Genomic DNA, 57,671 nt, shown 5'->3' with positions numbered 1-57,671 from the left:
AGCAGCCTGAAACGGGAATGGTTGACGGGGAATCTCTATGCAACAAGGGAGGATGCGATAACCGATGTAAGAGCCTATATTGCTTATTACAACTCACGCAGGATACATTCAACACTGGGGTATGTAACCCCTATCGAATTTGAGGAATATGCTTAAAGAGGTGTCCAGTTAGACTTGACCGAAACAGCTGCCCAGCACAGCCAGGAGTCGATAATTTTAATTAAAGGGCTGCGATACCCCTGCGGCTTAAGGTTCGCCGCAGGGGGGCTTTAATCCACTGCTGGGATATCGCTGGCCGCTATTGCCATTAGCGCCCTTTCTTCACCAGGTTGTCGTAGAGATCGATATAAGAGTCGACGATAACCTGCTTGCTATAGGTCTTGGCGTATTCATCGGCTGCATTTTCTATTAGGCTCTGGCGTAGTTCCGGCGTTTCGATAACGGATTTTATCGCCCTGGCCAGCTCATCGGCACTATCGATAGGGGTAATCAGGCCGGTTTTGCCGCTGGTTATTACCTCTCCGGGGCCCTGGGAGTTCGTCGCCACTATAGGGCAGCGGTGGGCCCAGGATTCCATCACAATAGAACCCAGGCCTTCGTGCCGCGAGGGGCATACAAACAAATCCGCAGTGCGCATCAAGGCGGTGACATCGTTGCGCCAACCCAGGAAGCGCACTCTCTCCTCCAGGCCGAGCTGATGACACAGAGCTTTCAGCTTGCTCTCCTCGGGGCCGCTACCGGCGAGCCACAAAGTGGCATTGGGAATCTGGGTGAGGGAGTGGAGGAGGGTGTCGAATCCCTTGTTAATATGCAGGCGGCCGGCAGAGAGGATTAGGGGCCTGTCTTCCGGGGTGTTGAAGCTGTTTCTGGGTAGCGGATCAACCGGTGTCTCGTCGGCAAAATTGGGGATATGGAAAATCTTATCCTTGGGGATGCCACCATCCCGCAAATGCTGACAGATACCTTTGCTGATGCCGATCCAATAATCCGCATGGCGGTAATATTTAAGATTGTAGTAGTGCCCGAGGCGGCTGACCAAAAGGTATTTTTCAGAGCTGGGGGTAATTGAGGTGGCGCGCCCCATCCAGGTCATTACGATATCCGGCTGCCATTGATTGAGGGCGTCCCGATATTTTTTGCGGCCGAGAAAATCCAGCTTGCCACCGAATTTAAAACCTTCAGTTTCCACACCGTTACCGCGCAGTGTCTGTACCCGGTGATCGTGGTTGCGAATAAACGCCTTTTCCGAAATTTCGCTGCGGGGATTTAATCCACTGACGAGACGCACAAAAAAGTTCTCCGCACCGCCGTGTTCAGCACCGGCGAGTATCTGTGCGACTCGAATAGGGTTGTTACTCATAATCTATTGCATCTTATCGAATTAGGCGAGGCACTACTTGAGAGTGCCATCCAGATTGATATCTTGGGCCCAGGCATAGTCGTGACTAAAGGGTTGTTGAGTCGTGGCTTCAACAATGTACTGAGCGTAGAGCTTTGAGTTCATTTCGTTGTGGAAAAACGCCCTGGCCCGCGCTGCCCAGGCGCGTCGCTTGGCATCGTCGCCGTTAAATTCGCGGATTTTTGCCAGCAGGTCCTGTTCATCGGAGAAATAAACGACGCTTTCTGCAGGGAGCAGCTCGTCAAAATGCAACTTGTCACTGGTGAATTGCAAAATACCGTTACCGGCTAGCTGGGCCATGCGCGCGGAGGAATACCAGTAATGGGTGTCCTGGCGGTTGAAGTTTAGTCCCATTTTGGTTTGAGACAGGGCGCGGTCGTAGTCGCGACCCCAAACCGGCGCCTCGCCGAAGCTGCCGTAGGTTTTAAAGTTCAGCGAGTCCCCCAGGGCGTCTTTCAGATTTTTAACCATCTGTAGGCGCTGGGTAAAATTATTGCTGTTACTGCAAAACAGCAGGTCGATCGGCAGATCTGTGCGCTCTGCGTTATTCAGGTTTTCAATCGAGGGTTCAACCGGGTTGGGCATGTGATAAACACGGGCACCAAAGCCCTCGAATATTTTCAGTTCCCGGCGTCCGGTAGAGACAAATACCGCATCGGCGACTTCCGCACGGTATTTGATTCGCTCGACATTGCTGGGAACAAACAGGGGGTCGTTATTGCAGTGGGCAATAAAGCAGTTGGGTAAACGCTGCTTGATGGCCTTTAGGGTGTCGTTCGTGATCATATCGCAGTGGCCCGCGATGATCAGGTCCGGCTCGAAGGCCTCAACGGTTTCCAGCAGGCGGCGGTTTGCCTTTGTAACGCCCAGGTCGCGAATACCGAAAGGCGCCTCAAACGCGGCGATATCGCGGTCGCTGAATACCTGGGTGTAGTGGTCATTTTTTATCAGGCCGAAGGTGAGCTTCTGCGCCCAGCTAACCCTTGTCTTGCCATAGCGTCTCAGCTGCTGATAGGCGATATTCAGCACTCTCATGTCGTGTACTCTCGAAATTCAACACGGAAACCCGGATAGCCTCTGTAGTCAGTGGCTGGTACGGTGGGCGCAGAGTATAACAGCTGGTCCCCGGGTCTTGTCGCGGAAGCAGCGCGGCAAATCCGAAACTTAGGGAGAGACGAACCATGCCACAAGATAACAGTCGAACTGATTTAACCCCGGAATTTGCTGCGGACTCAGTAGACATAATCTCCAGGGAAACCGTATTTAAGGGCTTCTTTACCATGCTGCGCCTGCGGCTGCGCCACCGCTTGTTTCGCGGGGGCTGGAGCGGTGAGATAGAGCGCGAGCTGTTTCAGCGGGGCGAGGCCGTGGGGGTCTTGCTGTACGACCCGGCCCGGGATCGGTTGGCTCTCACCGAGCAGTTCCGAATCGGTGCCCTGGAGCGCTCTGCGGGGCCCTGGTGCCTTGAAGTGGTTGCCGGTATGGTGGAAGAAGGGGAAAGCCTGGAGGCGGTGGCGCGCAGAGAAGTCCAGGAGGAAGCCGGGTGCAGCGTGCAGGATTTACACTTTATCCACAGCTATACCCCCAGCCCGGGGGGGAGTTCTGAGCGTATGCACCTGTATTGCGCTTTAGTAGACCTGGAGGGGGCTGAAGGCGTTTTTGGCTTGGCTGAGGAAAACGAAGATATCCGCCTGCGAGTATTTCCACGCCAGGGGATTGTGGAGGCGATGCAGGGGGATTATTTACCGGGAGAGAGCCCGATAGACAATGCGGCCACACTGATTTCACTACAGTGGCTAGAGTTAAATCGGGCGCGTTTAATTGATAAGACGCCAGCTGCCTGATCGGTCACTGTCATTTGCGCAACTTTACCCGCGTGAGGGACAAACTGAGAGGTGAATCACGGCGGCAATTGAATCGGAGTGTTGATAATGGCTCTAGTAGGTGAGGCAGATGCGCGGCAACGCAAGCAGACGAGAATGTCGCCAAATGGCAACGGCAAGGCGGTGTATCGGGTCGATTTACCGTCTTATCATGCCGACTGCGACGCTAATTACCTGCGCCTGCTGAGGCTGCTCCCAGAGCTGTCTGAGAGAGAGCAATGGTGCTACCAAATACCTGGTGGCAGTCTAAAACTGAGAGTGGTGACCCGCTCCAAGTATACCACTGAGGTGTTACTGGACGCAGAGGTTAATCTCAGAGAGAGCCGCTGGCTGGAATCCCCCAACTTGACCGCGCGCCTGTACCACGATGCGCGGATGGCTGAGGTGATTGCAGTCAATGGCCGTGGGCCGGTAGGTGGTAAAGGAGTAGACACCACCTACCCAAATCCCCGTATGCAGCGCGCAGATGAGAGACCTCAGGCCAATCGCTTTCTCGGTGAGTGGCTTGAGTACTGTCTTGCAAATGGTCGCGCAGAATTTGAATTAGTGCTGGATGGTCGGAAAATTTAATTCTGCGGTAGAACACACGGATGTGATTACAAGGTGAGCAAGTGATTCGCGAGCACAACAAGCCTAAAAGGTCTGATAAGACCAATTCATATCGTCTGATCCAAATAACAGATCCACATATCGGCAGCCGGGCAGATTATCAATTGCTGGGCCTGGATACGGGGCATACGCTGGATGAGGTGCTATCTGACATCGCTTCCAGGCAACAGGCCGCGCAAATGGTGGTGGCCACTGGAGATATCAGTGCGAACGGGGCCGAGGCTTCGTACCGCCGCTTTCTACAAAAAATGCGCACCGTGCAAAAACCCTGGTATTGGCTACCGGGGAACCATGATGTCAGCGCCCGCATGAAGCAGCTGGCCCCACATCGCAACACCGAAGTGGTCGCCCTGGGCAACTGGCGCCTTTTGCTGCTGGATACCAGTGTTGAAAATCAAATCTGTGGCGGCCTCAGCGAGGCACAGCTGGAGCGCTTGCAGTTGCTGCTGTGGGAGACCCGCGACTATCCGGTAATGATCATGATGCACCACCAGCCGGTACAGGTGGGAAGCAAGTGGATCGACGGCCATATGTTGCGCGATGGGCGCGACCAGTTGCTGCATATGGTTGCCCAGGCACCACAGGTGAAGGCGCTGGTATGGGGGCACGTACACCAGCAGTTTGACAGCTGTGAGGGCGGAGTAGGCTTGCATGCAACCCCCTCGACTTCAGTGCAATTTACCCCGGGCAGTGGGCCCTTTGCCGTAGATGATGAAATGCCAGGCTATCGTTGGTTCGATCTATACGATGACGGCAGTTACCAGACCGGGGTAGAGCGCGTGGCAGTTTCAAAATACTCCGTCGATCTGGCGTCTTCCGGCTACTGAATCCCCCTCCTTACCGAGCACGGCATCACTCCGCAATACGGAGAAAGTCCTAAGCGGTGCGCTTTGAAAGTCACCGCTACTGGGCCACAGTTCCTGCAAATTGGCAGGAGCTGGGTCCCCGCCACCGCCGAGACCCGCGTAAATAGTGCGGCATTGCTCAGCGGCCCTTTAGGGAAGTTACCTTTATCTTCTTTGTTCCCTCACCGTACAATGAAATCCGGGGGGTAGGGATCACTCGCCGTAGTTGTGGGCCGGTAAAATACGTTAATAGGTACTGGGGTTTTGGTTGTAGTGCGCCTCACTGTAAGGGTATTTTGCCGCTACTGCGGTGATTGAGCGGATAACATCGGGAAGTGAGGAATTGAAAAATGAAAAGAATATTTATTTTGCCGCTCCTGGGTATGGCGCTACTAGTGGGTGCTTGCGCGCACCAGTCCGGCGAGGGGGGAGAGCCTGAGCCGGCGGCACAAACAGACAGCCTGGGCTTGCTTCCCAGGTCCAGCACCCTGGATGAGGTCGCTGCGGCATTTGCGTTTGATATCAGTGGGGCCAGCGTATTTATTGCCCCGGTCAAAGTCGACTACACCAAGCGTTTCTCCTCAGTAGCGCGCAGCCGCTACCGGGAAAAGGACTACGAGCTGGATGAGAAGGATATGCAGCAGATGAATGCACTGCTGGCTAAAACCTTTACCGAGAAATTTCTCGCGCCACGCAATAGCACTGTGACAGAGGACCCGCAGCAGGCGGATTACACCTTGTCGCTGTCTCTGGAGAAGTTTTCCGTGGCCGCGCCCCTAGACCCCTCCCCCTGGACCTGGCGTATCTATACCGAGCAGAGTGCCTACGGCGTACTGGTGGGGACCCTCTACGACCGCGAAGGCAATGCGGTGATGCGCTTTCGCGACCGGCGCGATATCGGTGAGAATCTGGCTGCCTATGGCCCCGCTGGGCGCCTGGAGCGCTTTACCAGCGTCACTTTCTGGGCCGATATGCGCATCGATATGCGGCGGGCCTTTGCCAGTTTGAATCGCACTCTGCTGTAATACTCACCAGCGTTTGCGGCTTCTGGTTACATCGGCCCCCCGATTGGCGATATGGGCGCTATAATCACCGCCTATGCAAACTCATGATCTTCAAGGAAGGCCGCTGCTGATTTACCTGCACGGCTTCCTTTCGTCACCACAGTCTTTTAAGTGTCAGTTGATGCGGGAGTGGCTCAAGGCTAACTACCCGCAGGTTACCTTCTGCGCGCCACAGATCTCCCCCTATACGGACAGGGCACAGCAGTCTTTACTCACCCTGTTAGAGGGTTTCCTCCAGGAGCCGAAGCGGGGGCCGATAGGCCTGGTGGGGAGTTCCATGGGTGGCTTCTGGTGTACCTACCTCGGCGAGCGCTTCCAATTGCCTGCGGCACTGATCAATCCCGCAGTGCGTCCTGCGCGCTTTATTCCGGCCTATGTGGGCAGGGCCTTACAGCCTTACAGTGGTGAAGAAGAGACATTCTGCCTGAGCCAGGTTGATGTCGATACCATGCAGCGGGTACAGGCAGAGTTGGATGCGCCACTGGAGAGCCGTTACTGGCTGCTCGCCCAGCGTGGGGATGAAGTTTTAGACTACCGCGATGCGCAGGATTTCTACCAGGGACAGCGCCAAACTATTGAAGACGGTGGTGATCACAGTTTCCAGGAGTTCGCACGCTATTGCGATCCCATCATCGAATTTCTATTTAACGAGCAGTAATCAATAAGAGCTATGGCTAATTATTCCGCCGAAGATATTGAGGTACTCACGGGGCTAGATCCGGTGCGCAAGCGCCCCGGGATGTATACCGATACCGCACGCCCAAATCACCTGGCCCAGGAAGTGATCGACAACAGTGTCGATGAGGCTCTCGCCGGGCACGCCAAAAAGATTGAAGTGGTACTGCACAAGGACCACTCGCTCTCCGTGAGCGACAACGGTCGCGGCATGCCAGTCGATATTCATCCAGAGCAGGGGCGGCCGGGTGTCGAGGTTATTCTCTCCACCCTGCATGCCGGGGGCAAATTCTCCAATGATAACTACCAGTTCTCCGGCGGCCTTCACGGCGTGGGTGTCTCGGTGGTTAACGCCCTGTCCAAGGTGTTGGAAGTCACGATCCAGCGAGATGCTAAGGTCCACCGCATCGGATTTAAGGACGGTGAAAAAGCTTCCGACCTGGAAGTGATCGGTGAGTGCGGCAAGCGCACAACCGGTACTAGTGTGCGCTTTTTGCCGGACCCCCAGTATTTTGATTCGGCCAAATTTTCCGTGGTGCGCCTGCGACACCTGCTGCGCGCCAAGGCGGTACTCTGCCCCGGCCTCACCGTTACCTTTATCAATGAGCAGGACGGTGAATCTGACGAGTGGTATTACGAAGATGGCCTCAAAGACTACTTAGCCGCTGCCAACCAGGGTTGGGAAGTGCTGCCGGCAGAGCCTTTTGTGGGCAGCTTTGCGGCCACCACCGAAGCGGCGGACTGGGCTGTCCAGTGGCTGCCGGAGGGGGGCGAGGTCACCGCTGAATCCTACGTCAACCTGATTCCCACCGCGCAGGGCGGAACCCATGTCAACGGCTTGCGAGCCGGCTTGCTGGAGGCGATGCGGGAGTATTGCGAGATTCGCAACCTGCTGCCCCGTGGTATTAAATTGGGGCCGGAAGATATTTGGAGCCAGTGTTCTTACGTGCTCTCTGCCAAGCTGGCCGACCCACAATTCTCCGGCCAGACCAAAGAGAGGCTCTCCTCCCGCGAGGCGACGGCGTTTATTTCCGGTGTCGCCAAGGATGCATTCAGCTTGTGGCTGAACCAGCACACGGAAGAGGGCGACAAGCTCGCAGAGCTCTGTATTGGCAACGCGCAGAAGCGCATGCGCTCGGCGAAAAAAGTAGCGCGTAAAAAAGTCACCCAGGGGCCCGCCTTGCCGGGCAAACTGGCAGATTGCTCCAGTGGCGATACCTCGCGCTCTGAGCTCTTCCTGGTGGAGGGGGACTCGGCCGGTGGTTCTGCCAAGCAGGCGCGAGACCGGGAATTCCAGGCCATCATGCCGCTGCGCGGTAAAATCCTGAATACCTGGGAAGTCGACTCCGGGGAAATTCTCGCCAGCCAGGAGGTACATGATATTGCTGTGGCGCTCGGGGTAGACCCGGGTAGTGATAAGTTGGAAGGGCTGCGTTACAACAAGGTTTGTATCCTGGCCGATGCCGACTCGGATGGTCTGCATATTGCCACGCTATTATGTGCGCTGTTCTTGCGACATTTCCGACCGCTGGTAACCAATGGCCATGTTTATGTCGCTATGCCCCCGCTGTTCCGCATAGATATCGGCAAGGATGTTTACTACGCACTGGATGAGTCCGAGAAGCAGGGTATTCTCGATCGCATCACTGCGGAGAAGAAAAAGGGCAAGATTCAGGTAACTCGATTTAAGGGCTTGGGTGAAATGAACCCCATGCAGTTGCGTGAAACCACGATGGATCCCAACACCCGCCGCTTAGTGCAGCTCTATGTCGATTCCGGGGACGATAGCAACCAACTGCTGGATATGCTCCTGGCGAAAAAACGGGCGGGAGATCGCAAGCAGTGGCTGGAGAGTAAAGGGAATCTGGCCGAGATCGGCTAAGTTTCAAGCTTGTTCTCTGGTTTTTTTAAATGGTTGCCTTAGTTTATTAAGGCAACCATTTGGAGCGCTGCAGGCAGCACTTTATGATTTGAAATTGATATTTATCTAACTCTACTGTTTCATTTAATCGATGACAGTGAGTGTTAGGAATCCACTCCCCCGCGTATCCTCAGATAACCCTAATGTTATAGGGCAATCAACCGACGAATTAAAGCAATTAGAGGTAACTTGGAGCCTCTGGATAATTCTGTGAATCGATCTGCAAGTCCTGTGCAGGCCCTTGCCTGCATAACGGTTACATTGCAGTTCACACAGAGAGCTGCGCTCATTTTCGGTTAGCTATACCTAATACCTAATACCTGTAACCTTTAAATTCGTAGAGGTGTTGTGGAATTACTCATAGGGTCTCAGGTGTAACAAAGTTGGCACCATATTACAGGTTGAGACTTTAAGTAGAGCCATTATTCGGAACAAAAATTGGTACGCGAATTTATTTGTTAGCAAGCTAAAGGGGGATGCATTTCAGGGCTGAATGCAGATCATGATATGGAGGCAGAGGAGGCTTCAAATAGACTTAAATGATGTGTATAAAGCACAGTCTTAGTGTTATACGCCTCAAAAAATTCGACTTAGGAGTTTTAATTGTGGAATTAACTGTTGGTACTGATTCAACGTGGTCATTAAGAGCTTGGATGTGTAGTCAAATAGCTCAATTAAACGTCGAGGTTAATGTAATTGATTTGACAGGCCGCGATTACAAAGCTGAAGTTTTCAAACATTCGGAGACTGGCCTTGTTCCAACGCTAAATAACGGCAATATAAATATCCACGATTCACTGGCAATTGCAGAGTATTTTAATGAATGCTCTGAAGGTGCTCTTTACCCTGAACATCCCTATGAGCGAGCTTTAGCACGAAGCTTGTGTTCAGAGTTGCATTCTGGCTTTATGAATGTTAGGGCTAATTGTCCATTTACTTTAAATCAAGTGGAGCCATTAAAAAAACTCAACAATGATATTAGAGATGAACTGGCAAGGGTTGAGTCTATTTTTGAAAAAGCTAATTTACCCTATATGTTTGAATCAGCTGGGGTTGTAGATGCATTCTATTCCATACTTGCTTTTAGATTAAAAGTCTATGGCATAACTTTTCGAGGTAACGCAGGCGATTACCAGGAGAGCTTATTGGATTGGCCTATTCTGCGGCAGGCTATCAGCCTAGCTAGAAGTTGGAAAAACGTAGAATAAAAAATACATCGGTTATAAAATACTTGGTTTTATTTCGCTGGACACACTGGTATAGCTAAGTATTTTTAGCCGTTTACTTAAAGGTGAGTTGTGTCATGATTGAACGAGTAGCTGGAATATATAAAGGAAGAAATAAGTCTTCTGTGTACAAAGATTTAGTTTTCTCTGTCGCCACTTCGCCGGATACGGATGTAGGGACAAAAGAGCAAACGCGGCAGGCTCTTAAAGTAATATCCGAGAATTTGAAAGAGCTTGGCACTAGTAAGGAGAATATACTTTCGGCTCAAGTGTATATTGCTAGAATGCATGAGAAGTCGCAAATGGATGAGGCTTGGTGTACGTGGATTGGTCAAAATCAAGAACATTGGCCACAAAGAGCATGTTTAGGTGTAGAGCTAGAAGGTGATGTGCTCGTTGAAATAACAGTGGTAGCGGTCAGGCCCCAAGGCTGTTATTAACCATGTGAGCCTATAGTAGGAATTGCGCGGACACTGGATGTTTCCTGGCGAACTGTACAAAATTAGGGCAATTCTTGCAAATCGGGTGGCTTCGAGGCATTCGTCGCTAAAAACGCGGCTATCCAGAAGGGATGAATCGTAGGCTAACGATAGAGCAAGAAAAGCAATTTCAAAAAAATCGTAGATGAACAGCCGGATCAGCTCAAGCTTAACTGCGCTCTGTGGACACGTAAGGCTGTCATGGAGCTAATTGAATATGAATATAGCATAAAATACCAATCCACACCGTCGGTGATTATCTGAAATGCTGGAATTTTACACCTCAGAATCCCGCCAGGCGGGCCTATGAGTAAAATCTTAAAGCCTTTAAAAATTGGTGGAAGAAGATTGTTCGGATATTAAACAGTGTACGAAAGGGGCATTCTCGGTGATTGTCAGCATAAGCGGGGTTATGCGCGAAAAGGGAAAACGCCCATTGTGAAGCTAAATGCAAAGCGAGCTTTACTCAATATGATTTCAGCGATTACAAATCAAGGAACAGTGCGCTTTCAAATTTACAAAGGGGGTATGAATGCTGACAGATTAATTGGCTTTCTTAAACGATTAATCAAAATATTAGGTCGCAAAGTTTATCTCATACTAGACAACCTTAGAGTGCATCATGCTCGAGTGGTTAAAGCTTGGCTGTCAGAACACAAGAATGAAATAGAGATATTTTATTTGTCATTGTATTCATCTGAATTGAATACAGATGAATATTTAAGCTGCGACCTTAAAGGGGTGTACATAGTGGGATTTCAGTACGATCTGAGAAAAGGTTGAAAAATAAAGTACTTTCTCATATGAGAATACTATAGAAAAATTCCGCGCGCGTGGCTTCCTATTTTCAGCATAAGTCAAATAAATATGCAGCATAAAGAACTATTGGTCCGCCGGGTTAATAGTTATTCAAGAAATGGTGAGTCATATTTTTTCATAAAAATATACCCTAAAATTCGGACAGATTCCTATAAACTTTAAGACTTTAAGTTTGATTTTTTTGAGACTCCTGTTCTAATTTATGAGGAAAAACTCTTTTTATCTAAATAGGAAAAACTCTTTTCATCTAAAAAAGTTCACTTTATCGCGTGAATCTTGTAGGCTTTCTGGAAATATCAGTGCATCAAGGTGCGCATTTAATTTTATTTTCCGTAGAGCTTTTTGCTGGATACATTTTGGCGCTAAGAATAATGATTCTAGTGTGGTGTGACAAATAGGTTGCTATTGTAGAAAAATCTTAAAATATAGGTCTGAAACATGTTTGCAATGTGCAAGCAGCTATTTTTGTAGGTTTTTTATACCTGCACTTAGTTCGTTGCAAAACAATAGAGAGGCTTCGCATTGTCTGTGTTAAGCATAGAAATTTTATTTTCTCCAGTATCAAGAATTATACATTTTTAAGAAATACAATGACCTATAAGGGAAATATAGGATGAAGTTTAATATCAACGTAGCAATATTGATATTTAGTGCATATCTTTCAGGGTGCAATGGGTCTTCGAGTGGGGGAGATGATCCAGACACTGGTGGCGAGCTTACAGCAGCTGCCATGGAGATCCATTATGAGAAACCTAAAACGCTAACCTTTCGCTGGAGTGATGTTTCTGGGGCAACTTATTATCAGTTATTTGAAAATGCTGATGGTCACTCTGGGTTTGAGCCTATAGGAAATCCTATTGCGCCAAAAAAAGAGCACATTGAATTAGTGGTGCCATTATTCAAAAAACTTAATGCCCGATACTTATTGCAAACCTGTAATGAATATAGATGTGTCGATTCTCAAACCATAGCAATTGATCAGGATGTGATAGGCAGTATCGGTTATTTTAAACCTAGTAATACTGATGCTGGCGATCTGTTTAGTTGGGATCTAGCAATTAGCGATGATGGTAATTTGCTTGCAGTGGGTGCTCCTCTCGAAGATAGTGGTGGTGGCCAAGAGGATAACCTGACATCTGATTCAGGAGCAGTTTATATTTTTATTCGGGAAGATGGTGAATGGATACAGCAAGCCTACCTTAAGTCTCCAGATCCTCAAGAAGCTGCAGAGTTTGGAACTGCATTGAGCCTTAGCGATGATGGTTATACGCTTGCAGTAGGGGCATTCAAGGAGAATGGGGAAAATGATAACGTTGCTGCGGGTGCTGTTCATATTTATTCTCGAAGTAATGAAGGTTGGGCCCATAGCGCCCGACTTCAAGCAAGTAATCAAGGAAATAATGACCTATTTGGTTATGCCCTTAGCCTTAACGGGAATGGTTCTACTTTAGCGGTAACCGCACCCAGTGAAGATGGTGGTCTTGATGGCGAATCTGGCGATGCTATTGAAGATTCTGGAGCGGTATATGTGTTCCGTAATGAGGAGGGAGTTTGGTCACAGCATGCCTATATTAAGGCTGCTGACAGTTCTACGGGGTTAGGTTTTGGTGCTTCGATAAGCCTTGATGATGCTGGAGCTTCACTCGCAGTTGGAGCTAATGCTGATAATGCGGAAGCAGGTTCCGTTTATCTATACCGGTTAGACAGTGATTCCTGGGTAGGGGATGGTAAGATATCGGCTAGTAATGCTGCCGTTGGTGATTGGTTTGGCTTCTCGCTCAATTTAAGTGGTAATGGGCAAACTCTAGCAGTTGGTGCCCCATTACAAAATGGATCTACTGAAAATCAGGATACTCAAAATGGATTTGACAGTGGCGCTGTATACATTTTTTCTCGAAAAGAAAACGCTTGGCAGCAAACTGCCTATTTGAAAGCTGCTAATACTGATAGCTCTGATAGGTTTGGTGAGGCAGTAAGGATAAGTGATGATGGTAGCCTTGTAGCCGTGGGGGCATGGGGAGAGAGTAGCTATAGTCAAGGATTGTTTGGAGATAATACAGACAATTCTTTACTTAAATCAGGAGCCGTTTATATCTATATATTTAATGGTGTAGACTGGTCTAGCGAAGCTTATATTAAGGCGAGCAACACAGACTCGGGAGACTCTTTTGGTGGCTCTGTTGCACTAAGTGGAGATGGAGATAATTTAGCAGTAGGAGCGGTTGGTGAAGATGGTGCCGATAGTGGTTTGTTCGCAAATCCTGAGAGCAATGAAGCTGAATCTGCAGGAGCGGTCTATATTTATTAATTGGGCTGTATAATTTGTATTTACGTATAAAGTTAGTTCAACACTTCGGACAGTTTTAGAAAGCTGGTGCTCTTAACTTATGAGATTACAGCTTACCGAGGCTTACTTTATCAAAGGTCTAAGGTGGCCCAGAGCTGCCGATAACTGACCTGTATGGCTGTAAGCCGCAGGGTTGCTGGGCTAAAACTGTCCGAAGTGTTGTTAGTTATTTTAGTTTAAATGGTATTGTTATCATTAATCTAGATCGAATGGAATACGTTCAATATAAATTTGAGAAAGCTTTATTCTAAGTATGGGTGAGAGGCTGCTCAGGTAAATCAAAAGATTTTCCTAGAGCAGCAATATATCTAGAGTTTTAGCTAATAAAATTTCTTTAGCAGGAGTTGCAGTGCAGGAATTTATCCAAATTTAGCCCGAATAAAATACTGCTATCCGGGCATTTTGATATTCTAGTTTCTCCCAGCAATTACCCCGCCATCAATGTCCCAAATGGCTCCTGTTACCCAACTTGCTTTATCGCTTAAGAGAAAATCTACAACATTAGCGATGTCCTCGGGTATACCAACTCTGCCAATAGGGTGAAAACTGTTGAAGGAAGCAAGTGTTTGGTCTATTTCCCCCGGATCGATAAAAGATTCATAAATTGGGGTTTTGACTACCGCAGGGGAAATCGCATTGACCCGAATATTGTGCTCGGCCAGTTCCATTGCCATATGTTGGGTGAGCGAGTGCAAGCCGGCTTTTGCCATGGAGTAGGCTGAGGAGGGGGTCGCTTTTACAGACTGCTTGGCCCACATAGAACCGATATTGACAATACTTCCCCCACTGTTACTGGCCATATTGCGTGTCACCGCTTGACTGATAAAGAAGGTGGCGCGGTTGAGGTCGAGATAGGTGTCGTAGTCCGCCCGAGTGTGTTCAAGGAAGGGTGTGGGGTTAAAGTAGCCGGCAGCGTTAACCAAATATTTGAAGTGATAATCACTGGAGCGAATATATTCGATAATACGGTTGATGTCGTCTTGCTGATAAAGATTGGCCTGGAAGAACTCCGCAGAACCGAGCTGTATTAGTTCGCTGAGGGCCTGCTCCAGTTTATTGCGATTATTACCGATAATAATTGTGTGGATTCCCTGTTTCACCAGCAGCTTTGCCGTGGCAAGACCCATGCCACTGGAGCCGCCAACGATTAAGGCCACTTCTTGTTGTTCGGTAGAATCTGGTCTTTTGCTTGAGTCGCTCATATTATTTCCTCACTGAGATAGGCTCATAACATGAGTGGAGTCTAGAAAAGAAGCGGCTAGGTTGAAAAGTAAGCACAAAATGGTGCACTAGTTACTTTTTGGTAAGTATTGATGAAAATAGAGGAAAAAATGCTAGCTCGAAAGTGTCCACCGAAGAGCAGTGCCAGAATGGTCGAGACTATCTATGGGTGTAAATGGTCTCTTACGGTCTATCAGCTTTTGGCCGGAGGGATCAATCGGCCGGGTGAGATGGTGCGCAGCGTGGAGGGATTGACCACTAAAGTCCTGAATGAGTGCCTGCGCAGAAATATAGAGTTCGGGATACTGGAGCGAATCAGCTATGCCGAGATACCTCCTCGCGTGGAGTATAAGGTGACAGAGTTCGGGCAAAAATTTCTGAGAATTCTGGATGACCTGGAAAAATTGCAGGAGGAAATTGACGCGTCCGAAGCTTGAATGCGGTCAATGACTTTATCCTGTTGGGGCCTTCGAGTTAAACTAAGTGTCTAAACGATACTTATTGCTCACTATGAATGAAAATGATTATATAGCTCGCTACGAGAAGCGTAATTTTGACGCTCCTCTAGTGACTGTGGATGCGGTTCTGTTCACCTATCACCAGAGCACTCTCAAAGTGCTAATGGTGAAGCGCTCCGCTCACCCGGAGAAAGGAAAATGGGCCCTGCCCGGGGGATTTGTCTCTGAAGCGGAAGATAGCAGTTTGGAGGCAACGGTTATCCGCAAGCTACAAGAAAAGACAGCTGTGATACCGCCGTATATCGAACAGCTTTACACTTTTGGGGGGCCGAGCAGGGATAGGCGCGGTTGGTCGGTTACGGTTGCCTATACCGCGCTGATTGCGCACCAGCGCTGCGCGAGTGCAATTGACAGTGTCGCAGATGTCGATTGGCTGCCTTATTCTCAGGTATGTCAGTTGTCCCTGGCATTTGATCATCTAGAGATTATCCGTCGCGCCCATGAGCGCTTGGTGCAAAAAGCGCTCTATTCAATTGTGCCAGCCTTTGCATTACCGGAAAAATTCACCCTGCCGGAATTGCAGCAGGTACACGAGGCAATTATTGGCAAACCGCTACAAAAAAAATCCTTCCGTCGGCGAATTGAGCAGGCAAATCTGCTGGTGGATACCGGTGAAAAGCGCTCAGAAAAAGGCCGGCCCGCAGCGCTCTATCGATTGAGTGAGAATTCTGCAGGGCATAAATTTGTGCGAAATTTAGAATTGTGATGATGTATTTTTTTGAATTATTAGATCGGCTAACTTCTTAGTCGTGGCTGGATTTTATTGGGAAATGTTCTATAAATGGAAGCGAGCTTGCTACTGCAAGCTCGCCAAAAAAGCTGCCAGATAAAATATTTAGAAAATAATTTTATCTGGCAGCAGCCAATCCCCCCTTACTCCTCCACAATAACCGCTCGCGCCCGGATCGCTTCCAGATTCTGTTTGATCAGCAGTTGGCCGTTGCGATAGACGGTTTCCAGTAGGTTGGTGCGGTCGCCAATATCCTGTTCGCGAATCGTATAGGGGGTTCCGTCTTGGCGATATACCAGGGCCAAGCGTCCTTTTTTAGAGCGCTTGCCGCTATCGGTGGCGGGATCTTTGTACACATCCCGCCACAGGCCGTTTACTCTAACTGCGCTGGCCTTCATGGCGAATTTCATGGTATCCCGGTTAACCTTTTGTAACAGCTCGCCACCCATGCCGAAGCTAATATTTTCAGCGCTCTGTTTTCTTACCTTCATCGCGCTGAGAATAGCTTCAATCGTGTGTAGAGAAATCCCGTCACCCTGGATGACCCGAATAAAATCAGGAAGTACCCGGTAGCCCTTACTGTTAATACTCGCACCGAAGATTCGCATTAAGCGCTCGATGGTCTGAGTGACGATATCGACGGGATCGCCGCTGTCTGGGCGTATTACCAGGGTGCCGCCATTATTTTCTACCTTATCTTTTAATTCCCCACCCCAGATATCTTCAATGGCACTCCACAGGTCATAGCTGTCGCTTACTACGGCAACCAGGCGATTGTCACCGCCGAACTGCGCCAACATATTTTCATAGGCGTTGGCTTCCTGTTCGCGCCCCCAGCTGGTCATGGTGCTGTGCTCAGCGGCGGGTATTGAGAATCCAGCCATCGGGGCTGCGTAGTAGCGGCGGCCGGCGAGCACGGCGGCAATGGTGTCGGTACCCTGGAAATTGACCAAATGGGCGAGACCGCCAATCGCTGCGGTTTCCTCACTGCTGGCACCGCGTGCGCCAAAGTCATGTAATTTGAATGGCAGTGACTCGAGGTTTTCGGCCGTTTCCAGCAAATACCGCTGAATGACTTTCTTGGCTTCGCGGCTCTGGGTGGCAACAGTTGTGGGATACCACACCGCGCGCAGCAGGGCGGTTTCGATATAGCTGGTTAGCCAGAAGCACAGGGGGTCTGTATTGACGACCTGGGCCAAGACATTTTTTGTGGGGATAACACTGCCCTCGGCAACCGCTTGAATCTCAATGGGCAGGTAGCCCCGGTGCTCTTGCAGAATATATTCCCATCCCTCCCGGTTAAAGGGCAGGCCGTGGGCCAGGCAGAGCTCCTCCGCCTCGTCGATATGCTCCGCAGTGATTGGTGTGGTCAGGTACTGTTTGATAAATGCCTGTAGGCCAAAGAAAACGGCTTCTTTGAACTGGCCACCCCGACTTTCGATATAGCTGCTGACGTACTGGGTTCCCTCCGGGTACTGGAGGTAGTGGCTGGTCTTGTAGCTGTCGACATTCAGAATGGGATTGTAGTGAGTCATCGCGGAAATCCTCCGTGAGGGGTTGTCGGCACCGGTCTTTCCCGTGCCCAGTGCGGGTTTTATTTATGGTCTAAAGGTCACTAACTGATCTTATAGTGTCCTTTGGATACTAATATGTCAAGGGCTGCTGTACATTTTTTTGCTGATAGTTTTCGTTGATGGGTGAGTGCTAAAGCCAGCGTATTGGAGTTGCCAGAGGTGGCCAAGAGCCACCTCTGGCCTACTTAGGCACCGCCGAGCAGGGATTGAATGATGTAGTAGTGGTCTTCGAATAGCTGCTGGGGGTCCAGCTCGGCGAGAGGGACCCAGCGAGCATGGCGAGCGTCATCGGCCCCTTTAACCTTGGGCAACTGCTGACTGGGCGCTAGCTCTATGTAATAGGCGTGAGTGATAGTCCGCCCTCGCGCTGAGCGATAGGGCTCGTCAAACACATCCTGTCGGCGAATAGACCCTTTCAAGACCGGAGTGGGGACCTTCAGGCGTGTTTCCTCTCGCAGCTCCCGCAGGCAGGCATCGATCAGTCGCTCGCCGGGATCGATAAAACCGCCGGGCAGCGCCCATAAGCCGCGCCCGGGAAAAGCCCGTCGCTCTATAAGTAGGATATGGCCAGATTGGACCACTACAGCGTCGACTGTTACATGAGTGGGTGGGTAGGGGGCGGCGGCCCAAGAGGATCGGTAGCGTTGGATAAACGCCATCTCCTCACGCATTTCACCGTAGGCGGGGTTGTTGTCGATAAACGCCCTTAAGGCGCCAATAGTGCCCGCAGGTAATTGGTTTTCCCGGCTGAGTGTTTCCAGCAGGCTATCCGCCTTATCGGTAAAGAGCGCCTCTCGAAAAGGCGTTGCACTGATTTCATTGTGATTCTCTACCCCCAGGGAGTCCCACTGGGGGAAAAGATTGAGATAAAAACCGCTCTGGTCTTTGTGGTGCCCAATTAAGGCAATGGTGGGCGGTTTGTGCGGAATCGCATGGTGGGCCGTCACTATGCCGTTTACAGAGTTTTGTACATTGCGCACCCACAGCTCATCGTTGTAGGGCACATCCATTAACGGCAGACAGGTCAGGCGTTTGTTATCGCTCTCGGTTAAGCTCTCCCTGATAAATTGCTCCCGCTCTTGATGGGTCCAGGGATTGCGGGGGTTGCGGGGCTGGTTCGCAGAGCCAATCAGGATGATCAGGTGGTCGGCCTGAGCTAATCCGCACTGGACGACTTTCAGGTGTCCGCTGTGGAATGGCTGGAATCGACCGATAAAAACGGCAAAATCGTAGTGCTGGGTCATAGCAGCAAGCTCCTTGCTGGGCGTAAACCCCGGCCTCTCCAGGGCTTGTATCGCCATCTGCGGCAATTATGTGTCTATTGGACACTAATGGCAAGCGGGGTATATTCCGGGTGCTTCTAATCCCCTAGGGCGAGCTGTACCTAATCGCGGAGCTTGTCGGGGCGGCACAGAGTTACTGCAAGGCCTCTTTGGCCGGTAAATTTATCTCGAGCGATGGGTAAAAGTGATGTATCGCGGGTTATTCATTATTGTTTTATTGGCGGCGGAGGTCTCTGCGCGGGAAATAGCGCCGTTTAGCACTGACGGTTGCAGCGTATTTCCCAATGGAACGGTGGAACAGCGGGAATTGTGGCTCGATTGCTGTACTGCCCATGATTACGCCTACTGGAAAGGGGGCACGTACGGGGAGCGCAAGCGGGCGGATAAAGACTTGGCGTTATGTGTGGCGGCAACCGGGGAGGAGGAAATTGCCCGGATGATGCTGATGGGGGTCCGGGTTGGAGGTACTCCTTTTTTGCCCACCCCATTTCGCTGGGGCTACGGCTGGCCCTATTTGCGCGGCTATAAGGCACTGTCTGCGGCGGAACTGAAGGTGATCAGGCAATCCGAGGGAGCCCCAATAGCGGATTAGGCCCTGGGATAAACTAATCATTTAAATAATTAGTGCCAACTTTCATGGAGGAATCACCTTGTCGTTTTTTAGAGTTCTTCTCTGGCTGTGTATTTGCCTTAACCTACTAATTTTTGCCTATTTTTCCTTTCTCTCCCACTGGCAGATTGGTGTGTTGGAGGTCTCGCTGGGAATTTTACTGGCGAACTTCCCCCTCCCTTTTATGCTGAACTGGTGCGAGCGTATGTCAAAAGACTTGCAGGGTACCTGGATACATTTTATGCCCTATACCATTCCGCTTTTGGTGGGACTGGGGGGAACAGCAGCTTATATTTCTGGCAGTCTCAATGGTTTTAATGAATTTAGCCTTTATTTAATCGTACCCGTTGCACAGGGAACGGCTTTTTGGGTTTTGCTCGCGGTTATTTTTTGTATTTATCCATTTATCGATAATAGAGATAGCGCCGGAGTGCCTTCCCCGGTAGAGGAAAAAACTGAGGAAAATACTTTTCCAGCAGCCCGGCTTGAAGAGGATGAGATAGTCTAGGCTTGGCAGTTTATGCCGCAGGGCTTTCCGCTAAGGCTTGGGCATAGGCACTGCCAAACCCCTCTTTGAGCCACTGCATCAAATTGCGTACTCGTGAGAGCTGGTGGCGCAGCGGCGGGCACACCATGGATAGCTCGGTAGACTCAGACCAGCCCGGTAGGATTTCAGCCAGGCGCCCACTGGCGATGTCTGCCTGAACATAGATATCTGCCAGCCGGGTAACCCCGAGGCCGGCGAGTGCAGCGCGGTGCATTGCGCGGCCACTGATCAGCTTGATGCTGTTTTCCACCTGTACGATTTGCTGATTTTGCCCCCGGGTCAGCAGCCACTGATCCACACTGCCAGAAATCAGTGGCACAGATGCCAGGTCAGCGGGTTGCTCGATGGGGCCATACTCCTTGAGGAAATTTGGGCTGGCCACATAGCGGGTTTTGATGGTGTGAAGCTTGCGCACGACCAGTGAGGAATCCGGCAGGCTACCCATGCGAATGACCAAATCGTATTGGTCTTGAATGAGATCTACGCGCGTACTGGAGAAGTCCAGGTGAACCCTAACCCCGGGGTTGGCTTGCTGAAAGCGGATTACCAGTGGTGCAATCAAGTCCTCCCCAATAACACCGCCAACCGCATTGATACGGATAGTCCCCTCTTGCCCCCCCTTGGATTCGCAGGCCCATTCAGCGGCGGAATCCAGCTGTTGTAGAGCCTGTTTGCAGCGCAAATAGTAGCCCTCGCCAATCTCGGTTAGGCGCAGCTGTCTTGTGGTTCGGTAGAGGAGCTGTATATCCAGCGCTGTTTCCAGCTCGGTGACCAGCTGGCTCAAATTGGCCTTGGAGAAGCCGCTCTCTCTTGCCGCAGCGGTAAAACTCCCGGCATCGGCGACCAGGATAAAGGCGCGAATAGCGCGCCATGAAAGATTGTTCATAAAAACCAAACAATGTTTTCCGATTGGTTGGGCTAATCATGGTAGTTGGAATTCTTATACTGAGTCCACTCAAACAACACTATCTATTGGGATGCCTCGTTTAAGGAGAGAAACCCTATGTCCAAGCCACTCGTTGTTATTACCGGAGCCAGTTCAGGTATTGGTGCCGCTATTGCCCAGCATATGTCTGCTGCTGGGCACCCACTATTGCTGTTGGCGAGACGTGTGGAAAAACTGGAAGCTTTAGACCTGCCAAATACCCTGTGTAAAAAAGTAGATGTCACCGATGGCGCGGCTCTGCGCGAAGCAATTCGTGAAGCAGAGGCGCAATATGGCCCCGTTGACTGTCTGGTGAACAATGCTGGGCAAATGCTATTGGGGCGCATTGAAACCCAGAACCCCGAGGAATGGCGGCAGATGTTTGATGTGAATGTGCTGGCCCTGCTCAACGGTATGCAGGCGGTTTTGGAGGGGATGAAAGCGCGCCGTGGCGGGACTATTATCAATATCAGCTCTATCGCCGGTGTAAAAACCTTTCTCAATCATGCCGCGTACTGTGGTACCAAATATGCGGTCTCTGCCATTGGGGAAACCGTGCGCGAGGAGGTGGCGTCCAGCGGAGTGCGGGTTATGACGATATGCCCCGGCGCGGTAGAAACGGAATTACTCAGCCACACGACCTCCACAGAAATTATTGAAGCCTACCAGCAGTGGAAAGAATCCATTGGTGGGGCAATTAGTGCAGAGGATATCGCCCGCACCGCAATATTTATGTACTCGCAGCCCCAGCATGTGAATATTCGAGAAGTTCAAATTGCAGCGACAGGGCAGGAGCCGTAGTCCCAGTTTGGAATTGTTTGCACACGGATTATTTTTCCAAGCAATATTTCTTTTGCTAATATCTCCAATCGAAGCCGGCCAAGCAGGGCTGGCTTTCCCGAAACGATAGGAAAAGATATGGAGATATCAGTGCGAAGAGCGATTTTAGTGACCGGTCTGCTTTTATGCTCTTCCGCTTTTGCACAGCAAAATACGCAAGAGCAGGAAAGTGGGGTGGCGGAAGCGGCAAAATCGGTGATGTCTAGCATCGTCAGCTTTGGTAAAAACTTGGTGGATGGAGCCAGTGAGGGAGTCGTTGACGGACGCAAATCAGGCCAAAGTACCGACGGCGCTATTTTGATCAATACGCTGGAGGATCTCGATAAGTATTTACAGGCCGATGTTATCGCCGTGACTGCCGCCGAGGAGCATGGCTGTTATGTGGAAGTGGGTTTCAAAAACGAAAATGATTTCCCGGTAAGATTAATCGATCTGAATAGTTCCGAGTCGGTGATTGTTATTGATCACGATGGCTATGCCAGCAACCTGTTTAATGGCAAAGGAAACCCTATGGAAATCACGGTTCCCAGTAAGGCGGGGCGCAAACAAAAGTTCTACTTTGCCAAAGACTGGGATCAGGTTCGTGAGATTCGCATTCTCGGCAAGGTATTACAGCCGTAACTCGGAGCTAGCGCTGTACAGAAGTGGACAACTTGCACCTTAGTCCACCGTTTGAAATAACTTCTGGATAGAGGAGAAATCCAAATCGCTGCCTCCTCTCAAACTGAGAATCCCATACAGGTTGCGCGCCATTGAGCCCAAGGGCGTATAGCTCTTGCTGTGAGTGGCGGCTTCCTGGGCTAGGCCCAGATCCTTACACATCAGTTTTACCATAAAGCCACCGCTGTAGTTTTTACTCGCAGGGGCTTCGGGCATGACTCCGGGGTAGGGGTTATAATTTTGCAGGGACCAATTGGCCCCGGAGCTTTTTACCATAATCTCGGAGAGCACATTGGGATCGAGTCCGTTATCTACACCCATTTGTAGGGCTTCAGCGGTGCCGATCATCTGGATAGCCAGCAGCATATTGTTACAAATTTTGGCGGTTTGACCGGCACCTGCGGCGCCGGCATAAAAAATATTGCTACCCATTGGTTCGAGAACTTCCCGGGCCCTGTCTACATCACCGGCGTCGCCCCCACACATAAAACTTAGGGTTCCTTTGCTGGCCCCCGCCACGCCCCCGGATACCGGAGCTTCAATCGCGTGAATACCTTTGATCTGGGCCTCGTGAGTCAGCCGTTTGGCACTATTTGCCGCAATCGTGGAGCAGTCAATAACCAGGCTGTCACGGGCAATACTCTCAAGTAGCTTGTCGGTATCAATATACAGACACTCTACCGCTGCGCTATTGGGCAGCATACTCACCACAAAGTCTGCGCAATCGACAGATTCCCGGGGGGATAAACATTTTTCAACGCCACTCTCTACAGCGGCGTCCAGTAATTCGGTCACCGGGTCAAAGCCTTTAACGGTAAAGCCTGCGGTAACCAGGTTGCTGGCCATGGGGGCACCCATATGGCCCAACCCCAAAAATGCGACTGTTTTAGCCATGCTGCTCTCCCGATTAAAATTATTTGAGCTGTATGGTTAGATTGGTGTGCTCTGCATGCTCAATATCGCTATCAAACCAGCGGGCAGTCACGGTTTTGGTTTCGGTATAAAAGCGCACCGCTTGTTTGCCATAAGCGTGCTGATCGCCATAGAAAGAGGCTCGCCAGCCGGTAAAACTGAAAAAAGGCAGCGGTACTGGAATCGGGACATTAATGCCGACTTGCCCGACGAGTATTTCGTGCTGGAACTTGCGTGCGGCAGCGCCACTGGCAGTGAATATTGAGGTGCCATTACCATAGGGGCAGTTATTGATAAGGTGGATAGCTTCTTCCAGGGAGTCGACATTCACCAGGCACAGCACCGGGCCAAAAATCTCATCGGTGTAGATCGACATATCCGGGGTAACATCGGCAAATAAGGTGGGCCCCACCCAGTGGCCATGGGGAAATCCCTCAACGCTAATAGCCGAGCCATCTAAAACGCAGCGGGCCCCCTCTTTTTTGCCCCGGGCGATATAGCCCAATACCCTTTCACGAGCAGCCGCTGAAATTAGCGGGCCGAAGCCTGCTTGAGCATCTTTCCAGTGACCGGGCTTGATGGTGGACATGGTATTTTTAATATCATCCACCCATTGCTGGGTCTCTCCAACCAGTACGGCAACGGAAATAGCCATACAGCGCTGTCCCGCAGCCCCGATGGATGAGCCGACAATATTATTGATCGCCGCCGCCTTATTGGCATCGGGCATCACCACCATATGATTTTTGGCGCCGGCAAATGCTTGGACACGCTTTAAATTTTGGGTGCCGGTCTGGTAAATATGCCGGCCCACAGGGACCGATCCAACGAAGGAGATCGCCTGGATATCTGCCTGTTTGAGCAAAAAATCCACCTGTTCTCGCCCACCGTGTACAACCTGTAAAACGCCAGCTGGAGCCCCGGCCTCAATAAACAGCTCTGCTAACTTGCACGGCGTGATGGGGTCCTGTTCAGAGGGTTTCAGGATAAAGGTATTTCCACAGGCAATTGCCATTGGGAACATCCACAGTGGAATCATTGCGGGAAAATTAAACGGGGTGATTCCTAGACAAACGCCAATGGGTTGTAGATAGGAGTAACAATCGATGGTATTGGCGACATTCTCCACGGTCTCACCCATCATAAGCGAGGCGATATTGGCCGCATGCTCAACCACCTCGATACCGCGCCAGATATCCCCTTTGGCATCCTCAAATGTCTTGCCGGTCTCCTTACTGAGGATCTCGGCCAGCAATATTTGGTTTTCTTTTAGCAGCGCCTGGTACTTCAGCATGATGCGCGCGCGCGCGGTCACCGGCGTATCTCGCCACGGGTTGAAGGTTTCCCTGGCGGAGCTTATCGCCTGGCCTAATTCTTCTTGAGTCGTTAGTGGTGCCCGGGTAAGAACCTCGCCGGTTGCCGGGTCGGTGACGTTCAGCCATTCAGAGCAGCTGGATTGAACCCACTCTCCATCGATCAACAGTGGCAGTTTGGAGGGGATATTCTTATTCATATTGATTTATACGCCGAGAGGGCGGAAATTTTTATCAACAGTTTAGGCATAGATTCATTATTAAAGAGGAATATCGCGCTGCTTTTATACATCGCCCGATTTATAGCCCGCAGATAGATGGGCTAATCAAGATAAATATATTTGCTGATCAGTTTGTGAGCTTATTTTAGGGGCTGTTAAGTTTTAGGATAATAAATAGATGGTACATTTCTTTCGCTTTGGTGAAAAAGGCTTCGGCGATAGGCCTAGAGGATACTTAACTATAGGCAGAATTAATTGTAATTTTGAACTTAAGGGGCATGTTGCTGCCCAAGTTGCGTACTTGATAAGTGAAGGCAAGAGCGTTAGTGGCTGGCCACCGTATCAATGGCGTTTTCATGGAGTGGAGCATAATAAATGAGCAGATTTGATATTAGAAAAATCATAAGGAACAGCCGAGGATTTTTGGTATTTGTACTTTTAATGTGCTGCTTCAGGACGGTATGTGCGGATTGGTCTTTTGTGCCTAGCGAGTCAATGGAGCCCACAATCTACCCCGGTGATTTTCTCTGGATCGATAAAATGAGTTATGGTCCGACAGTTCCCCTATTAAATAAGCGGGTTGCGTTATGGGGGAGTCCAGATCGCGGCGATATTATTACTTTTATACCGCCTCATACAGATCAGCTCTATGTTAAACGGGTGATCGGATTGCCCGGAGACAATCTGCATATCGAGGGTGAGAATATTTATATCAATGGCGATTTGGTTGTGCGGCAGCTTACCGATTCAACAGATGCAGGGATTTTGGGCCAAGAATTTATTGACGACGCTGAGTACCGATTCAAATTGAGTAAAGATAGAAGTGTGCCCTATTTTGAGAAAAGTTTTGCTGTTCCTGAAGGTAAATACTTTGTGATGGGTGATCATCGCAATAATAGCTTGGATTCAAGATATTGGGGAATGGTAGATGAGTCTAGAGTTATGGGGAAAGTAACCTCTGTGGCGCTTTCATTCTCTGCTGAACGGGGCTTATTTGAACGGGTGGCCTTACCCATTGAGTAGTTGTCAGTAAAAGGGAATTAATCGGCAAGTTAAAGTCTTGAGATTTAAAGAAACAGGCCCTAAAAGGTGCCTGTTTCATGCGCTGAAATAAATTCTGCTTCTGGGGTAAAGATTTGGTGTTTAAAATTTATTCCAAGTTTATTCGGGGACTTTCCTCTTTGTGGGTAAAATCACTGGCTTTAAGATTTTTTTCTAGCTCAAGTGTGTAAGTGAGCAGGGTATAGTCCTTAACATCGGCCTTACAGGTAAAGCCCATCGCTTTTGCAAAGCTGTCGACTCGTTTATTCTGTGCCGATTCAATCGAATAGATTCTCTCAAGCCCCTGATCCTGCGCGCAGCTAATCAAACGCTGTAACATTAAGCGCCCCAGTCCCACCCCCTGCCAATCATCGCTCACTACAATGGCGCATTCACAAGCGCGTCCATCGTCATCTAGTGCATAGTGGGCGATAGCGATGGCCCGCTGGGCTTTATCGTCGTTGTACAGCGCGATAAAGGCTTCGTGAATATGATGGTCGTTGTCTGTAAGTAGCTCCAATAGTTTTTGACTGGCTTTACAGTTTCCGCCAATAAAGCGATCGCGGCGCGTCTCGGGAGATAATTGTTCAATTAATTCTTTCTCAAGCTGGCCATCACTGCCACAGATGGGGCGAATTGAGACTTTACGTCCATTGTTAAGGGTGATCAGCTCAACTTGGTGTTCTGCATCCACACTGTTGTTGGGTGACATAAGGTTTCCTTTCCTGCCTGTTTAAAATACTTTTGCTTACCAGTGACTGGGGTACCTCAAAGATAGACGTTTGCGCAGGGAAGGTAAAACTATGCAGTAGATCAGGGGGTGTTACTCCCGCAATCGAGCGCTAGCAGCTCATAAATGCAGGGGAGATTGATCGGTGAAACTACACAGTCAGCCTTTGTGTGGTATAGTAGCGCCGCTGATTTTTCTCAGCTGCGTCATTTGTAGACCGGTGATCCACCGGTAACCCCTCCGGAACTTGTCAAAAATTCTTCCTGGAAATTTCTACTGAATGCCGCGCGCCGGTAAAGAGTACCGGCGATCAGACGGCTGTACACGCTGGGGGCTATACAGGCTCCCGATGTCGACTCCGATTTCTCTCTTCACTCCCTTTGGGGAGTGAGTGTGTTTGCCTGCGCCTGCGGCGCAGTTCGAGGTTTGTTTATGTTGTTTGAAGATCTGGGCCTTGCCCAGGAGATTGCCCGTGCCGTTGCAGAGCAGGGATACACCGCGCCTACGCCAATCCAGGCACAGGCTATCCCGGCGGTTATGAAGGGCAGCGATATTATGGCGGCGGCCCAGACTGGCACCGGTAAGACTGCGGGCTTCACTTTGCCTCTGCTGCACCGTCTTAGCCAAGGGGAGCGCGCCAGGAAAGGACAGGTACGCGCATTGGTGCTGACACCAACTCGCGAGCTGGCCGCTCAGGTATTTGATAATGTACAGGGCTATAGCCAGTACCTGCCCATGCGCCACGCCGTTGTATTTGGTGGGGTGAAAATAAACCCGCAAATCTCCCGCCTGCGCGGTGGAGCCGATATTTTGGTGGCTACTCCCGGGCGCCTTTTGGACCTGCACAATCAAGGGGCAATCCGTTTCGATCGCCTGGAGGCTTTGGTGCTGGATGAAGCAGACCGTATGCTGGATATGGGTTTTATCCACGATATCAAGCGCGTGCTGAAGATCTTGCCGGCTAAGCGCCAGAACCTTCTGTTCTCTGCAACTTTCTCCCCGGATATTCGCCAGCTGGCTAAAGGCTTGGTAAAAGATCCGCTGGAGATCGATGTTAGTCCACGTAACTCCACCACCAAGACCGTGCGCCAAAAATTACACCCTGTGGATAAGGCTCGAAAAACAAAACTGTTGAGTCACTTAATCAGGGGAAATAACTGGCATCAAGCTCTGGTATTTAGCCGTACCAAGCACGGGGCCAACAGGCTGGTGAAGCAGCTCGAAGGGGATGGCATTCTGGCAGCGGCTATTCACGGCAACAAGAGTCAAAATGCCAGAACCCGGGCCCTGGCGGACTTTAAAGCGGGCAAGGTACAGATCCTCGTTGCGACCGATATCGCCGCCCGAGGTATCGATATTGATCAGTTGCCCCAGGTAGTGAATTTTGATCTGCCCAACGTACCTGAAGACTATGTCCACCGTATTGGTCGGACAGGGCGTGCGGGGGCTCAGGGCCAGGCGGTATCTCTTGTTAGCGCCGATGAGATTAAGCAGCTTCGCGATATTGAGCGATTGATTGGCAAGCCGATACCGCGCGAGGAAATCGAAGCCTTTGAACCGGATCACCAGCTACCCGCATCCGGTAATCCCAAGCGGGGCAGCCAGCCAAAGTCTGGAGCCAATAAGCGCTCGGGGGGGGATTCCCGCACCCAGGAGGGAAGGCGCGAGGTGCGAGGCAATAGCGATGAGCGTCGAGGTAATCGCGGCAGTGGGCGCGGCAAGTCAGAAGGGCGTGGAAGTGCTGGCCGCAATAGCAATGCACCCGCAGGTAAAGGCAATGCCGGGAAACGTACCGGTGGCAATAGTCGCGGGCGCAGCGCTGAGTCCGCCGGTAATGATGGACAGAAACCGCAAAGAGCGCCGAGACGCCGCCCCAGTAGAGGGCGTTCGGAGAGCGCTTAGTCTTTCTCAGAACTGATCGTAAAGAAGCGGCTTCGGCCGCTTTTTTTATTGACAGTACACCTGTTTCATTGGTGCATAAAGAAGCCTCAATATATTTGCGGGTCAATAACTTTCTTGTTATTCCCGCGCGTTTCCCATTCTCAAGTTGAGATCAGTGCGAGCGGGTTAAGTAGCCTCTGAATAACTCCGCAGTGCTTTAGGGCTATAGATGTTCGGCGCAACTGGCCGCAGGCCCTTGCAAGTGCAGGAATGCAACTCTAGGAATTGTTCAGGGCTCCTTAGTTCATGCTCGGCTGCAAGGCGAGCAAAACCAACAGCAATGGCTTAGAAATATTCAGCTCCAGCCACTGAATCCTGATCCAAGCATAAGTAATCTTGCCACAATACAGGTGGGGCTTGCTCAGAGTGGAGCTCTACTGAGGCTTGCTTTCATATTCTTTAAGTTGATGAGTAAAAATAGTGCTCTATTGGTACGCTCGTGAATCATGCGGGGATTTTTCTCACTCAAAATATACTGTATTTATATACAGTTTTTAATTGTTTGGCAATGGCCTGGGGTGAAATATTTTTATTGGTTAATTGCACTTTGTTTTCACATTGTGTGCTAAATTGGCGGAGGTTTTTAAGGCGGATTTACACAGGGAGATGTTGTGAAGCTTAAATTACTGGCAAAATATTTTGCTCTTTCCACAGCGACTTTTCTACTTGCAGGCACAGCAAGCGGGGAGGTTCAATTTCAGCCCGCAGAGATTTATTCCACCGAGTCGAAAGCAGAAGTTATCGCTGTTGCCGATTTGAACAATGATGGACTTGATGACATTGTGCTAGCTACGTCGAGTAGCTTTGCGCTTGAGGATGATTTTAAATTAAAGGTATTTCTACAGGACGAATTTGGTGGCCTTAAAGGGTCTGTTGATTACCCACTTACTGGAGGTGAGCCGAAATCTATTGCGGTGGGTGACCTCAATGATGATAGTTTAGCAGATGTGATTGTTGGGCTTGATAGCGGCGTAATTGAGATATACCTGCAAGACCCTACTGATGGTTTAGTATATACAGAATTTTTAGAAAATTTCTATTCTGAACGAGTGGCTATTGCCGATTTTGGTGGTGATGGTGGTAGGGAAATCCTCGGGATCAGTTGGACAGAGTATGCTGCTGCAATAGCACGTAAAGCCGGAGAGCCAGCTAACTTTGTAAGTACTGTTAGCGATCTAGTTATGGAAAGCCCCGGGCAGGTGGCGCTGGGTGATGTTGATGGGGATGGTTTAACGGACATTGCACTAATCGTTAATGGGTTTCCCCAAAATAGCTTGGTTGTGTTATCGCCGGATGAGTCTTTGGCGCTGCGTGGACTTATCAGTATTGATTCAGGTGGAAATGCTGATATTGGTGATGACCTTCAAATACAGGGGATTGCCATTGGTGACCTTAATAGTGATGGGCGCAATGATATTTCCGTATCGCTGGTTGGTGAGGGGCAGTTTAACCCGGGAATCGCGGTATATTATCAGCGAGAGGATGGCTTATTACAGCAGGCTGAAATCCATAACTATAGCGGCATTCCTGGAGAGCTTTTAAGCAAAGATATTGATAATGATGGCTCTGCTGATTTGGTTGTCCTGCCGGTCAGTGGCGAGTTCTTAAGTATTTATCAGCAGCAAGGTAATGGTGTCTTGGCTCTGAGTGAACAGATAACCATTCCAGGTGGGATGTATAGCGGTCCTCAGAGTATGGCGAGTGGCGATATTAATGGGGATGGTGCTTTAGATATTGTTATCGCAAATCCATCGCAGGGATTGGTTGTATTAAAAGGAGGTTCTGGGCATATCAATCAGCCACCCACAGCAGTTGCTGGCGAAAATCAAACGGCTGAGGGTAATACGGCGGTATTACTCGATGGTACTCTATCGTCTGATCCCGATGGCAGTATCGCGGCTTACCGCTGGACACAGATTTCCGGTACTTCCGTCATCTTAAATGACTCTAGTGATGGCTTTGCTAGCTTTACTGCGCCCTCCGAAATTACTGGAGTGGTACAAGAGATGGTTTTTGAGCTGGAGGTTGAGGATGATAAGGGACTAAAAAATAGCAGTAAAGTGACCGTCAGCGTTGGGGAAAATTTGCCTCCTGTTGTACTAATGGATTTCCCAGCAGCATCAGAACTTGCTATCGGCCAAGAGGTTATATTATCTGCAAATCGATCCTACGACCCTGATGGAACCGTTGTGAGCTATCAATGGCAGCAGGTGCCAGGAGGTCCTCGTGTTGAGTTGAAAAAACTTGATGATGGGACTGTTTCCTTTATTGTTCCCAGAACTGTTGCAGAGTCAGGAAATTATAACTCATCAGTAGGATTTACCATTGAGATTGAAGACAACGGTGGTACAAAGTCCAAACTGGGAAGGTATTTTTTCATTGAAACGTTAAAGCCCCCAATGATTTTGAGTAATCTCAGGATAGTGGACCCTGGTGACGAGATACTGCTTAAAGGGTGGCTTTGGGATGCTGATGGCCATATTGTAGATTATCGCTGGCGCTCACTCCCCGGTACGGATGTCGAATTGACAACCCACACCGATGGTAGCGCGAGTTTTATCGCACCCCAAATCCCTTGGGGTACAGAAATCACTCTGGAATTTGAGCTTGAGGTTGAGGATAACGATGGCCTGACAGCGACAGGTGTGTTTACTGTCATTGTGAAGCAGAATATGCCTCCGTTTATTGGGGTAAATTTTCAACCGCTGGCTTTGCCTAATACAAATATTACTTTGAACGGTTCCTTTTCAGGCGATTCAGATGGTTCTATTGTAAGTCAACAATGGGAGCAAGTGTCGGGTCCCCCCGTTGAGTTGATTGGCGCTAATAATTTAATTGCCAATTTTAAAACGCCAGCAGAGCCTGCTGAATTGTCATTTAAGTTCAGTGTCACTGATAATAGAGGGGCGACAAATCATACTACTGTCAGTATAGAGGTTGCGTTAATTCCCCCCAAAGTAATAAGTACTACTCAAGAAGTTGAGCCCGGTGAAAATGTCTTACTGGTTCCTGGCATTTCTTGGGACGTCCCTGGTGCGCATATTGTTGACTATCGCTGGCGTTCCCTCTCCGATAGGGATATTGAATTGATAACTCACGCTGATGGTAGTGCGAGTTTTATAGCACCACAAAACCCGGGAGGTGAGTTTACTCTGGAGTTTGAACTGGAGGTTGAAGATAACAATGGCCAAATAGTAACGAGTATATTTACGGTGATCGTAGAGGGGAATATTCCACCGTTTATGGTTGTTGCATATGGGGCTGTTGGCGGTGTTAAGATTAATACAATTTCGACCTTGAGCGGTGGGGCTTCAAGAGACCAGGATGGAACTATTGTGAGCCAGAAATGGGAGCAGGTATCTGGCCCGTCAGTTGAATTGATTGATGCGGATAAACTGACTGCTTATTTTATGACACCAGCAGAGCCCGCCACTTTATCCTTCAAATTCAGTATTACGGATGATGATGGAGCAACAACCGAAAAAACTATAACCTTAGAGGTTGAGGAATAGATAATTGTGAAAGTGAGCCCCAAGAGGGGCTCTTTTTACAATTACTGTTTTTTATGGTTTGCCATATAATCCAAAGTTAACAGAGTCAGCGCTTCAGTGCCCTTACGCAAAGCATTCTCATCCACATAGAAAAGCGGTGAGTGGTTGCTGGGGGCTGTGCTGGCATCCTGGTCTCTTGGGGTTACCCCCAGAAAATAGAAGAAACCGGGGACTTCATTGGCATAGTAGGAGAAGTCTTCTGCTCCAGTGATTTTAGGCACCTCTACAACGTTCTCATTGCCGGCAGCAGCTTTCAAGATAGGCAGGGCCTTTTCTGTCAGCTCAGCATTGTTGACCGTTACCGGGTAGCCCTCGAGGATTTCCACATCCGCACTGGCACCGGAGCTCTCAGCAATTAATTCCGCAGTGGTTTTCAAGTGTTTGAAAATTTCTGCGCGATTGTCCATATCAAAATTGCGAATAGTGCCGTTCAGATAAACGCTGTCCGGAATGATATTGTTGCGAACACCGCCGTCAATGCGTCCGAAGGACACCACTGCGGGCTCTTTGGTGATATCGATTTGGCGGCTGACAATGGCCTGGGTGCCCATTACGACTTGTGCGGCGGCGACAATTGGGTCAACACCACCCCAGGGGCGCGAGCCGTGAGTTTGGCGGCCGTTGATGGTAATACGGAACTCATCGGCAGCGGCCATAAATGGGCCCGAGCGGTAGCCGATCACCCCAGTGGGCAGTGAGGAGGTCACGTGCTGGCCAAAAGCCACATCCGGCTTGTACTTCTCGAAGATGCCCTCTTTGAGCATCAACTCCGCACCACCTTCTTCATTGTCCGGTGCGCCCTCCTCAGCGGGCTGGAATATAAATAGGACGTTACCAGCCAACTCATCGCGAAGGCCGGCCAGGACCTCGGCGGTGCCCATCAGCATTGCCACATGGGTATCGTGGCCACAGGCATGCATAACGCCCACGTCTTTGCTTTGGTAAGTGGTGCGCGCTTTGGAGGCGAAGGGCACATCGGTTCTCTCAGTGACTGGCAGAGCGTCCATGTCCGCGCGCAGGGCGACAGTTGGTCCGGGCTTGCCGCCTTTCAAAAAGCCCACCAAGCCGGTGTGGGCGATACCGGTTTCTACCTCAAGGCCCAGTGCACGCAGGTGCTTTTCAATGTACTTGGCGGTCTCAAATTCGCGATTGCCCAGTTCGGGATTTTGATGCAGGTGGCGGCGCCACTCGATCACCTTGGATTCGGTGTCTTGCAGCAATTGCTGGGGTTTGGAGTCACTGGCAGAGACCTGAGTAGCCAGCAGCGAAGCGCCGATTGCGATGGGCAGGAGCAGTTTTTTCACAGCACAATTCCTTCATTTTCATTATCGTCGCCGGATTCTAACCCAAGTTTTGCGCGGCAGACTCCCTGAAGCTGGATTGCCTTTATTTATATTTTGGGACTCCATGGTTGACATCATGAACCGTTCGGTTCAAGATATTCTGCATAGATTGTGGGAAGGGCTGTGATCATAGGATTAACAAAGCAGTACTGACCGGTCAGGTACAGGGTAAGCTGTTGTGCTTTGTCCCAGTCGCCACAGTGGAGTGTTGAAGCCTCTCTGCCATGCAGAGGGTAGTGGCGTCGGGTGCCTGTCTATCATTTTGAAGACTAAGGAGTGATTGAAATGATGGTTGGAATTATTCAGAAGCTCTGCCCGTTAGTTAATAGTGATAATAATAGGTAGGTTGCTGATATACCGGCATGTCTTAGGAAAATGGATAGAATTATAGTATTTATGCTTAAATTTACCTTGTCGTAAATTAGATACCTTCTGAACTTTAGCGATTACCCCTTTGTTGGGGAGAGGGAAGATTTGCCTAATGATGAGCTACTTTTAAATATAAAGAAGTTGTTTTATCGCGTCTGTATTTTAAGTTTTAATTTATATCGCTACCGTCTTTCAGGTTTTGGCTGGCGGGATTAGTACGCCCATTTTTTATCGAATTTTGTAGCTGATTCTATATCGGCTGCGACGGGATTCTGTGCCCTTTAGAAAGTGTCAATTTACTTTGGCTGTTGATTAATTATTTTTCTATCAAGTTGTTTGAAGGAGCTGATTTTATGTCATCCCCCCAATTACCATCGAATTGGGTCAGCCGCTATGCGGACTGGCTTATTCGATATCGATGGCTGGTGGCCATTGGCGCACTACTGCTGGCCTTCTTTGCTGTGAGCGGAGCAAGGTTTCTGGGTTTTAACAACGATTACCGGGCATTCTTTAGCGAGGCTAATCCGCAGTTACAGGCCTATGAACAAATCCAGCGCACTTACACCAAGAATGACAATATTTTGTTTGCGGTGGTACCGAAAGATGGCAATGCCTTTTCCAATAATGCCCTGGCAGCCGTAGAGGAAATGACGGAGAAATCCTGGCTGTTGCCCTATGCGCTGCGGGTGGACTCTATCACCAACTTCCAGCATACCATTGCCGAGGAGGATGACCTCCTGGTGCAAGACCTGGTGGAAAATGCCGGCGATCTCGATGCGGAAACCTTAGCCTCTATAAAAGCTGTCGCACTGGCAGATCCCACCTTGAAGGAGCGCCTGGTCAATAGCGATGGCTCTGTTACAGGGATTAATATCACCTTCCAGCTTCCACAAAAATCCATGCATGAAACCCCTGAAGCCGCTGAGGCTGCACAGGCTTTGATGGAAGAAATTGAGGCGAAATACGATGTAGAGATATATGCGACCGGTATAATTTTACTGAGTAATGCATTTTTTGAGGCCTCTCAGTCAGATATGAGCACTTTAGTTCCGCTCATGTATCTGGTAATTATCGCGGTTGTATTTTTGCTGGTGCGCAGCTTCAGTGCGACTTTTGCCGCGTTGTTGGTTATCGTGTTCTCCATGGCCGCAGGTATGGGGCTGGCCGGTTTTATGGGGGTAAAACTGACCCCTCCATCTGCGTCTGCCCCCACTATTATTATGACGCTTGCGGTAGCGGACTCGATTCATATATTGGTGAGTTTGTTCGCGGCAATGCGCCGTGGCCTCAGTAAGCACGATGCCATTAAAGAGAGCTTACAGCTCAATATAGGGCCGGTGTTCCTGACGTCGATCACCACCGCCATAGGCTTCCTGTCGATGAATTTTTCCGATGCGCCGCCCTTCCACGACCTGGGTAATATTACCGCTATCGGTGTGATGGTGGCCTTCTTCCTATCGGTTACCTTGCTGCCGGCATTGATGGCGATACTGCCTGCCAAGAGCCGTGCCAGTGAATCCAAAATTGGACGCTCCATGGATGCGCTGGGAGATTTTGTGATTCGTCGTCAGCGCCCGATATTACTGGCGGGTGTCCTTGTCTCTCTGGCATTGTTGGCAATGATTCCAAACAATGAAATCAACGATGACTTTGTGGGGTATTTTGATGAGTCTGTGGAATTTCGCACAGACTCCGATTACATCAATGACAACCTCTCTGGTATTTACCAGCTGATTTACTCGCTGGAATCCGGTGATAACAATGGTGTCAGCAATCCGGAGTTTCTCGCCAAGCTGGAGCGTTTCACTGAGTGGATGCAGGGCCAGCCCGGGGTGCGCCATGTCAATACCATCGGCGATACTTTTAAGCGCTTGAACAAAAACCTGCATGCTGACGATCCCGCTTATTACAGGTTGCCTGAAGATCAGGAGCTGGCAGCTCAGTATTTGTTGCTGTACGAACTGTCTCTTCCCTACGGTTTGGATTTAAATAACCAGCTCAATGTGGCTAAGTCGTCGACACAGATTATTGTAACTCTCGATAATCTCAAGTCGAAAGAACTCAAAGCGGTAGCGGATGCCGGCAGTAATTGGCTGGAGAAAAACATTGGTGTAGCTGCCTATGGTGTAGGTCCGGCGATCATGTTTGCCAATATTGCCGAGCGCAATATGGAAGGCATGTTGGTGGGTACCCTGGTTGCACTGGTATTAATTTCTGCACTGATTGGTATTGCCCTGCGCAGCGTTAAGCTCGGTTTCTTAAGCCTGATTCCCAACCTGTTACCGGCCGGTCTGGCATTTGGCCTCTGGGGCGCTCTGGTGGCTGAAGTCAATGTGGCTGTCACTATGGTGACTGGTATGGCACTGGGTATTGTGGTGGATGATACCGTGCACTTCCTCAGTAAGTACCTGCGTCAGCGCCGTGCTGGCTACAACGTGGAGGATGGACTGCGTTACGCCTTCTCCTCCGTGGGAGTAGCGATTGTGGTGACCTCGGTAATCCTGATTGCCGGATTTATGGTCTTGGCTCAATCCTCCTTTGGTATGAACTCCTCCATGGCGCTTCTGACCGCAATTTGTATTTTGATGGCCTTGCTAGCGGATTTCCTACTTCTTCCGATTCTGTTGATAAAACTTGATGCCAAGGCTTACGACCCCGCTATTACCTCTATTGAAAATAAGGAGCAAAACTATGCAACCCAGCCGCTCTAAAAAACAGTTTCTGACACGGACACTAGCAGGTGCTCTGGCTCTGGCAGCTTTCTCTGTCTCCGCCGGTGAACTGGACTTGGCCGCAGAAAAAGGCCTGAAAATTGCCAAAGAGGCGGATCGTCGCGACTTGGGATTTGGCGATATCAGCAACAGTCTTACTATGACCCTGCGCAATAAATATGGTGAGGAAAGTGTGCGGGCTATGCGCACTAAAACTCTGGAGCAGGAAGATGATGGAGATAAATCCCTGGTGGTTTTTGATAATCCCCGCGATGTAAAGGGCACGGCATTTTTGTCCTTTACCCACAAAGTGGGCTCCGATGACCAGTGGCTCTATTTGCCCGCACTAAAGCGGGTAAAGCGTATTTCCTCCAGTAATAAGTCCGGCCCGTTTATGGGGAGTGAATTCTCCTATGAGGATATTGCCTCACAGGAGGTGGAGAAATACACCTACAAATATTTGCGCAATGAGTTTTTTGATGGCCGCGACCACTTTGTTCTGGAGTTGGACCCCGTCGACCCTAAATCCGGTTATTCCATCCAGCACCTTTGGCTCGATACAGAGGAGTACCGCGCATGGAGGACCGATTACTATGATCGAAAAGGGGATTTGATGAAGACTCTCACGATTTCCGGTTACAACCAGTACGGCGATCAATATTGGCGGGCCAATAAAATGGAGATGGTCAATCATTTGACCGGGAAATCCACTGAGCTGTTGTACAGCGACTGGGTATTTGGCAATGGTTTTACCGAGCGGGACTTCACCAAAAATAGTCTCTCCAGGGCGAAATAGGGACTGCGCCTATGGCAAAGCGAAAAATACTCGCCCTGTTGCCACTCGTGGCAGCGTTGAGCCACACGGCTGGGGCAAATGAGTTAAGCGGTTACGCGGGCCTGGAGGCCCGCGCATTCACCGCAGACCCGCTGGATTCGGCGCAAAGTGATGCCGGTCTCTCTGCGTCTTTAAATCTCGAGTACTATCGGGATTTTGACGACGGTAACCAGCGTGTTGTAGCCAGCGTTTTTGGGCGTTGGGACAGTGAGGATAGCGAGCGCAATCACGCAGATCTCGGCGAGCTTTACTGGTGGAAAGCTTACGATAGCTTTGAACTGTACGCCGGCGTGCGCAAGGTATTTTGGGGTGTTACTGAAACCGTACATCTGGTGGATGTGATTAACCAGGATGATGCACTGGAAAATATCGACGGAGAAGACAAACTGGGCCAACCCATGCTCAATCTCCTGATGGAGCGGGACTGGGGAACGCTGGAGGCTTACGCTTTAGTGGGTTTTCGCGAGCGCCAGTTTGCCGGCCGGGAAGGGCGATTGCGCACACCACTACTGGTGGATGAGGAGGCTGCGGTTTATCAATCTGATCGGGAAGAAAAGCACATAGACTGGGCCTTGCGTTACAGTCATGTACTTGGAGATTGGGACCTGGGCCTCAGCCATTTTTCCGGCACCAATCGGGACCCACTATTGCTGCTTGCGGAGGATGGATTACTCGCGCCTTACTACGCACAGATCGATCAGACCGGTGTGGATATTCAAACGACCCGTGGAGACTGGTTGTGGAAGTTTGAAGCGATTTCATTTAAGCCGCGCGGCGAAGACCGCCAGACAGCGGCTGTCGGTGGTTTCGAATATACATTTTATGGTATTAGCGAAACGGTAGCAGATCTCGGGGTATTAATGGAATATCAATTTGATGATCGCACTGGACCTTGGTCTACGGCCAGTCAAAATGATATTGCCATAGGTGCGCGCTATGCCCTGAATAATACCCAGGATACAGAGCTTTTATTTGCTGTCAGTACCGATTTGGATAATGGCGGTCGCTTTTCCAACTTTGAACTTAGCCACCGGCTAAATGATCGCTGGCTGCTGGAAGCGGAAGCGCGTTTTTTCGGTAATGCGGATGAAGAAGATCCCACTTACAGTTTGCGTAATGACGACTACTTTCAGTTGGAATTGCGTCGCTATTTTTAACGGTTAATTCTCACAGGAATGCCCCCATTCCCACCCCAAAGAGGCAGGAAATTTTGGGGTGGGCTTTTTTAGACGTGTGTGTACTGATCCAGAATGGTGGATAGCTGTTGGTAACTTTTTTGACCGGCAGTGGTACTGCCTGTGCCTTTATTCAGGGCCACTACGCCTCGGCTCACAGCCATAACCATTGCGGCGAGGGCGGCACAATCGACATCGGCCTGTAACTGGCCATCGTCAATAGCTTTTTGCATGCGAGCTTCAATCCGGCTCAACATATCATTGGTACCCTTGGCTACCAAGTCAGCGAGGAACCCCTCACTGGCACCTACCTCCATTGCTGCCATAGTGGCGATACAGCCCTCAGGAGTTTCCGAGCTCTCCATACCTGACTGAAGTATTTCCAGGAAGCCGCCTATGGCTGTGCGAAAGTCTGGATGGTTCAAGGTGCCCATAGCATCGCAGGCATACTGGGTGTGGAAGTGCTCCAGGCAGCGGCCATACAGCGCCTCCTTGCTCTGGAAGGTGTTGTAGATGCTGGATTTATTCAGTCCCATGGCCGATTCAAGATCCGACAGGGAAGTTGATTTGTAGCCTTTTTCCCAGAAAACGCGCATGGCCTTGTCCAGCACTTGTGACTCATCGAACTGCTTGCGCCCACTCATTTATCGCTACCAAATCGCAAAAAAAATGATAGTGACATATCAATCTGGGGCGGGCAAGGCGCGGGGAGGAGGGGCTGGAAATTATGGGGGTAAACGGACTATTGCCCCTTTTGTGGATGATTGGTCAGACTCTTTGGTTTAGATTTCTAGCAGGTGTGACCAATAAATCTGAATTATTGGTCATTGCCGCTCTGGAAGTGCAGCGTGGCGACCGGCCTCCGGTTCCTAAATATAGATATTTGACCTATGATTTCGACCGTTAATTAGTAGAGAGGGAAATGGAGAGAATGGGTATTTTTGATAAAGCCAAGGAACTCGGCGAAAGGGTCAATGAATCTGTAAGCGCATTTAGCAGTGATGAGGTGATAGCCAATACCGTTATCAAAGCGGTTGAAAAGCAGGAGAAGGTGAATGCCATTCTCAAAGCCAGGGGATGCAACTACCGTGTTGCAGATATCGATCTGGGCATGGGAATTCCACCGACGGTGACCTTTGGAGTTCGGCGCGTTGATGAGCCGGCGGAAAAAGAACCTGCTGAAAATGGCGCCACGACTTCTCCTGTGCCCGAAGAATCCGCTTTGTAGTTAGCAATTCTTTAAATTACCTTGCTGGAATAACCTTTATGAAGATAGTGCGCAGCAGTGAGTTTACTGGCGATAAGCCCTGGGCATCGCAACTTATCGCTAATATGAATGGTATAACCACTAAATTGCACTGGACCGATCAGCCCTATATTTGGCATATCAACGATGGTCAAGAAGTCTTTGCGGTTCTCGATGGCCGTGTGGAAATGTTTTATAAGGTGGAGGGGGAAGCTGAGTCTGAGCTTCTCGGCCCCGGCGATATATTTTACGCTTCCGAGGGAACTGAGCATGTTGCCCATCCTATTGGGGAGGCTCGGATTCTGGTAGTGGAATCCGCAGGGAGTATTTAGGATAGTTGCGCGGTTTATAAGCTTGAGTTGGGGGCTTTAACAGCGCTATTGAGCTTGCAAGCATGACAGAATATGGCGGCTAGCTGTCTCTTTTATGCCACTATCCCTGTGGATAAGGGGCTAATATGGGCAAAGTTTTTCTGGACTTCGATTGGTTGAGTTAGCCTGTGGATTACTGCGAAAAGGGTATTCTATATTTATCCCGAGCATATTTTTTTTACAGGGTGAAGCTCTACAGACTTTCTGTCGGCTTTCTTTACTCGGAAATTTTCCACAGAAAAACTGAATGACGTCGTGGGTGTAATCAGTTTATAAAAATGCTTGAGTGAAACTAAGGGTGATCTCGGATGCTGGAATTAAGGCCAAATTGTGAGGGCTGCGATAAAGACCTGCCACCAGATTCGCAAGAGGCGATGATTTGCACTTACGAGTGTACCTTCTGTCAATCCTGTGTGGAGACACTACTCAGTAATGTCTGTCCCAACTGTGGTGGCAATTTTTGTCCCCGCCCCATCCGCCCCCAAATTGCACGGCGCTATGGTGTTGGCATTCACCACCAGCCGGCCTCACAAGCGCGCGTGAATACGTCTTTTAGCCAGGAGGAAATCCGCATATTCGTGGATGCGGTGAAAAATATTCCACCCGTAGAGCGCTAAAAAAGTGTGACCAAAAGGTTGGTATCGGTTTTCTTTTGTGCCGGTCGATGTGTTCAGCGGTATCGGCCATGGGGTTATGCGGTTCCTTTATAGGGTGAGTTGTCCAGTGTAGTCCGCTGTGGGGCTGGCAAAATTGTGCCTGACGCCTTAAGTTATATCGCCTTTTTTGGGGGAAGTTAGAAGGATAACTATGACGAGTATCGTAGCGGATATCGGTGGGACCAACGCCCGATTTGCCATCGCCAAGCCTATTGCAGAGGGCTACCAGCTGGAAGAGCTCAAGGTGGTTGATTGCCAGCGTTTTGAGGGGTTCGATGCAGCGTTGCAGCACTGGCTTGATGGAGTGAACCAGCCGCGCCCGGAAAAGGCGTGTATTGCCGCAGCCGGCCCGCTGGAGATGACTCCAACGGGGGGGCGGGTTTATATGACCAATCTGGGTTGGACGATTGATGCCGGACAGTTGGCGCAAGCGTTCAGTTTGCCCCACCTGGAGCTGATCAATGATTTTGCCGCCCTGGCACAATCCCTGCCCCGCCTGGCTGAATCGGACTACCAGATACTGCGCGATACCCCCCGGATAAAAGGCGCCCCTATGGCGGTGCTCGGTCCCGGTACCGGGCTCGGCGTCGCTGGGCTGGCGGAGGCCGAGGGTCGATACCATGTGTTGGCGGGAGAGGGCGGCCATGCCAATTTGACCGTCTCTACTGAGCGTGAATTACAGCTGCTGCAAATCCTGATGAAAACCCAGGTGCCGGTTTTTAATGAATGGGTGTTGTCGGGCAATGGCTTGGTGAATCTCTACCGGGCAGTTTGCGAGTTGAACGGCAAGGCTGCTGAGGACCTGACACCCCCGGATATCAGTGCCCGTGGCCTTGAGGGCTCAGATCCGCTGTGTCGTGAAACCCTGATAGATTTCCTCAATTTCCTCGGCAGTGCCGCCGGCGATGCCGCCCTGTATCTGGGTGCACGGGGCGGAGTATTTTTGGGCGGGGGAATACTGCCCAGAATTGCTGAATTGCTACCGGAGAGCGAATTTGAGCAGCGTTTCCTCAGCAAAGGGCGTGTGGCTCAGTGGATGGACGCGGTCCCGGTATATGCGCTAAACGCGGGCTACCAGGCACTGATCGGCGCGGCGGTACAGCTGGAGGGATAACTTATTGTTGCGTTTTGACAGGCGCCGACCTGACAAACGTGTATTAAGACCCACCTGTGATTGATCTCACACTTTTTCCCGTCTCCTCCCCCCTCGGGGGAGGATGTTATGGATTAGGGGCCGCCCTAGGATGCAGGGTCTCAACATAACGATAAGTCCAGGGAGAAGATGATGAGTCTATCCAATAAAAGCAAAGGGGCGCTCAGACCCACTTTGCTATCTGCTGCCATCGCGGCCTCCGTGTCTACCTCGGTAGGGGCCTTTGCGCAGGAGCAGGAAACTCTGGAAGAAGTAACAGTTACCGGTATCCGTACCAGCGTTTTGGACTCCCTTGAAGCCAAGCGCTCCGCCGATGTTGTCGCCGATGTGGTGGATGCGGGCGCTCTGTCATCTCTTCCCGACCAATCAATCGCCGATGCCCTGGGCCGTCTGCCCGGCGTAACCACCGTGCGATCCAACGGTCAGTCCTCACAGCTAAATATCCGCGGTATGAACGGCGACTTCCTGCAGACGACCCTGAATGGTCGTGAACAGGCCTCCACCAGTGGCTACACCGAAAGCACCCGCTGGATCTCTTTTGACCAGTATCCGGCCGAGCTGATCAATCAGGCTGCAGTTTACAAATCTCCGAAAGCCTCCCATATCGAAGGCGGGGTTGCGGGCTCTGTCGAGCTGAAAACCGCGAATCCCCTGGATGCGGAGAAAGAACACAACTTTAATGCCAATGTGCGTATGTCGTTTAACGACGCAGCAGACGACATCGGTGCCGATGAATTCGGTGAGCGCGTCACGCTGTCGTACATGGGTAAATTTATGGACGACAAAGTAGGCGTAGCCCTGGGGTACTCCCACCTTGAGCAGCCGAACAGCTTTGTAAAGTCCCGTACGGGTGCAGACGACCAGATCGGTTACGAGCAGGATGTCGATTACGATGGTAACGGTAGCGAGGCGGCTTTGCCGCGCGCGTTCCAGTGGCAATCCGGTGATGGTACCGATACTCGTAATGGCTACCTGGCCAGCGTCGTTTTCGAGCCTACCGATAGCTTCAAGGCCCAGTTAGATTATTTTAAGTCTGACTTTGAGCGTGTTGATACTCGCCACGGTATTACGGTTGGTGGCCTGGCCAATACAAACTTTTACACCCTTTCCGATACCGAAGTGAATGGCGGTGTGGTTACCGATGGTACGGTAATTATTACCGACCCTAAAACAGTTGATCATTCCAGCCCCTGGTTTGAATCCCGCTCTGAGGATCAATCCACTCAGGCGGACAGCGATAGTATTGGTCTGAACCTGGAGTGGAATTTAGGTGATCGCCACACCCTGGCCGTTGACTACTCCTACAGTAAGGGCACCAAGACGCGCAAGGACCAGATTGTGTCCATGCACGCTTACGACCTGACCTATGATGACGATGGCAACTTAGAGACCTGGGAGGAAGCTGCTGGGCAGAGCTTTGCTTATTCCCTTAATGGCGATGGTATTCCCTCAGGCGTTTTCTCCGGTGTAGATTTCACCGATCTGGATACCATGCGTTTGTCGCGCTACGAAGAATACCCCCACGAGTACACCGATAAGGTTGAAGCCTTCAAATTCGATTACAAGTTCGATTTGGAGTGGCGAGCGATTGCCTCTATTGAGGCAGGATTCCGTGTCTCTGAGCGCACTTTTGACTCTGAGCGTGGAGCCTTCCTTTACGGTAGCCGCGATGGCCAATTCAATGATTACTGTGCGGATAACCTGTCCGACATCGATTGTGAGCCGCAACTACTGGACGGCTATGTCAGTGTTGAATCCACCAATGGGATACCACAATTCGTAGTCAACGACATGGATGCCCTGGCCTCCAGTATTTTTGGTGCCGGTAATTACCAAGGTAAAAAGGTATTTAGCCAGGACTGGACTTTCGTTGAGTCCGGGACGATGAAAGAGGAAGTCTTTGCCTACTACTTGATGGCCAATATCGATACCCAGCTGGGTAGCATTCCTGTAACTGGTAATTTCGGTGTACGTATTGTCGAGACCGATGTGAAATCCAGCGGAATCCAAAATGTGGGTGCCGGCAATGGTATCGAGATTACCGATGATGTGGGTGTAACTTCAGATAGCTATGACTATGTTGAGTACGGCCCCGAATACACAGATACCCTGCCTTCCCTTAACTTGAATTTTGAGCTGACCGAGCAGGACTATATTCGCTTTGCTGCAGCTAAAGTGATGGGCCGTCCACCGGTTGGGCAGCTGAAGGGGGGCGCTGGCTCTTGGAACAGTGTTAACAACGATGGCGCTACGGAGTACAACGTTTGGACCAAGGGGTCTCCCTATCTCGACCCTTTCCGTGCAAACCAGTTTGACTTGGCTTATGAGCACTATTTCGAAGATGGCGGCGCAGTAACTGCCGCGCTTTTCTGGAAGGATATCGAGAGCCTGGTAGAGAAGCAGTATATCTATCTGGATAGCCAGGCAGAGCGCACGGCGCTGTTTGATTCCCTGGGCATTGAAATTCCAGATGGCTTGGAAGCCGGTGCTTTTGAAACCTTTGTTAACAATGATAAAGGTGGTTATATCCGGGGTATAGAACTCGCCGGCACCAAGACCTTCGATCAGCTGCCGGGTATTTGGGCTGGTCTGGGTATGACTGCTAGCTATTCCTATACCGAGAGTGAAACCGAAGTGAGTGGCGGCAGTCTCTATGGTGAAAACCTGCCGTTGCCGGGTCTCTCTGAAAATGTTTGGAGCACTACTGTATTCTGGGATATCGGTAGTTTCAGCTCCCATGTCAATGTTCGCTATCGGGATGAATTTATCCTGAATATGCCGGTGCCAGGCAGCTCCACACCTGTGGAAGCGCAAGCCTATACCACGGTCGATGCACAGATATCCTACGCATTTGATAACGGTATTGATGTGGTTTTCTCCGCGAATAACCTCACTGATGAAGCGGATGTGAAATCTTATGGGGTGGATGGTGTCCTCGGTGAATACACCGAATTTGGGCGTCAGTTCTACCTCGGTCTGAACTACAGCTATTAAGTAGTGCTGATTCTTTCGGTGTAAATCGAAGATGTGATAAGAGACCGCCCGCTGAGCTACGCTTGCCGGGCGGTTTTTTTTGAAATATTAAAAGGGCCGCCAGTAAGTACGGTGCCGATTTTTTGAGAGTCGACATGAGCAACCAACGCAAAAAAATAATTATTCTTGGTGGGGGTACCGCTGGTTGGATAACTGCCAATCTGATGGCGACCCACTGGCAGGACAAAGGGTTTGAGATCACCCTGGTGGAATCGCCGGATATTGGCATTATCGGTGTCGGGGAGGGTTCAACTCCACCACTAAAAGGCTTTATGGAGACTATTGGGGTTAGCGAAGCGGAGTGGATGCCCGCCTGCAACGCTACCTATAAGGTCGGGATTACTTTTAAGGATTGGTCGGTCAAGCCGGGCTATAGCGAGTATGTTCACCCCTTTGTGGGGCAGCCGGATCAGTTCACCATCCCGGCATTTTTTCACAATAGTTTTCTGCGGCGAAAAGGTGTGGACCTGGAGGGACACCCGGACCACTTCTTTCTGGCAACTGAGATGATCCGGCAAAAATTATCTCCCGTCGCGCCGGAAAACTTCCCTTTTGAAATTGCCTATGGCTACCATTTTGATTCTGGTTTATTGGGCCAGTTTTTACGCCGGGTTGCGGAAAGAAAAGGGGTTCGCTATAAGGTGGCGACGGTTGCCGGTGCGATGCTCGATACCCAGGGCAATATCGATCACCTGAAAACCACCGATGGTGAAGTGCTTAAAGCGGATCTCTATGTCGATAGTTCCGGTTTTCGCGGAAGTCTTATTCAGCAGTCTTTGCAAGTGCCTTTTATCAGTAGTGCAGAGAGCTTATTTAATGATTCGGCGGTCGTATTTGCTACGGATCAGGAACAGGACTATGCGCCGCATACAATTTCCACTGCGATGAAATACGGTTGGGCCTGGAAAATTCCTCTGACCAATCGCAATGGCAACGGCTATGTCTACAGTTCTCGCTTTGTCGACGATGACAAGGCGGAAACAGAATTCCGCGCCCACTTGGGCCTACTGGATAGCGACGTTGAGGCGCGCCGGTTGCGCTTTAAGGTGGGGCGGGTTGCCCAGCACTGGGCGAAGAACTGCCTGGCGGTGGGGCTCTCCCAGGGCTTTATTGAGCCCTTGGAGGCGACGGCTCTGGATATGGTACAGGAAACCGTGGTGCGCTTTATTGAAGCCTATAACAATGGCGGTCATACAGATAAGTTCAGGGATGAGTTTAATAACCGCATCAGTGCCCGCTTTGATGCGGTACGGGATTATATTGTCTGCCACTATCGCATCAATTCACGGACGGATACGGATTACTGGCTTGCCAACGGGAGTAATGAAAAAATATCCCCATCGTTGCGTTCAATTTTGATGGCTTGGATGGCGGGGAAGAATATTACCGATGAGCTGCTGGAGCAAAAGCTGGATGTTTATTTCCCGAATGTATCATGGAATTGCCTGTTAACCGGCAAGGGGATTTACCCCGAACAGGATCAATTGCGGCCGGGTAATGAACTTGCGCACAAGTATAAAATAGAGGAAATCAGGGAGTTTAACCGCCGCTGTGCTCTAAACTTTATGCCGCATCTACAGCAGTTGAATCAGTTGAGAGTGGGGTAGGGGAGATAGTGGAATAGTGCTGCGGCTCGGCGAGCACTATTCCACTTTAACCGGCTTAATTGAGCCGCTTGCTTGATTGAATGCAGGGTTTATTTGCTATCTTGTAGTTCAATTTTTTCAGATTCTGTAATGCGCAGTGTGCGTTTTTCTCCGCGCTCACCGCGAATTCTCACTCTATCGCCAGACTTCATACCTTTGCGCTTGGCCTCATCGAGATCGATAAAATAGTAGTTTCCGCTCTGTTCATCTTTCAATGAAAATTTGTGCTTGGATTCTCCGGTCTCAAAGTTTTCTGAGATAACTTCTTCCAGGGTGCCGGTGACGGTTTCTTCCGCCTGCACAAATAGTGAGAATGTAAAGGTCAATGCCAATAAAAGTAGTCTTTTCATCGTGCTTATCCTGTTCTTTATGGCTCTACAATAATAGGGGCTTAGTCGCTGTAACTGACTATCAGGGTGGCTGACTGGCTATCGGAACTCCTGGATTGAAACTCGATAGTCAGTCCGATATCGGCGTCGGTAAAGCTATCCCCGGGTGCTTCGAGCTCTGCTACGTGATTAAAAAGATTATCATCCAGGTAATGAATGCTAACTGAATTCTCCATATGCGCAGAGGGGTTCAAGATGTCATGCCCTATATGATAGTTAACATAGTAATAATCTTCCCCGTTACTGCTGCCTTCACTTGCAACTTTTAGCTGTTGTGGCAGGTTGCCGCTGAGCTCGCCGGCCGTTAGCTCGATAGCCTCAATCTCCACTTGTTCGGTGCTGCCGGCGGTCTGAGTAATGGTTTTGCTGTACTCGGGAAACCAATCATACCAGCCCATATACTCCCGGTGGCCGCTACCAAATAGTCGTGAACCCCAGGCGTTGCCCATAAATGCCCCGCTTGTTCCGTACTCACTTTCACCTCTATCGTTGGTGTCACCATCATTGTTGTCATCGTTACCGGCGTGATTGAGCCCAATATTGTGGCCGAGTTCATGGCCCATAATCACCGGGTCTGTATAGGCGGTAATAAGGCTCCATTTTCCATTGAGAGCTGCGACACCAGCACCGACAAGTCCGGCGCTATTGGCTTCTGTAGGAAAAATATAAACGCGATGGCGCCAGTCACTCAGGTCAAGGGGGCTGTTGTTGTCATCGACCAAATTGGCTTCAATCCACTCGCTTGCATTGTCTCGCCAGGTGAAGCCCCCGTCAGTATATTCACCCCCCTGGCTGGCGCGGGCGCTGGCATTTTCAATACTGAGTGTTCCCCCATCCTGACTATCGGGGATATCATAACTGATACAGTCAATAGAGCTGTCTTCATTGCCGGCTTCCCCATAGCAATAGTGCTCCAGGGTATTATCATTAATGCGGTGGCGAAGAAACTTTAGCTGTCCCAATGAATTTTTCAGATAGGTGTTATCGAGAGAATCTTCATTGTTAAATACCATATTCGCAATATCGGAGATATCCGTTGTATCTGTCGGTACTGCGTCAGAGAAGTTCATAAAAATAAATACGATGCTGCTCTCTGTAGGTTCAATGGTAACGATATCAAAGATAATTGACTGGCTGGAGCCGTCGCTAAGTTGGAATGTGAGGGTGTCTTCTGCGGACTCTCCGCTATTTAAACTCTCTGCGCTGTCATTGAGGCTGTATTCCCAGTCACCATTGCTCGATAGTGTAAAGTCGCCGTAGGAGCCATTAATAGTTTCTGCAACAAATACAGGCGTGTTGCCATCGACATCGTCTAGGAGAAGTGTACCGGAGGCAAACTCCTTACCCTCTACCACCAAGGTGGCCAGGGGGGTGGCGGGGCTAAACGTATAGGTGTCGTCGAAGCCTGTGATGGAGATAGAAACCGTTGTTGAATCACTGGAGCCAACACCGATAGTGAAAGTATCGGTGACTACTTCTGAGCCCTGGATTGGATCGGCCAGTTCACTGTCGAGTGTATAAGTCCAGCTGCCATCGGTGGAGCTTTGCAATTCCCCGTAGCCCCCCTGGAAGTTGCCAGCTTCAAAGGTCTGGTTACTATTGGCGCTGTCGCTCAGCTGCCCGGTCGTGGTGGTGTCGTTATTTTCACTGACACTGCCACTATTGCCGCTTATCGTTGAGGCGTCATCAGAGCCGGAATTATCATCACTGCTCACCGGGGTATCGTCAGTATCACTATCATCAGAGCTTCCACCGCCACCACAGGCAGTGAGAAGGATAGATAGGCCGATCGCCATGAGCAACTTCAGTGAATAGGTCATATTACCTCGTAGATCCGTTGTACCGCATATGATTGGCGCGGAGTATAAAGAGCTGTGAACCTTATTCTGTGATGGCTGGCGTGCTTTTTAAGCTGGATCTATCAGTGGACTATCGATCTCAAACTGTCGAGATCGGTACTGCGGTAAAAATCGGAGAGTGAAGGTGGTCAACTATTGGGGTAAATAGTTGACCACCTGAGCGTTGTTACTCTGAGGAGAGTTCACTTAGGAGCTGTTTTAGATCTGTGATATTACAGTCTCTCGTATCAGTACAGACTTCCAGCATTTGTTTTAGCTGTCGGTTATCGCTTTGCTCGGTGGCCAGTTTTAAATAGTGAAGTACTTGGTCAAGGTTTTTATCGAGCGATTCTCCTCGACTGTAGGCTTCAGCAATTCTCAGAGAGGCCATACCATGGCCTCTCTTGGAAGCCTCTTCGTAGAGTGACAGCGCTCGATCGGGTTCTGCCGCTACACCGAGTCCCTGTTCATACATCCGCGCCTGATTAAAAAAACCATACTTGGAATTGTGGAGAGCGGCCTGTTCGAACCAATACAGTGCCTTGGAGTAGTCATTAGGCGTATTGTCAGAGTCCAGATAGATAAGCCCCAGCTTATTCATCGCTGTGGCTAAACCACTGTCTGCGGCCAGGGTGTAATAATAGATTGCCTGCTCCAGGTCCTGCTCTACCCCGCGCCCCCTCTCATAGAGTCCCGCCAGCCTGGCATTGGCGTTGGCCGAACCCTCCGCCCCCGCCAGCTGATAGAGCTCAGCGGCATGAGCTGGACTTTGCTCTACTCCATAACCGTGCTCAGCGGAGTAGCCCATATTGGTAATACACTCTAGGTTGCCGGCCCTGCCACACAGCAGATACCACGCATAGGCAATATCGGCGCTGGCGTCTGCAATTACTCCCTTGGAGTTGAGTATTCCCATTTTTAATTGTGCGGGCAGATGGTTGCGATATGCGGAAGCTTTGTAGTCTCTAATAGACTGATCAATATTTTGGGGCAGTCCATGTACGCCGTACTGTGCGATGCGGGCCTTCTCGTAGAGGGCGGCGGGATGTCCTGCTATGGCGGCCTCGTTGAGTAGCGCCATGCCTTTGGCAATTTCGTTTTTCCCCTCCAATAAATAGCTGGCGTAAAAGAATTGAGCCGGTGAGAAGCCGCTGTCGGAGGCTTGCTGGATAAGTTGCTCAAATTGAGGGTAGTTATCCTGTTCAAGCTCAGCGATGGCTTGAGTAAAGATTGCCATCGGGTAATTCTTATTGATACTGGCCTGCAAGAACTGTGCAGCAAGAGTTTCGTTAACCGCTGTAAACTCTTCCGAGGTAAAGAGGGAGTAGAGTTCGTACTCCGCCTGCCCCTCTTTCAGATGCCTTTCGGCACTGGCTAGCAGTGTTGCCGCTAAAGTGTGTTCAGCTTCGACCCCCAGCCCCATATAGGCCATATAAGCCAGGTAAACTTTTGCCTCTTGGAGCCCCAGTTCTGCCGCAGCAACAAATAACTGGGCGCACTCGTTGAGGGCAAATTTATCCGCTTTCCCACTGAGACACAGTCGCCCCAAGCTGATATTGGCAGAAACGGACCCCATCACAATGGCATCCAGATAGGCCTGTTCAGCTTGTGGGTACTGCCCCTCGGCGTGCAATACAATACCCTCGGCGTGCCGGGCGGTATAGTCCGTCGGGGCCAGTACTTGGATAACATCGCTATACAGTTGATCCGAAGTGCCGGCAAATGGATAGCGAATCGCGAGCAGCCGGTGCAGGAAGCGGGCATTATCGAAGTAAATCTTGGAGACCTGATTGCCGCCCACTTCCTTTACGTTATACACGCGGTAGATAGCATTGCGGCTATTGGCAAACTCTAGATAGCTATCGATAATTTCATAGCCAGATATGGTGAGCAGATCTTCGGCATCTGCCCAGCTTGCCACTTCGAAGGCGCTATAGCTCTGCTCACCACTGCGCCCGGAAAGAATGCCGGTGGCAATAAATTCAAACAGGTTTTTATGATAGTTGGCAGCCTCTAACTGCCCCACTGATTCATAGCACTCTGCGGCGGTGAGGTGGGGCATTAGAGAGAGGATGTGCTGGTTGGCTACAGCCTTCCAATCCACGGCTTCACAGGGTTTTTGTCCAGCTTCAATCGCGGCCACTTCAGTCAGGTAGCGCTCCCTGGCATCGATATTATTAACGGGTTGCTGCGATTCCAGATAGGCCGTCCAGAAATCTTCGTAAGTGACCGTGTCTGGGGCGCTGGCTACCTGCTCGGTTAACCGTCTTATCTGGTCGTTACCCGGTTCGAGAGCGGTCTGGCTTGCACAGGAAGCCAGTAGGCAAAGCGCGGGGGCAAAAAGAAATTTTTTCATGGTCTACTTCCTGATCAGAGATTTAACCAGGTTTTTCATCGCCTTGCTGGTTTCCTGGGCATTGGCGTTATCGCCTTTAGCCCAGAATTGATATTGCAGCGCCCTATCCAGTTTATCGAGCTGCTCCATATACTCGGCAATATCCGTATTGCGCACGTGGTCCGCCTTGGATTTAAAAGCGTAATTGACCGAGATATTATTGCCGGTATGAGCGGAGGTTCTGGAAAAGGTAAACCAGGGATTGTCTATTTTCAGGTCCTCGGATTCGTCTCGCCACAGTACTTCGCCGCTGATCTCGGCTATCGTTTTGTGATGGATATCCACAGGGTGCGTCAATGCCAGTGGACTCTGGCGAATGCGTTTTTGTGGGCTGGTGATATAAGACGCGATACTGGAACCATACAGGGAAAAAATTTTGCGGGCGGAATTCAGCTCGGCAAAGTCACTGATTTCATACAGTTCCGAGACCTGAAGTTTATTTTCATCGCGGTTATCCCGGTGGTGGATATTGGATGTGATTTCAATACCGGGGTAGTAAGTTGCCATAAAGTTTGCGTAATTGCTCTTTATGTACTCGGAGTCCGCAGACTGGAAAAAGTGACGCATCTGCTCCGCTTTTAGAGCGCTGTAGGTGGATTCCACTGTTAACCCGGCAGTATTTGCCCCCGCATTAATTGCAAAGGTCTCAGTGATGTCCAGTTGCAGGGTGCCGTTGGCGGGGTAAATTGTGGTCACCTCTTTGAGCGCTTGTGTACCGGCACGAACGGGGAGTGCCAGCTCGTAGTCAAAAAAGCCCTTACTCTTAATATCGGAGCCCTGACCGGACGCGGTACCATCAATCCAATAATCCTGCCCATTGAGTTCAATGACACTGATGACATGGTCAAATGAACTGGGGGAGGGAATGTCGTTGGCAATATCGCGTCCACGCCCCGATGACACCAGGGCGGGATAGGCTTTGACGCCCAAATGAGACAGCATGGCGGTGATTAATATGGCTTTATCTTTACAGTCGCCGTAGCGCTTATCCAGAGTTTCCTTTGGCGTGCGCGGTTGGTGTGAGTTGATGCCGAACTCGATACCAAAGTAGCGGATATCTTCCTGCACATAGGCAACTGCCTTGCTGACAGCGCTTTCAAGTCCCTCTTCTGCTCGCCATTGATCCAACTGCCGGGTGAGCTCCTGTGGCAGGGAGAGATCAATATCGTAGAGTGTCATGGCCCAGTCATTTACTTCCGCCCAGCTGCTATAGCCCGAGTATTGGATATAGTTGAATGGATCGTGCCAGTGAGGGTATTCCCCCTCTTGAAGTACCGGTGACACCTGTTGCAGATCCAGTGTGTACTGGAAAATATTGTCCTTGCGAGCCACCTTAATCGGCACCGTTTCTGTATTGAAGCGGTAATTCAGTTTGTTATCACTGGTGATTTTTACAAAGCGTCTGTCGATAGTATCCGGCCATGACAGATAGAAGGTGCCAAAATCCCCGCGTTCAAAGATGGGGTTATTACCCTCTAAGGTATAGGCATAGGAGATTTTGTCACCGGGGCGGATATCCTCAAGAATATACAGCGCATTCCACATCTCGGAATAGAGTTTATTGGACAGCTCCTGCTCAGACTGGAAGAGTTTGAAGTCCTCTTTTTCCAGGCGGTCGATTACTCGATTGTCGCGGGTAACGGTAATTTCGTGAATCACCAGCTGCTGGAACGCGGGGTAAAAACTGATGTTGAGTTCCGATACCTGGTTGACCCCCTGCTGATTGAGGGGCTCCATGACCAACTGAAAATAATACTGATGCTGTTCATTGGTATGGGAGATTTGGGAGTTGCTCAGGTGATACCTAACACTGCCTTCGGGCGCAGTCATATTGTTCGAGAGGCCGACGGCATCCACCCAGGCCGGTGTGGGGGCTATGCTGATTTCGGGCGTAGCCCGGGCCAGCGATACGACAAATAAGAGCGTGATAGCCAGAATTTGGCCTAGGGAACGATATTTCAAAGTGAGCCTCAATGGTTATCTGCAGCCTATACCGGTGGTAACAGAAGAGGTCTGAGGTTGCTGGGTACTGGGGAGCGCAAATAGAAGGAACGCGCGAGGCTCCCTATCATTGATTCGCTCCTGTGAACCCTGCATCTCTACCCTATCGGGTAGTGCCAATTGCCTTAAGGCGGCGGCACTCCGTTACCGCTTGGTGTTGGGATCGTTTAGTGAACTGCCAGTAATATACCCCAATGGCTACAGGCTGAGTATCGAATGGCGCTGACGGCGGGCTTTTGGGGAGCGTTTTTTGACGGCCTAAAGGGAGGCAAGGCCGGGAGAATTGCGCCCAGCCGAAAGAGTGTGCAAAAAACAATCATCTCGGGGCCCGGTCATCCAGCGCGAGAGCCGGATGACCGCAGGCCTGCCTATTGGGTTTGCTCCTGTACCGGCATCTCTGTGAGTTTTGTCTTCACTTCTTGCAGTTTTTCCTTAACCCGGGCCGCATTGTCAGGTCCCATACGGATCATCAGCTTTTGGATTCCGGGCAGTTTTTCCAGTGTCGGATCGGCAAACTTGTAGTAGACCGAGGGGCGTATCAACTGAATGGGGCCTTCAATCTCTGGTGCGGCCAGTACATTGTCAATGGCTTCAATAACGACCTGGTGGAATGACTTGTTGCGAATTCCCAGCTCGCCGTAGGCCTGAGCCAGGCGGGGATACCAGTATTGATACAGGGTGATGATGGCATCGGTGTCGGCCAGTGCAAACAGTCGCACCGGTTGGTCATAGCGGCGGTAGTTGTCCGCAGATAGCTGGTAGCCCTCAGTAGATGAACCGGTAACGGTGACGGGGCCGCGAATGTTCTTCAGTGGGCGATGTTTGTGGATCAGCTCACCCCGGGATGCGGCATTGGCGGCGGCGACCCACTTGCGTATTACCTCATCGGTTACCAGCCAACGGGATAGGGCACCTGCGGGGGCCAGGGTCATCAGCTCGTCGTATACGGCCTTGTCACTCTCATTGAGAGGGGGCGGCGGCGCCCTAGCGGGCTCCTCTTCAATTATCGGCTCCTGGGGCGGTTGGGCCGGTTCCGGGCTTTCCGGTTGGGCCAGGGTTTCTGGCTCGGGGGTGGTTTGTGGCTCTTCAACAATACTGATGGCCGGGGCTTCATTTTTCTTTTCGGCGCCGGTCCAGAGCCAATAGGCTGCCGCAGCGACCATAACCACCACAATAATGCCGATGACCCACCCTTGCTTAGATTGTTGTTCCGACATTCCCTGCCTCCTTTGACTGCTATCAGAATGTGACCCTTTGACCACGACAACGCGCTGCGGTTTCTCGCGGCCTGCTGGTTTTACATTACTCTGCAAAAGCGCCGCTCGCAAAATAGTTTTACTATGGAAAATTGCACAACCGGACTGCCGCCCTGACAGCCTGCGCAGTATCTACGCCCCCGGGCGGGAGGATGTTTGAATTACTGGGCCCACTAGAGTGGTATAGGGAGCCTCTGAATAATTCTGAGCGGCGAATAAAAGAGAGAACGATGGGAAAATTCACCAGCTTATTGATTGGCCTGATGCTAGGCGCGGTACAAACTGCCGTAGCTGCCGAACCGGTAGATCCTTTTTGGCGCAATGCGACGGTTTACTTTATGTTGCCGGACCGCTTTTATAATGGCGATAGTAGCAATGACTTCCCCTATGGTCGCAAAGATGACGCTGCACACCTGCGCGGCTTTGAGGGTGGGGATCTGCGCGGTGTTATCGAAAAAATTGAAGCCGGTTATTTTAATGATCTCGGGGTGGATGCTATCTGGATGGCCCCGGTGATTGAAAATATCCATGGCTACAATGAATCCGACAAGCGTACCTATGCCTTCCACGGCTACTGGCCGAAGGACTGGACTGCCGTCGATGCCAACTTCGGCACCGAGGCGGAGTTGGCGGAATTGATTGAGGTCGCCCACCGCCAGGGTATCCGCGTTTTGCTCGATGTTATCCTCAATCACACGGGCCCCGTCACTGAGAAGGACGCCAGGTGGCCCTCGGCCTGGCTGCGCAATAGCCAGCCGTGTGATTGGTCCGATTATGCCGGCAATGTTGAATGTGCCATTCATGCGAACCTGACCGATATCCTTACGGAGAGCGAAAAAGACGTCGAGCTGCCGGCGCAACTGTTGGCAAAGTGGAAGGATGAAGGGCGTCTGGAGCGGGAGCAGCGCGAGTTGGAAGCCTTTTTTGAGCGCACCGGTTACCCGCGCGCACCCAAATACTACCTGATCAAATGGCTCACCGATTGGGTGCGTGAATACGGTGTCGATGGTTTTCGTGTGGATACGGTTAAGCACGTAGAGCCACAGGCCTGGGCCCTGTTGAAGCGGGAGGCGGATCTGGCCCTGGCGGAGTGGAAAGCGGACAACCCGAACAAGAAGTTGGACGATCGCGATTTCTTTATGGTGGGGGAGGTTTACCATTTCGGTGTCAATAACTTTGGCCCCACAGTTGGCCGCTCCTACGATTACAGCGATCGAAAGGTCGACTTCTACCAGTATGGTTTCGACAGCCTGATTAATTTCGGCTTTGCCCAGGTTGCAGACCAGCCGGCGGAAGCTATTTTCTCCAGCTACTCCTCAGCCTTGAATAGCGGCGATTTAAAAGGGCTCGGTGTCCTGAATTACTTGGGCTCTCACGATGACCACCACTCATTTGACCGCGAGCGCCAGCACAGCGTGAGCGCCGCCAGCAAACTGATGTTGGCTCCCGGTGCCGTGCAGATATATTACGGTGATGAGCTGGCGCGCCCGATGATTGATGAGCGCGCTTACGGCGATGCCTCAATGCGCACCAATATGAACTGGGATGACTTGGCGCAGGCGGAAACCCGCGCACTGCTGGCCCACTGGCAGAAGCTCGGACAGTTCCGCCGTGCGCACCCGGCTGTCGGTGCCGGCGTTCACCGGAAGCTGGCGGATAAACCCTACACATTCTCCCGCACCCTCGCCGGTGAGCAAGCGGTCGTGGTGGCGATGGATCTCCCAGCAGGAGAAAAGAGTGTCGCGGTGGCCGGTATCTTTGCCGATGGCGTTGAGCTGACCGATTACTATTCGGGCAAGCGCGCCAGAGTGGAAGCTGGGCGAGTTACCTTTGTAACTGAGGGAGCCCTGCTACTCCTATCGGCGAAACCGCAGTAGAGCCTGAAAAAATAAAGCCCCGGCAGGGAATCACGGCCGGGGCTGTTAGCATTTCGATAGATCCGATGGTTCAGTCGCCGTCGATAGCGGTCGTGGTGAACTGGTTACACACCATCACGTCAACGTCTAACTGGCCGATAACGCGCTCGGCAGTATTGCCCCGCAGGAATGAACCGGTTTCCCCGTATTGGTTCATAGTTCCCATCACCACCAGGTCCGCATCGATCTCTCGGGCCACTTCCTCGACAACATCACTGGTGTAGCCGCGCTTCACATGAATGCGATGGGTAGGCACGCCGGTTTTATCGGCGAGTTTGGCCAGGGCGCCGCGATCCGGGTAGAGCATAGAGTCGAGGAAGGCGTTAACCAGGTGGAGTTCTGCTCCGTAGTGGCCGGCGATATAGGTTGCGCGCTCGCTGATCTGGCGATTGAGCTGGCGCTGCTCCAGGGTTTTTGCCTGGTAGTTAACGGTCGCCAATACCACTTTGCGTTCGTCTTTGGCGCCGGGACGAATCAATACCACCGGGCAGCGCGCTGTTTTTAAAACTTGCCACTTGGATTCGGCGAAGGTGAAGCGGCGGCTGCTCTTTGCGTGCACCGGCAGGTAGATCATTTCGGCATTACAGCGCTTGGATTCCTGCACAATGGCTGCCTGCCAGTCGCTGGACCAGCACACGGTGATCTCACAGGACAGGCCGGCCTCTGAGATGGGTTCGCGAATTTGCTCGCGGAACCAGGACTCATCGCGAAACAGGTGGTCGTTTACTGCACGGGTGTCTACGGCCTCTCCATCAACTGCGACAAATACAGCGAGTCGCGGCTGAGGATTGCGTCCACGTGAAGTGGTCAAGGCTCGCTCCAGAGCTACATGCCTTTCATCGTTAGGGTCCACTACAACGAATACGGTGCTTTGCTGCTCCATTTTTTCTCCTCAACTAAGCGTGTTACTGGCCAGTGCGATCTGCATTTGACCAAGAGGTCTAATTTACCACGATGGGGGTGCCAGCCCGAGTCCCCGATTGTCCCATTTGTCGAATTTGGCGCCTATCTCATCGAATTATTTTGCTGCGCATAATGGCGCAGCTGGGCTGGAGCGTATTGAGGTAGATCAACTTTGTTGCCGGATAAATCCCAGTCACGGCTAGTGGGAAGTATCGCTCTGATCGGGACTGGGGTTTCAACAACTGGGCCGCTTACTGACCGAGACTGGCGAAGGGAGTCAAGGGGGCTGAAGTACCATCTACAGGTGAAATTTGGTGCATCTAGCGCGGTGGGCCTGTTCGGTAACCCGGGTAGCGTCGCCGGGCAAGAAAACTATCTCATAGCGTGCAGACATATACATCAAGGAGTAATATGAGGCTAAGGAAGCGTAATATAAAAAGAGAAGGAAAATGAATTTAACACTCAGTGATCTTTTTATTCTTATTCCACTTCTTGAGCAGGCATTGGATACGCTGCATAAAGAAATCGACAGTGAGGATGAAAAAATTTCT

48 protein-coding genes (2 of these 48 cut by a window edge) are annotated in these 57,671 nt (G+C 50.5%); 31 read left to right on the top strand and 17 right to left on the bottom strand.

What is annotated here, in order from left to right; all coding sequences use genetic code 11:
* Positions 1-156, top strand: partial view of an IS3 family transposase gene (locus tag ACJJIK_RS13040; RefSeq protein ID WP_444945065.1) — the 3' portion only. Its footprint begins 120 nt before the window's first position; 156 of the gene's 276 nt are visible here — the last part of the coding sequence; its start codon lies off the left edge, out of view; it ends in the stop codon at positions 154-156.
* 151 nt (positions 157-307) lie between these two features.
* On the opposite strand, the gene ACJJIK_RS13035 is transcribed toward ACJJIK_RS13040, so the two are convergent.
* Both ACJJIK_RS13035 and ACJJIK_RS13030 read right to left on the bottom strand, forming a co-directional pair.
* Positions 308-1,360, bottom strand: a complete 1,053-nt coding sequence (locus tag ACJJIK_RS13035) for a glycosyltransferase (protein WP_444928735.1) — start codon at positions 1,358-1,360, stop codon at positions 308-310.
* A 33-nt stretch (positions 1,361-1,393) separates the two neighbouring features.
* Entirely contained in the window at positions 1,394-2,434 is a 1,041-nt protein-coding gene (locus tag ACJJIK_RS13030) for a glycosyltransferase family protein (RefSeq protein WP_444942992.1), read from the bottom strand.
* Positions 2,435-2,580: 146 nt separating this feature from the next.
* Between ACJJIK_RS13030 and ACJJIK_RS13025 the strand changes: the two genes are divergently transcribed.
* From ACJJIK_RS13025 to ACJJIK_RS12980, 10 genes are all read left to right on the top strand, one after another.
* The gene (locus tag ACJJIK_RS13025; RefSeq protein WP_444942991.1) at positions 2,581-3,243 is read left to right on the top strand and encodes an NUDIX domain-containing protein; all 663 of its coding nucleotides are present in this window, start codon (positions 2,581-2,583) and stop codon (positions 3,241-3,243) included.
* Between the two features lie 87 nt (positions 3,244-3,330).
* Positions 3,331-3,852, top strand: a complete 522-nt coding sequence (locus ACJJIK_RS13020; protein ID WP_444928732.1) for a DUF1249 domain-containing protein — start codon at positions 3,331-3,333, stop codon at positions 3,850-3,852.
* Between the two features lie 41 nt (positions 3,853-3,893).
* Positions 3,894-4,718, top strand: a complete 825-nt coding sequence (gene cpdA, locus ACJJIK_RS13015) for a 3',5'-cyclic-AMP phosphodiesterase (RefSeq protein ID WP_444942990.1) — start codon at positions 3,894-3,896, stop codon at positions 4,716-4,718.
* 368 nt (positions 4,719-5,086) lie between these two features.
* A complete protein-coding gene (locus ACJJIK_RS13010) occupies positions 5,087-5,761 on the top strand; it encodes a hypothetical protein (RefSeq protein ID WP_444942989.1) in 675 nt (224 codons plus the stop codon).
* A gap of 73 nt (positions 5,762-5,834) precedes the next feature.
* A complete protein-coding gene (locus tag ACJJIK_RS13005; protein ID WP_444942988.1) occupies positions 5,835-6,458 on the top strand; it encodes a YqiA/YcfP family alpha/beta fold hydrolase in 624 nt (207 codons plus the stop codon).
* 12 nt (positions 6,459-6,470) lie between these two features.
* Entirely contained in the window at positions 6,471-8,357 is a 1,887-nt protein-coding gene (gene parE / locus ACJJIK_RS13000) for a DNA topoisomerase IV subunit B (protein ID WP_444928728.1), read from the top strand.
* 644 nt (positions 8,358-9,001) lie between these two features.
* Positions 9,002-9,604, top strand: coding sequence for a glutathione S-transferase N-terminal domain-containing protein (locus tag ACJJIK_RS12995; RefSeq protein ID WP_444928727.1), 603 nt, complete (start codon positions 9,002-9,004; stop codon positions 9,602-9,604).
* Between the two features lie 95 nt (positions 9,605-9,699).
* Positions 9,700-10,062 (top strand): Rid family hydrolase, encoded by a 363-nt coding sequence (locus tag ACJJIK_RS12990; protein ID WP_444942987.1) that lies wholly within the window; start codon positions 9,700-9,702, stop codon positions 10,060-10,062.
* Between the two features lie 405 nt (positions 10,063-10,467).
* Positions 10,468-10,884: an IS630 family transposase gene (locus ACJJIK_RS12985; RefSeq protein ID WP_444928725.1), complete on the top strand. Its 417-nt coding sequence runs from the start codon at positions 10,468-10,470 to the stop codon at positions 10,882-10,884.
* A gap of 649 nt (positions 10,885-11,533) precedes the next feature.
* On the top strand, positions 11,534-13,228 hold the full coding sequence (locus ACJJIK_RS12980) for a histidine kinase (protein ID WP_444942986.1): 1,695 nt from the start codon (positions 11,534-11,536) through the stop codon (positions 13,226-13,228).
* Positions 13,229-13,677: 449 nt separating this feature from the next.
* Here the strand turns inward: ACJJIK_RS12980 and ACJJIK_RS12975 are convergent, their stop codons facing one another.
* Positions 13,678-14,469, bottom strand: a complete 792-nt coding sequence (locus tag ACJJIK_RS12975) for an SDR family NAD(P)-dependent oxidoreductase (RefSeq protein WP_444942985.1) — start codon at positions 14,467-14,469, stop codon at positions 13,678-13,680.
* A gap of 129 nt (positions 14,470-14,598) precedes the next feature.
* On the opposite strand from ACJJIK_RS12975, the gene ACJJIK_RS12970 reads away from it, so the two are divergent.
* Positions 14,599-14,925 carry a winged helix-turn-helix transcriptional regulator gene (locus tag ACJJIK_RS12970; RefSeq protein WP_444942984.1) on the top strand — a complete coding sequence of 109 codons (327 nt, stop codon included), beginning with the start codon at positions 14,599-14,601 and terminating at the stop codon, positions 14,923-14,925.
* 73 nt (positions 14,926-14,998) lie between these two features.
* A complete protein-coding gene (locus tag ACJJIK_RS12965) occupies positions 14,999-15,712 on the top strand; it encodes an NUDIX hydrolase (RefSeq protein ID WP_444942983.1) in 714 nt (237 codons plus the stop codon).
* Positions 15,713-15,879: 167 nt separating this feature from the next.
* Here the strand turns inward: ACJJIK_RS12965 and ACJJIK_RS12960 are convergent, their stop codons facing one another.
* Together ACJJIK_RS12960 and ACJJIK_RS12955 are read right to left on the bottom strand one after the other, a co-directional pair.
* The gene (locus tag ACJJIK_RS12960) at positions 15,880-17,271 is read right to left on the bottom strand and encodes a nicotinate phosphoribosyltransferase (protein ID WP_444942982.1); all 1,392 of its coding nucleotides are present in this window, start codon (positions 17,269-17,271) and stop codon (positions 15,880-15,882) included.
* 224 nt (positions 17,272-17,495) lie between these two features.
* A complete protein-coding gene (locus ACJJIK_RS12955; RefSeq protein ID WP_444928719.1) occupies positions 17,496-18,611 on the bottom strand; it encodes a bifunctional nicotinamide-nucleotide adenylyltransferase/Nudix hydroxylase in 1,116 nt (371 codons plus the stop codon).
* A 169-nt stretch (positions 18,612-18,780) separates the two neighbouring features.
* Here ACJJIK_RS12955 and ACJJIK_RS12950 point away from each other — a divergent pair, with 169 nt between their 5' ends.
* Positions 18,781-19,185, top strand: a complete 405-nt coding sequence (locus ACJJIK_RS12950) for an FAD-binding oxidoreductase (RefSeq protein ID WP_444942981.1) — start codon at positions 18,781-18,783, stop codon at positions 19,183-19,185.
* Positions 19,186-19,243: 58 nt separating this feature from the next.
* Positions 19,244-19,711: a hypothetical protein gene (locus ACJJIK_RS12945; RefSeq protein ID WP_444942980.1), complete on the top strand. Its 468-nt coding sequence runs from the start codon at positions 19,244-19,246 to the stop codon at positions 19,709-19,711.
* 10 nt (positions 19,712-19,721) lie between these two features.
* Here the strand turns inward: ACJJIK_RS12945 and ACJJIK_RS12940 are convergent, their stop codons facing one another.
* Positions 19,722-20,636: a LysR substrate-binding domain-containing protein gene (locus tag ACJJIK_RS12940; protein ID WP_444942979.1), complete on the bottom strand. Its 915-nt coding sequence runs from the start codon at positions 20,634-20,636 to the stop codon at positions 19,722-19,724.
* Between the two features lie 117 nt (positions 20,637-20,753).
* On the opposite strand from ACJJIK_RS12940, the gene ACJJIK_RS12935 reads away from it, so the two are divergent.
* Positions 20,754-21,476 carry an SDR family oxidoreductase gene (locus ACJJIK_RS12935; RefSeq protein ID WP_444928715.1) on the top strand — a complete coding sequence of 241 codons (723 nt, stop codon included), beginning with the start codon at positions 20,754-20,756 and terminating at the stop codon, positions 21,474-21,476.
* A gap of 129 nt (positions 21,477-21,605) precedes the next feature.
* On the top strand, positions 21,606-22,136 hold the full coding sequence (locus tag ACJJIK_RS12930) for a hypothetical protein (protein ID WP_444942978.1): 531 nt from the start codon (positions 21,606-21,608) through the stop codon (positions 22,134-22,136).
* 39 nt (positions 22,137-22,175) lie between these two features.
* Here the strand turns inward: ACJJIK_RS12930 and mmsB are convergent, their stop codons facing one another.
* Positions 22,176-23,069 (bottom strand): 3-hydroxyisobutyrate dehydrogenase, encoded by an 894-nt coding sequence (mmsB, locus tag ACJJIK_RS12925; RefSeq protein ID WP_444942977.1) that lies wholly within the window; start codon positions 23,067-23,069, stop codon positions 22,176-22,178.
* Positions 23,070-23,088: 19 nt separating this feature from the next.
* The gene (locus tag ACJJIK_RS12920; protein ID WP_444942976.1) at positions 23,089-24,600 is read right to left on the bottom strand and encodes a CoA-acylating methylmalonate-semialdehyde dehydrogenase; all 1,512 of its coding nucleotides are present in this window, start codon (positions 24,598-24,600) and stop codon (positions 23,089-23,091) included.
* Positions 24,601-24,996: 396 nt separating this feature from the next.
* On the opposite strand from ACJJIK_RS12920, the gene lepB reads away from it, so the two are divergent.
* Entirely contained in the window at positions 24,997-25,644 is a 648-nt protein-coding gene (lepB, locus tag ACJJIK_RS12915) for a signal peptidase I (RefSeq protein ID WP_444942975.1), read from the top strand.
* Between the two features lie 127 nt (positions 25,645-25,771).
* On the opposite strand, the gene ACJJIK_RS12910 is transcribed toward lepB, so the two are convergent.
* A complete protein-coding gene (locus ACJJIK_RS12910; protein WP_444942974.1) occupies positions 25,772-26,374 on the bottom strand; it encodes a GNAT family N-acetyltransferase in 603 nt (200 codons plus the stop codon).
* A gap of 450 nt (positions 26,375-26,824) precedes the next feature.
* Between ACJJIK_RS12910 and ACJJIK_RS12905 the strand changes: the two genes are divergently transcribed.
* Together ACJJIK_RS12905 and ACJJIK_RS12900 are read left to right on the top strand one after the other, a co-directional pair.
* The gene (locus tag ACJJIK_RS12905) at positions 26,825-28,294 is read left to right on the top strand and encodes a DEAD/DEAH box helicase (RefSeq protein WP_444928709.1); all 1,470 of its coding nucleotides are present in this window, start codon (positions 26,825-26,827) and stop codon (positions 28,292-28,294) included.
* Between the two features lie 650 nt (positions 28,295-28,944).
* Positions 28,945-31,845, top strand: a complete 2,901-nt coding sequence (locus ACJJIK_RS12900) for a PKD domain-containing protein (protein WP_444942973.1) — start codon at positions 28,945-28,947, stop codon at positions 31,843-31,845.
* A gap of 41 nt (positions 31,846-31,886) precedes the next feature.
* On the opposite strand, the gene ACJJIK_RS12895 is transcribed toward ACJJIK_RS12900, so the two are convergent.
* Positions 31,887-33,188, bottom strand: coding sequence for a M20 family metallopeptidase (locus ACJJIK_RS12895; protein WP_444942972.1), 1,302 nt, complete (start codon positions 33,186-33,188; stop codon positions 31,887-31,889).
* Positions 33,189-33,949: 761 nt separating this feature from the next.
* On the opposite strand from ACJJIK_RS12895, the gene ACJJIK_RS12890 reads away from it, so the two are divergent.
* From ACJJIK_RS12890 to ACJJIK_RS12880, 3 genes are read left to right on the top strand one after another with little or no spacing between them, the layout of a single operon-like run.
* Complete coding sequence (locus ACJJIK_RS12890; RefSeq protein ID WP_444942971.1) at positions 33,950-36,307, top strand: efflux RND transporter permease subunit; 2,358 nt, start codon at positions 33,950-33,952, stop codon at positions 36,305-36,307.
* Entirely contained in the window at positions 36,288-37,103 is an 816-nt protein-coding gene (locus ACJJIK_RS12885; protein WP_444942970.1) for an outer membrane lipoprotein-sorting protein, read from the top strand. Before ACJJIK_RS12890 ends, ACJJIK_RS12885 begins: the two co-directional genes overlap by 20 nt.
* Before the next feature lie 11 nt (positions 37,104-37,114).
* Positions 37,115-38,299 carry a hypothetical protein gene (locus ACJJIK_RS12880; protein WP_444942969.1) on the top strand — a complete coding sequence of 395 codons (1,185 nt, stop codon included), beginning with the start codon at positions 37,115-37,117 and terminating at the stop codon, positions 38,297-38,299.
* A 68-nt stretch (positions 38,300-38,367) separates the two neighbouring features.
* Here ACJJIK_RS12880 and ACJJIK_RS12875 read toward each other — a convergent pair whose 3' ends face one another.
* Positions 38,368-38,961: a TetR/AcrR family transcriptional regulator gene (locus tag ACJJIK_RS12875; protein ID WP_444928703.1), complete on the bottom strand. Its 594-nt coding sequence runs from the start codon at positions 38,959-38,961 to the stop codon at positions 38,368-38,370.
* 287 nt (positions 38,962-39,248) lie between these two features.
* Here ACJJIK_RS12875 and ACJJIK_RS12870 point away from each other — a divergent pair, with 287 nt between their 5' ends.
* The 6 genes from ACJJIK_RS12870 (at position 39,249) to ACJJIK_RS12845 (ending at position 46,383) form a co-directional block, all read left to right on the top strand.
* A complete protein-coding gene (locus ACJJIK_RS12870) occupies positions 39,249-39,545 on the top strand; it encodes a hypothetical protein (RefSeq protein WP_444942968.1) in 297 nt (98 codons plus the stop codon).
* A 38-nt stretch (positions 39,546-39,583) separates the two neighbouring features.
* Positions 39,584-39,895: a cupin domain-containing protein gene (locus ACJJIK_RS12865; RefSeq protein WP_444928701.1), complete on the top strand. Its 312-nt coding sequence runs from the start codon at positions 39,584-39,586 to the stop codon at positions 39,893-39,895.
* 347 nt (positions 39,896-40,242) lie between these two features.
* Positions 40,243-40,551 carry a DUF1272 domain-containing protein gene (locus tag ACJJIK_RS12860; protein WP_444928700.1) on the top strand — a complete coding sequence of 103 codons (309 nt, stop codon included), beginning with the start codon at positions 40,243-40,245 and terminating at the stop codon, positions 40,549-40,551.
* Positions 40,552-40,741: 190 nt separating this feature from the next.
* On the top strand, positions 40,742-41,704 hold the full coding sequence (gene glk, locus ACJJIK_RS12855) for a glucokinase (RefSeq protein ID WP_444928699.1): 963 nt from the start codon (positions 40,742-40,744) through the stop codon (positions 41,702-41,704).
* A 171-nt stretch (positions 41,705-41,875) separates the two neighbouring features.
* Positions 41,876-44,737: a TonB-dependent receptor gene (locus tag ACJJIK_RS12850; protein ID WP_444928698.1), complete on the top strand. Its 2,862-nt coding sequence runs from the start codon at positions 41,876-41,878 to the stop codon at positions 44,735-44,737.
* 134 nt (positions 44,738-44,871) lie between these two features.
* Positions 44,872-46,383 (top strand): tryptophan halogenase family protein, encoded by a 1,512-nt coding sequence (locus tag ACJJIK_RS12845; protein WP_444942967.1) that lies wholly within the window; start codon positions 44,872-44,874, stop codon positions 46,381-46,383.
* Positions 46,384-46,472: 89 nt separating this feature from the next.
* Here ACJJIK_RS12845 and ACJJIK_RS12840 read toward each other — a convergent pair whose 3' ends face one another.
* The 5 genes from ACJJIK_RS12840 to ACJJIK_RS12820 all read right to left on the bottom strand — a co-directional run bounded on the left by ACJJIK_RS12840 (position 46,473) and on the right by ACJJIK_RS12820 (position 54,262).
* Positions 46,473-46,772 (bottom strand): hypothetical protein, encoded by a 300-nt coding sequence (locus ACJJIK_RS12840; RefSeq protein WP_444928696.1) that lies wholly within the window; start codon positions 46,770-46,772, stop codon positions 46,473-46,475.
* Positions 46,773-46,813: 41 nt separating this feature from the next.
* Positions 46,814-48,631 (bottom strand): VCBS domain-containing protein, encoded by a 1,818-nt coding sequence (locus ACJJIK_RS12835; protein ID WP_444942966.1) that lies wholly within the window; start codon positions 48,629-48,631, stop codon positions 46,814-46,816.
* 205 nt (positions 48,632-48,836) lie between these two features.
* Positions 48,837-51,005: a tetratricopeptide repeat protein gene (locus ACJJIK_RS12830; RefSeq protein WP_444942965.1), complete on the bottom strand. Its 2,169-nt coding sequence runs from the start codon at positions 51,003-51,005 to the stop codon at positions 48,837-48,839.
* A 3-nt stretch (positions 51,006-51,008) separates the two neighbouring features.
* Positions 51,009-53,006 carry a DUF3857 domain-containing transglutaminase family protein gene (locus ACJJIK_RS12825; RefSeq protein WP_444928693.1) on the bottom strand — a complete coding sequence of 666 codons (1,998 nt, stop codon included), beginning with the start codon at positions 53,004-53,006 and terminating at the stop codon, positions 51,009-51,011.
* 407 nt (positions 53,007-53,413) lie between these two features.
* Positions 53,414-54,262 carry a DUF3014 domain-containing protein gene (locus ACJJIK_RS12820; protein WP_444928692.1) on the bottom strand — a complete coding sequence of 283 codons (849 nt, stop codon included), beginning with the start codon at positions 54,260-54,262 and terminating at the stop codon, positions 53,414-53,416.
* A gap of 269 nt (positions 54,263-54,531) precedes the next feature.
* On the opposite strand from ACJJIK_RS12820, the gene ACJJIK_RS12815 reads away from it, so the two are divergent.
* Complete coding sequence (locus ACJJIK_RS12815; protein WP_444942964.1) at positions 54,532-56,178, top strand: alpha-amylase family glycosyl hydrolase; 1,647 nt, start codon at positions 54,532-54,534, stop codon at positions 56,176-56,178.
* A 70-nt stretch (positions 56,179-56,248) separates the two neighbouring features.
* Here the strand turns inward: ACJJIK_RS12815 and ACJJIK_RS12810 are convergent, their stop codons facing one another.
* A complete protein-coding gene (locus ACJJIK_RS12810; protein ID WP_444928690.1) occupies positions 56,249-57,100 on the bottom strand; it encodes a universal stress protein in 852 nt (283 codons plus the stop codon).
* Positions 57,101-57,569: 469 nt separating this feature from the next.
* Here ACJJIK_RS12810 and ACJJIK_RS12805 point away from each other — a divergent pair, with 469 nt between their 5' ends.
* Positions 57,570-57,671, top strand: the beginning of a protein-coding gene (locus ACJJIK_RS12805) for a hypothetical protein (RefSeq protein WP_444928689.1). 126 nt of this gene lie beyond the right edge of the window; only the first 102 of its 228 coding nucleotides appear in the window; the start codon lies at positions 57,570-57,572; its stop codon lies off the right edge, out of view.

Source organism: Microbulbifer regidiadema (SeqCode) (assembly GCF_052466995.1).
Note: the sequence above shows the minus strand (reverse complement) of the source record. Positions and strands in the feature narration are given on the sequence as shown.

Excerpts from the sequence above, each read along its gene's own strand:
- ACJJIK_RS13035 (WP_444928735.1), bottom strand. The coding sequence starts at position 1,360 with ATGAGTAACAACCCTATTCGAGTCGCACAGATACTCGCCGGTGCTGAA.
- ACJJIK_RS13030 (WP_444942992.1), bottom strand. The coding sequence starts at position 2,434 with ATGAGAGTGCTGAATATCGCCTATCAGCAGCTGAGACGCTATGGCAAG.
- ACJJIK_RS13025 (WP_444942991.1), top strand. The coding sequence starts at position 2,581 with ATGCCACAAGATAACAGTCGAACTGATTTAACCCCGGAATTTGCTGCG.
- ACJJIK_RS13020 (WP_444928732.1), top strand. The coding sequence starts at position 3,331 with ATGGCTCTAGTAGGTGAGGCAGATGCGCGGCAACGCAAGCAGACGAGA.
- ACJJIK_RS13010 (WP_444942989.1), top strand. The coding sequence starts at position 5,087 with ATGAAAAGAATATTTATTTTGCCGCTCCTGGGTATGGCGCTACTAGTG.
- ACJJIK_RS13005 (WP_444942988.1), top strand. The coding sequence starts at position 5,835 with ATGCAAACTCATGATCTTCAAGGAAGGCCGCTGCTGATTTACCTGCAC.
- parE (WP_444928728.1), top strand. The coding sequence starts at position 6,471 with ATGGCTAATTATTCCGCCGAAGATATTGAGGTACTCACGGGGCTAGAT.
- ACJJIK_RS12990 (WP_444942987.1), top strand. The coding sequence starts at position 9,700 with ATGATTGAACGAGTAGCTGGAATATATAAAGGAAGAAATAAGTCTTCT.
- ACJJIK_RS12980 (WP_444942986.1), top strand. The coding sequence starts at position 11,534 with ATGAAGTTTAATATCAACGTAGCAATATTGATATTTAGTGCATATCTT.
- ACJJIK_RS12975 (WP_444942985.1), bottom strand. The coding sequence starts at position 14,469 with ATGAGCGACTCAAGCAAAAGACCAGATTCTACCGAACAACAAGAAGTG.
- ACJJIK_RS12970 (WP_444942984.1), top strand. The coding sequence starts at position 14,599 with ATGCTAGCTCGAAAGTGTCCACCGAAGAGCAGTGCCAGAATGGTCGAG.
- ACJJIK_RS12965 (WP_444942983.1), top strand. The coding sequence starts at position 14,999 with ATGAATGAAAATGATTATATAGCTCGCTACGAGAAGCGTAATTTTGAC.
- ACJJIK_RS12960 (WP_444942982.1), bottom strand. The coding sequence starts at position 17,271 with ATGACTCACTACAATCCCATTCTGAATGTCGACAGCTACAAGACCAGC.
- ACJJIK_RS12955 (WP_444928719.1), bottom strand. The coding sequence starts at position 18,611 with ATGGCGATACAAGCCCTGGAGAGGCCGGGGTTTACGCCCAGCAAGGAG.
- ACJJIK_RS12950 (WP_444942981.1), top strand. The coding sequence starts at position 18,781 with ATGTATCGCGGGTTATTCATTATTGTTTTATTGGCGGCGGAGGTCTCT.
- ACJJIK_RS12940 (WP_444942979.1), bottom strand. The coding sequence starts at position 20,636 with ATGAACAATCTTTCATGGCGCGCTATTCGCGCCTTTATCCTGGTCGCC.
- ACJJIK_RS12935 (WP_444928715.1), top strand. The coding sequence starts at position 20,754 with ATGTCCAAGCCACTCGTTGTTATTACCGGAGCCAGTTCAGGTATTGGT.
- mmsB (WP_444942977.1), bottom strand. The coding sequence starts at position 23,069 with ATGGCTAAAACAGTCGCATTTTTGGGGTTGGGCCATATGGGTGCCCCC.
- ACJJIK_RS12920 (WP_444942976.1), bottom strand. The coding sequence starts at position 24,600 with ATGAATAAGAATATCCCCTCCAAACTGCCACTGTTGATCGATGGAGAG.
- lepB (WP_444942975.1), top strand. The coding sequence starts at position 24,997 with ATGAGCAGATTTGATATTAGAAAAATCATAAGGAACAGCCGAGGATTT.
- ACJJIK_RS12910 (WP_444942974.1), bottom strand. The coding sequence starts at position 26,374 with ATGTCACCCAACAACAGTGTGGATGCAGAACACCAAGTTGAGCTGATC.
- ACJJIK_RS12905 (WP_444928709.1), top strand. The coding sequence starts at position 26,825 with ATGTTGTTTGAAGATCTGGGCCTTGCCCAGGAGATTGCCCGTGCCGTT.
- ACJJIK_RS12890 (WP_444942971.1), top strand. The coding sequence starts at position 33,950 with ATGTCATCCCCCCAATTACCATCGAATTGGGTCAGCCGCTATGCGGAC.
- ACJJIK_RS12885 (WP_444942970.1), top strand. The coding sequence starts at position 36,288 with ATGCAACCCAGCCGCTCTAAAAAACAGTTTCTGACACGGACACTAGCA.
- ACJJIK_RS12880 (WP_444942969.1), top strand. The coding sequence starts at position 37,115 with ATGGCAAAGCGAAAAATACTCGCCCTGTTGCCACTCGTGGCAGCGTTG.
- ACJJIK_RS12875 (WP_444928703.1), bottom strand. The coding sequence starts at position 38,961 with ATGAGTGGGCGCAAGCAGTTCGATGAGTCACAAGTGCTGGACAAGGCC.
- ACJJIK_RS12870 (WP_444942968.1), top strand. The coding sequence starts at position 39,249 with ATGGGTATTTTTGATAAAGCCAAGGAACTCGGCGAAAGGGTCAATGAA.
- ACJJIK_RS12865 (WP_444928701.1), top strand. The coding sequence starts at position 39,584 with ATGAAGATAGTGCGCAGCAGTGAGTTTACTGGCGATAAGCCCTGGGCA.
- ACJJIK_RS12860 (WP_444928700.1), top strand. The coding sequence starts at position 40,243 with ATGCTGGAATTAAGGCCAAATTGTGAGGGCTGCGATAAAGACCTGCCA.
- glk (WP_444928699.1), top strand. The coding sequence starts at position 40,742 with ATGACGAGTATCGTAGCGGATATCGGTGGGACCAACGCCCGATTTGCC.
- ACJJIK_RS12850 (WP_444928698.1), top strand. The coding sequence starts at position 41,876 with ATGAGTCTATCCAATAAAAGCAAAGGGGCGCTCAGACCCACTTTGCTA.
- ACJJIK_RS12845 (WP_444942967.1), top strand. The coding sequence starts at position 44,872 with ATGAGCAACCAACGCAAAAAAATAATTATTCTTGGTGGGGGTACCGCT.
- ACJJIK_RS12840 (WP_444928696.1), bottom strand. The coding sequence starts at position 46,772 with ATGAAAAGACTACTTTTATTGGCATTGACCTTTACATTCTCACTATTT.
- ACJJIK_RS12835 (WP_444942966.1), bottom strand. The coding sequence starts at position 48,631 with ATGACCTATTCACTGAAGTTGCTCATGGCGATCGGCCTATCTATCCTT.
- ACJJIK_RS12830 (WP_444942965.1), bottom strand. The coding sequence starts at position 51,005 with ATGAAAAAATTTCTTTTTGCCCCCGCGCTTTGCCTACTGGCTTCCTGT.
- ACJJIK_RS12820 (WP_444928692.1), bottom strand. The coding sequence starts at position 54,262 with ATGTCGGAACAACAATCTAAGCAAGGGTGGGTCATCGGCATTATTGTG.
- ACJJIK_RS12815 (WP_444942964.1), top strand. The coding sequence starts at position 54,532 with ATGGGAAAATTCACCAGCTTATTGATTGGCCTGATGCTAGGCGCGGTA.
- ACJJIK_RS12810 (WP_444928690.1), bottom strand. The coding sequence starts at position 57,100 with ATGGAGCAGCAAAGCACCGTATTCGTTGTAGTGGACCCTAACGATGAA.